Below are 57,671 nucleotides of genomic sequence, written 5' to 3' on the forward strand. Positions count from 1 at the left end.
ACCGTACACGCTCCATTTGTCGAGATAGACGACCGGGCCCGCCTCCCGCAGCAGTTCATGCGTGGGGTAGGGATCGGCAAAAAAACTCATCGCGAAGGGATCGACGTCGAGATGCGGCACGGCCGCGACGTCAGTTGCTACAGGGGAGCCGGATGCGGTCATGGAAGACCTCTCTCATTTTGATCTTGTGAAAGGGCGGCGCTTACCCTTAGGTCATGGGACAAGCCGCGACTCAGAACCCCGATATGCCGCCGTCCTTGACCAGAGCCCGCCAAAAGCCTGCGCCCGCCGAATTCGGGCCGACGCTCGATCTCGACCGTTACGTCCCGGCCTTCATCACCTTCATCGCCAACAAGCTCTCGAACAGCGCGACCTCGTTCTATCAGCGGCAGTTCGGCGTCAACGTCACGGAATGGCGGATCATGTCGCTGCTGGCGATCGAGCCCGGCATTCCGGCGTCGCGCATCTGCCACGTCATCGGCTTCGACAAGGGCCCGGTGAGCCGGACGCTCGCGGGGCTCGAAAAGCGCGGGCTGGTGTCGATCCGCACCGACCCGAACGATGGCCGCACCCATTCGATCTCGCTCACGGCGAAGGGCCGCGCCACCCACGACAAGGTGATCGTCGCGGCGCTCGAACGCGAGCGGCGCCTCCTGTCCTGCCTCAGCAAGGACGAGCGCGAGGTGCTGATCGACCTGCTCCGTCGGCTGCACGAAAATCTCGGCGCGGTGACCGGCAGCACTGAGCCCTGACAGATCGCGCGCGAGCTGTCTGCTCCTCTCCTGCCCAGGCATACGCCGGCACCTGCCGACGGTGCCATTCCTGCCGCGCATGGTGTTCCTCCGAAGCGGATGCGGCGGTTGCCCCGCCGTCCTCCCTGCCGGAAACGGTTCGCATAAATTAGTTGCTTGGGCAACAAAAAGAATTGGCAAGATATTGCGACAGAATGACTGGCCTATTGGCCAAGCCGTTTAGTCGGATTTCGCCGGAAGTCCTTCCACGGGGACAGTCTGATTTGCTTCGTCGCAAGGGTCCCTCTGCACAGCAACGACGACGTGGAAAGAGCGTGCCTGACTTCGTCTCGACCAGCAGATAGCTACAAGCCAACCCACTCGCTCGACGCATCATCATTCAGCCGCGCCACCGCATCGGCACGACGCGTCAGCACGGCGCGCTGGTTGATGTAGCCCTTGTCGGTGATCTCGCCGCCGTCGACCGAGGCCGGCTCGGCGAGCAGCAGCGCGCGCGTGGCATGGCCGGAGGAGTTGCTGCTCTGCTGTTTCAGCCGCGTCAGAGCCTGCGCGATCGCGGTCCTGACCTTATCATGCGCCAGCACGTCGTTCACAGCCGCCGTGTCGCCCAGCCCGGCATGGGCGCGGCAGGCAGCAATATTCGGAAACACCAGGAAGCGCACCTCGTCGCCGCCATGGCCGGTAACGACGATATCCTGCGCGAGCGGCGCCAATGCGGCGATGCCGGCGACACGCAAGGTGCCGACACTGACCCAAGTTCCGGAATTGAGCTTGAAATCTTCCGCGACGCGCCCATCGAAGAACAAGCCGCGCTCAGGCCGCTTCGCATCGGCAAACTTTACGGCATCGCCGATGAGATAGAAGCCTTCGTCGTCGAACGCCTGCTTCGTCAGCTCCGGCGCCTTCCAATAGCCCGGCGTGACGTTGGGGCCGCGCACGCGAACTTCCAGCTTGTCGCCGGCGGCGACGAGCTTGAGCTCGGTGCCGGGAATCGGCACGCCGATATTGCCCGAGCGTTCTGCGAGGAAATGGCAATCGGTCGCGAGCGGGGACGTCTCGGTCGAGCCCCAGGCCGAGACCATCGGCAACGCATGGCCGACGGTCTTGATCGAGAGATCTTCGAGTGCATCCCAGATATTCTGCGGCAGCGCCGCGCCGGCATAGAAAGCGAATTTCACCTCGCCGAAGAAGCGGCGGCGCAGCTCCTCGTCGCCGCGCAGTGCCGCGGTCAGCATGTCGAAGCCGCGCGGCACGTTGAAATAGACCGTCGGCATCACGCTTCGTAGATTGGCGAGGGACGTCGCAAACAGACCCGGCGCGGGCTTGCCGCCGTCGATATAGAGCGAGCCGCCGTTGCGCAGCACGAGGTTGAAATTGTGGTTGGCGCCGAAGGTGTGGCTCCAGGGCAGCCAATCGAGGATCACGAGATCGCCGCGGCCCGGTTCGAGAAACGTCCAGGTCTGCGCCTTGGCCTGTTGGCTCGAGGTCAGCATTCGCTGGGTGTTGATGACCGCCTTGGGCGTACCGGTCGAGCCCGAGGTGAACAGGAATTTCGCGATCGTATCCGGCGTCACCGCGGCGAAGGCTCTGGCGACGTCGAGCGTCTCTACGGTCTCCGCAATGGAGCGGAACGACAGCGCATCGGCGTCGTCGGCATGGCCGCTGATGATCTGCGCCGTGTGCAACGGCCTGATCGCGGCCAGCGCCGCCGCAAATGGCTTGGTTGCGGAGACATAGATCGCGCCCGGCGCGAGCAGCGCGATCATGCTCCTGAGCTTGTCGAAATCTTTCGACACCAGCGAATAGGCGGATGAAACGGCCGCTGAGGGCACGCCGACATGCTGCGCGGCGAGCGCGAGCAGCGCGTGATCGATGCTGTTGTCGGAGAGAATAGCGAGCGGTCGCTCGGCACTGAGGCCCTGCGCCAGGATCCAGGACGCGGCCGCCCGCACCTGCCGCAGCGCCTGCGCATAGGTGGCGGTAGTCCAAGGCGCATCGGCACTGCCGCGCTCGGCGAGGAAGATCGTATCGGATGTTTGCCGCGCCCATTGCTCCAGCCAGTCGCCGGTGCAGCGCGCGCTCGCGCCAAGTGGCTCGGGCGAGCGCAGCACGATGCTGCCGTCGGCGCGATGCTCTGCGACCGTCCTTGGCGTTGCGAACAGGCTTGCAGCGTCACCGCGTGGGGCGGTCGTCATGGGGTTTCCTCCTCCGCCCGGATTCGGGATCGGCTGCCGCCTCGTTCCGGGCTGCTTGGCCACAATGTTGGGCGGGACAATTGTTGTCGTCAACAACAATCTTTCGCGCCGCCCGTCGAGGCGCTAAGGTCGCGCCGAGGGAGACACGATGTGACAAGCAGCGCAGCCCAGACGTCCCCACGCAAACGCGCCGGCAACGGCGCAGTGCAGCGGAGTGACTCCGACGAGGTCGGCCTCGATGCGTTAGTCGGGCATGCCGGCTACGCGGTGCGGCGCCTCCAGATATGGATCTTTCAGGACTTCATCAGGACGCTCGGTGAGGTCGACATCAGGCCGACGCAATATTCGGTGCTGACGGTGATCGGTGCCAATCCGGGCCTGTCGCAGATGGCGGTAGCCAAGCGCCTCGGCATCGAGCGCGCGCGGCTGGTGCATCTGCTCGACAGCCTCGAACGGCGCAGATATGTGAAGCGGGTCAAGTCGAAGACGGACCGGCGCTCGCACGCGTTGCACCTCACGGCGCAGGGCGCGACGGCACTGGCCAAGTTCAAACGACTTGCCGCGGAGCATGAGCGGCATGTCGAGGCGAAGATCGGAAGGGAGAACCGGCAACACCTGCTTCGGATTCTCGCCGACTTCACGTGACCCCGGCTGCTCATAATTTAAGCAGATGCCCCCTAACCAAGCGCGTGCGCTCGACCCCCAGCTCGCTGCAAAGCCCTGATATCACGATATTATCCTGGGTATTTGCCCAACCTCGATGCTGTACACAATGGCACATCGCTTGCTTCGAGCCGGGTGAACCAGTTGCCGGAGTTTTGTCGTCATGGGGGCTGAGCAGCCTGAAACGATCGCCGCGATTGTGGCCGCGCATCGCGCGGGCACGCTGACGCCGGCGCAGACGGTCGCACGGACCTACCAGCGCATTCGCGACCACAACGATCCTGCGGTCTTCATCAGCCTGCGCGACGAGAAGGACGCGATCGCGGAGGCCGAGAGACTTGCCACGAAGGATGCCGCGAGCCTGCCGCTCTATGGCGTGCCGGTTGCGGTGAAGGACAATATCGACGCGCTGGGATTTCCGACCACCGCGGCCTGTCCGGCCTTCGCCTATACGCCAACGCGCGACTCCAGCGCCGTGGAGCGCCTGCGCGCTGCGGGCGCCATTATCATCGGCAAGACCAATCTCGATCAGTTCGCGACCGGCCTGGTCGGCGTGCGCTCGCCCTACGGCATTCCCAAAAATTCGATCCATGAGGATCTCATTCCCGGCGGATCGAGTTCGGGCTCGGCAGTCGCCGTCGGCGCCGGGCTCGTGCCGCTCTCACTCGGTACCGACACTGCCGGCAGCGGCCGCGTGCCGGCGATGCTCAACAACATCGTCGGGCTGAAGCCGAGCCTCGGCATGATCTCGACCGCAGGTCTCGTGCCCGCCTGCCGCACGTTGGACTGCATCTCGGTGTTCGCACTGACAGTCGATGACGCCGCGCTGGCGCTCTCCGTGATGGCCGGCCCGGATCAGGCCGACCCGTTCTCGCGCGACCGGCCGCTTCAGCAGCTCACGCCGTTCCCGGCGAATTTGCGCCTCGGCGTGCCACGCAACGGGCAGTTGATCTTCTTCGGCGACAAGACGGCGGAAGCCGCCTACGGCGATGCGCTGAAACGCTGGAGCGCGCTTGGCGCGGATCTCGTCGAGTTCGACCTCGAGCCATTCTACGAGACGGCGCGGCTGCTCTATGAGGGCCCGTGGGTCGCCGAGCGCTACCTCGTGATCAAGGATCTGCTCGCGTCCGCACCCGATGCGATCCACCCCGTGACGCGCGAGATCACGGCGGCCGGCGCGCGGTTGACGGCCGCCGAGACCTTCTGCGCGCTCTATCGCCTGCAGGGCCTGCGCAAGATCGCCGAGCGCACATTTGCGAACATCGACGCGCTGGTGCTGCCGACCGCGCCGAGCGCCTATACGACCGCGGAGGTGCTAGCCAATCCAATCGAGCTCAACAGCCGGCTCGGTACCTACACCAACTTTGTCAATCTGCTCGACCTCTGCGGCCTTGCCGTGCCGGCGTCGATGCGCGCCGACGGCATTCCGTTCGGCATTACGCTGCTCGCCCCCGCAGGGTGCGATGCGTTGCTCGCCAGCATCGGCCGTGTGTTCCATGCGGATACGCAGCTGGGTCTCGGCGCAAAGAACGTGGCGCAAGCACCGCTCGCGCCGCTGCCCGCAAGCAGCGGCGAGGAGATTCCGATCGCAGTCGTCGGCGCCCATCTCTCCGGCATGGCGCTGAATGGCGAGCTCAAGGCGCTGAACGGACGCCTGATCGAAGCGACCAAGACCGCGCCGGACTACAAGCTCTATGCACTCAAGACGACGCCGCCCAAGCCGGGCATGCTGCGCGTCGAAGCCGGCAAGGGCGCCGCAATCGAGCTGGAGATCTGGTCCCTGTCGTCGTCTGCCTTCGGCAAGTTCGTCAATGCGATTCCTTCGCCGATGGCGATCGGCACGATAAGGCTTACTGACGGCCGCAGTGTGAAAGGGTTTCTCGTCGAGCCGGAGGCGTTGCCCGATGCACGCGACATCACGGCGTATGGCGGCTGGCGGAAGTATATGGCGGAAGCCGCGACGACGTAGGTGCGGTAGGGTGGGTAAAGCGAAGCGTGCCCACCATCCAACATCATTGCGGATGGATGGTGGGCACGGTGCTTCGCACCTTTTGCCCACCCTACCGCACCGAGCGAGTCGCCCTACACCGACACCGAATAGATCTCATACTCCCCGCGGACCAATTCGATATGCGCGCGCATGGCTGCCGCGGCGCCCTGCTTGTCACCGCGCATGATGGCGACGACGACGCGGTCGTGCTCAGCTTGCGACTTGGCGAGCCGTCCGAGATTGCGGAACTGGGCGCGGCGGAACGGCTGCACGCGGACGCGGGTGGCGAGCGTGATCTCGGCGATGTAGCCGTTCTGCGATCCCGCATAGATCGCGTTGTGGAAGCGCTCGTTGACCTCGTGGAAACGCTCGGGATTGCCGGCATAGCTCAGCACCCGTAGCTCCTCGTGGACGGCCTCCAGGCCGTGCCGCTCGGCGGCCGACATGCGCTCGGCGGCAAGGCCGGCGCACAATGCCTCGAGCTCCGCCATCGCCTCGAACATGCTCTTCAGCCGCTCGATCGAGGGCTGCGCCACCACTGCCCCACGATGGGCGCGCGCCTCGACAAGACCGCTCGCGACGAGCTGGCGCAACGCCTCGCGCACCGGCGTGCGCGAGACGCTGAAGCGCCGCGCGATGTCGGTCTCGTCGAGCGGCGCACCGGGAGCCAAAGTTCCACGCACGATCTCGTCGGCGAGCTGAAGACGCAGCTCTTCCGCGCGCGTGACTTTGTGCAGCGACGGTGAGGGACGGTCGACGCGCGGCACCACCGGCTCGGCTGGCAGCGCTCCCGGCGGAAAGTCGTCAAGCCTCATACGGTCTCTTTCGGCTCGTCGATGATGCTGACATGGGCGGCGACGACGCGCCAGCCCTCCGGAAAGCGAATCCAGGTCTGCATCTGCCGGCCGACCTTGCCGGGCGCGGTGTCGCGATAGAACAAGGTGGAGGCCACGGCCGTGTCGCGGCCATAGCTCGTAATCACGGTCTTCGCGGTGCGCCGGTTCAGGCCGACCGGCGAGCGGCCGGCGCGAAAGCCGGAGATCGCCTCATAGCCGTAGAGGTTCTCGCCGATACCGTAGCGCAGCGTGCGGGGGTCGTTGCGGAAGAGCTCACCGAGCACGGCGACGTCGTTGCTGACGAGGGCCTGCTCATAGCGCTCGAACGCGGCTCTGACTTCGGCGATCACGTCGGGAAGATCGATCTCCATCTCAAAATCCTCTTAAAGTCCCCTTGGCGACGGCGCCGATACCACGCCCATTTTCTCCAGTGCGTACGCGACGCGCAAGGCGAGGTCCTCGCGCCAGGGCGCGGCGATGATCTGCACGCCGATCGGCAGCGGCTCGAGCGGCACCGGCACGGCGACGACCGGCAGGCCGATAAAGGAGATCGGCTGGGTGTGGATGCCGATACTGGCGCGCACCGGCAGCTCGACGCCGTCGAGCGTGAAATTGATCTGGCCAAGCTTCGGCGCGGTGCACGGCGTCGCCGGCGCAAGCAACACGTCGACAGACTTAAAAATCTCGGCGAGCTGGCCGCGATACCAGCGTCGGAATTTTTGTGCGCGGTCGACCAGCGGCGCCGGTACCATGGCGCCCGCAATCAGCCGGTCGCGCACGGCAGGATCAAAATCGTTCGGGCGCTTGCGCAGGCGATCGAGATGCAGCGAAGCGCCTTCGGTAGTGGTGATGACGTAAGCCGCCGCGCGGGCGCGCGAGGCTTCGGGAATGTCGACGATCTCAGTCGCGCCAAGCGCCTTGGCAACGCGGCTGACGGCTTCGACGGCTTCCGGAAACACGTTCTTCTGAAAGTGACCGCCGGCGATCGCGATGCGCAAGCCCGAGATGGACTGGCCGAGCAGCGGCGCCACCTGTTCGACGCCACGCGTGGTGCAGGCGCCATCGTCGGCATCCGGTCCCTGCATGACGTCATAGGCGAGCGCGAGGTCGGCGACGGAGCGTGCCAGCGGGCCGAGATGATCGAGGCTCGCGACAAACGGGAACGAGCGCGCCCGCGACAGCCGGCCGTAGGTCGGCTTCAAACCAAAGATGCCGCAGAACGAGGACGGCACCCGGATTGAGCCATTGGTGTCCGAGCCCAGCGCGATCGGCACCAACGCGGCGCCAACGGCGCTGCCCGATCCACCCGAGGAGCCGCCGGTCATCCGCGTGGTGTCATGCGGATTGCGCGAGGGACCGTCATGGACGTTCTCGCCGGTGAAGTCGTAGGCGTATTCACCCATGTTGAGCGCACCGACCAGCACGGCGCCGGCTGCTTCCATCCGCTCGATCAGCGCGGCGTCGCGCCTGGCTGGCGAGAGGTCGCGGTTGATCTTCGAGCCCGCGCGCGTCACGAGGTTAGCTACGTCGAACAGGTTCTTCACTGCAAAGGGCACGCCGGCGAGCGGGCCGACTTTCTTACCCGCGGCGATCTCGGCATCGATCGCGCGCGCCTTGGCACGGGCGCGGTCGGCGGTGACATCGGTGAAGGAATTGAGGATGGTGTCGTGCTGCTTGATGCGCGCGAGAGCTGTTTCCGTGGCAGCGAGCGCCGACATCCTGCCGCCCGCAACCGCGCTCGCGATCTCGGTGGCGGTCATCTCTGGCTTTGTGATCATGGCGACATCAGGCCGTGAAAATCGGCGCCGGCTCGGTCTCGTCCGGCAGCGCGAATTCGTCGACGAGGCGGCCAAGCCGCAGCGAGACTTCGAGATTGGCGCGAACGGCGGGTCTCCAGGCCTCCTCGACCGGTAGCGCAAGCGCCTTCGATACGGCTTCGATATAGTCGTCCAGCGGCTCGGCCATCACGCTCCCAAACTATCTCAGTGAACCTGCAACGGCGGATGCGGGATCGCCATCAGCAGTTCCTTGGTGTAGGCGTCCTGCGGATCGCTCAAGACCTTCTCGGAAGAGCCTTCTTCGACGATCCGTCCCGTCCGCATCACAATGACACGATCGCACAACAAGCGCACCACATTCAAATCATGCGAGACGAACAGATAGCTCATACCTAGGCGCTGCTTCAGGTCCTGAAGTAGATTGAGGACAACGGCCTGCACCGACACGTCAAGCGCCGCCGTCGGCTCGTCCAGGATGATGAGTTTTGGATGCAGGGCAATGGCGCGGGCGATGCCGACGCGGGCCTTCTGGCCGCCGGACAATTGATGTGGGAAGCGATCGAGCAGGTCGTGCGGCAGGCCGACCATCGTGGCCAGGTCCTCGCAACGGGCGCGCAGCGCGTCGCGCCCCCTGATGTCGCCGAGATGCATGATCGGGTCCGCGATGGCGCGCGCGGCGGTGAAGCGCGGGTTGAGGCTGTCGGTCGGGTCCTGGAACACCATCTGGATGCGGCTGCGCTGCGGCAGCCGGGCGAAGGCGGCAGGCGCGATGCTGCCGATGTCATCGCCGCCGAATTGGATCAGGCCCGAGGTCTGGTCGAGCAGGCGCATCACCATCATCGACGTCGTCGATTTGCCGCAGCCGGACTCGCCGACCAGGCCGACGCTCTCGCCGACGCGAATCGAGAAGCTGATGCCGTCGACGGCGCGGAACACGTCCGGCTCGACGGGCGGCTTGCGGCCGAACAATTTGCCGAGCACGGCGGTCGCGCCCTGGCGGGGGTATTCCTTGACGAGCTTTTCGACGAGGAGAAGGGGCTTTGTACTCTCGTCACCCCCGGGCTTGACCCGGGGGTCCATCGACTGAGGGTGGTCTTTCGAAGTGTGATGGATGGCCGGGTCAAGCCCGGCCATGACGGATGGGGATTGCGCCGCTCCAGCCCCCTCCTCCGGCAGCAAGTCTCGCAACGATACACCCAGCCGCGGCGTCGCGCGCATCAGCTTCTTGGTGTAGGGGTGCTGCGGGCTCGCGAAGATGTCGGCGGCCTTGGCGGTCTCAACCACCCTTCCCTTCTCCATCACCACCACACGGTCGCAATAGGCGGCGGCGAGGCCGAGGTCGTGCGTGATCAGGATGGTCGACATCGCACGTCGTTTGGTCAGCTCGACGATCAGGTCCATCACCGCCTTCTGCGTGGTGACGTCGAGGCCGGTGGTCGGCTCGTCCGCGATCAGGAGCTGCGGATTGCAGGCCAGCGCGAGCGCGATGACGACGCGCTGGCACATGCCGCCTGACAGCTCGAACGGATAGGCGTGGTAGCGCTCGCGCGGCCGGGCGATCTTGACCTGCTCCAGCGCCTCAATGGCTTTTTCACCATGGTCGGCGACCTGGGCCTGCTGCACATGGGTACGCAAGACGTCCTCGATCTGGTCGCCCACCTTGCGGATCGGATTCAGGGCGGCGCGCGGATTCTGGAAAATCATCGAGACCTCGCGGCCGCGCAGATCGCGCATCTGGTCCTCGGTCGCGGCCTTGACGTCGATGCCGGAGAACATCACGGAGCCTTCGGCGATCCGCCCCGCGCGATCGAGGATGCGCATCACCGCATAGGAGGTCACCGACTTGCCGGATCCGGACTCGCCGACGATCGCCAGCGTCTCGCCCTTGGCGAGGCAGATGCTGACCTGCTGCACCGCTTTGACGATGCCGCGACGGGTGGTGAATTCGACGGTGAGGTCCTGGACGTCGAGCAGGGGTTGGGCCGTCATGACGCGGTCCCGCCGCTCAAAAAACGCGAAAACAACCCCATGCACAGTAGAATGGCGTTGGAATCATTGGGGAATTTTTGACGGATTTTTGCGCGTGAGGGAGGTTTGGCTCTCTCATTCCCTCCCCCCTTGCGGGGGAGGGGCAGGGAGGGGGGTAGCCACGAACTCCGACGTCGCTTGGGGCTACCCCCCTCCCCTGCCCTCCCCCACAAGGGGGGAGGGAGCGAGAGAGACGTGCCCTCCTCACGACTTCGCTGCACGAATCCGACCACCATCACGTCCTCCGCTGCGGGTCGACGATGTCGCGCAGGCCGTCGCCGAGGAGGTTGAAGCAGAACACGGCGATCATCAAAGCAAGGCCGGGGAATAGCGCGATCCACCACTCGCCCGAGACCATGAAGCCCGCACCTTCGGCGACCATGATGCCCCATTCGGCGGTGGGCGGGCGGACGCCGAGGCCGATGAAGGACAGGCCGGCGGCGTTGAGGATGGCGTAGCCCATGGTCAGCGACATCTGCACGATCATGATCGGCATGATGTTCGGCAGGATGTGCACCAGGAGGATGCGGAATTCGCCGTTGCCGGACAGACGTGCCGCCTGCACGAAGCCGGCATTGCGGCGGACATTGGCCTCGGCGCGAGCGACGCGGGCATAGAGTGGGAAGTTCACGATCGCGGTGGCGAGGATGATGTTCTGCACGGTGTTGCCGAGCGCAGCGACGATGCCCATCGCCAGCACGAACAGCGGGAAAGCCATGATCGTGTCGGCGATGCGGCCGACGATGCGGTCGGTCCAGCCGCCGAAATAACCGCCGGCGATGCCGGCGAGCCCGCCCATCAAGAACACCAGCGCGATGGAGGCGACCGCGATGAAAACATCGAGCCGCGTGGCGACGATGACGCGGCTAAAGATGTCGCGACCGAGCTGGTCGGTGCCGAACCAGTGCGCCGCCGACGGCGGGTTCAGCGCGACGGCGGTATCGGAGGCGAGCGGATCATACGGCACGACATAGGGGCCGAAGATCGCGGCGGCCAGGATCAGAATCAGCAGCGCGAAGGCGAAGCCCGTGACCTTGTTCTCGCCGAGCACATAGCGCGTCTGTTCGAGGATTGCGACCAGGCCCGAGGTGCGGGCGGGGCCGACGGGCTCGACCGCTGGTGCAACGGTGCTCATGATGTCCCCCAGAATCGTGATGCGGTCGAATCCGGTTGTTGCCACAAAGGAAGTGCGCCCCCTCTCCCGCTTGCGGGGGAGGGCTGGGGTGGGGGTGTCTCCTCATTGAGGCTCCCCAAGAGGAAAGAGCCCTCACCCGGCGCTACGCGCCGACCTCTCCCGCAAGCGGGAGAGGTGACCGTCCCCGCGGCTAGCTTAATCCCACCAAACCTCATGCGCTATCCCTCCAGCCTGACGCGCGGATCGATCACGCCGTACAAAATGTCGATCACGAGATTGAGCAGCACGTACATGACGGCCATGGTCAGCACGAAACCCTGCACCGGCGCGAAGTCGGACGAGATCAGCGCTTCCACCGCATAGGAGCCGATGCCAGGCCATGCGAACACTTTCTCCACCAGCACGTTGGCACCCAAGAGGAACGAGAACACCATGCTCAGCGTGGTGATGACCGGAAGCATGGCGTTGCGGAAGGCGTAGGTGACGATGACGGTCCCCGGCGACAGGCCGCTGGCGCGGGCCGTTCGCACGAACTCCGAAGCCAGCACCGCCAGCATCGAGGCGCGCGTCATGCGCGCGATCGGCGCCAGCGAGAAGATCGCGAGCGTCGTCGCGGGCAAGATCAGCTGGCTCAGCGCGGAGCGGAACGCCTCAATGTCGCGCGCGAGCAGCGTGTCGATCAGGTAGAAGCCGGTCACTGTCGGCGGCGCGCTGTAGAACACGTCGAGCCGGCCGAGCGGCGCCGGCGACCAGCCGAGACGGAAATAGAAGAGATAGACCAGCACGAGGCCGGTGAAGAACACCGGCAGCGACACGCCGGCCGTGGTGGTGACGCGGCAGAGATGGTCGATCCACGATCCCGGCCGCGTTGCCGCCAGCACGCCGAGCGGAATGGCGATGGCGATCGAGACGAAGAGGCCGAGCAGCGTCAGCTCGGCGGACGCCGGCAGGCGGTTGCGGATCTCGGCCGCGACCGGCTGGCCGGTGGTCAGCGAGTTGCCGAAATCGCCATGAGCGAGATCGTTGGTGTAGCGGAAGAACTGCTCGATCAGCGGCCTGTCGAGGCCGAGCTTCTTGCGGATCTGTTCGACGGCTTCCTTGGTCGCGGCGGGGCCGGCGAAGTAGGCGGCGGGATCGCCTGGCAGCGCGCGCGTCAGCAGGAAGGTGACGATGACGACGCCGATCAGCGAGGGGATCGCGAACATCAACCGCTTGCCGATCATGGTCAGCATGCGGTGCTCCTGGGCGTGTTGCGCGCGCTGCTGGCCGCACACTCCACTGCGTTCCCTCCCCCCTTGTGGGGGAGGGCTAGGGAGGGGAGTGGCTCCGGGAGAGGTCGGAGTTTGTGGCTACCCCCCTCCCCGCCCCTCCCCCACAAGGGGGGAGGGAGTGAGAGAGCAGTGGCCACCTCACTCGGAAACGCAGCCAGAGTCGCGACCATATCGCGCGCGCCGACCATGCCCCCTCACCCCTTCGCCATCGCGCGGTAATCCAGGCGGCGGTGGAACCAGTACTGGTAGCCGCTGATGTTCTTCTGCATCGCGACGTTGACGAAGGGCTGGTACAGCGGGATGCGCGGAAGGTCGGAATAGGCGAGATCGACGAAGCCTTTTACGTCGGCCTCATAGGCTGCCTTGTCGCCGGTGGCTGCGGCCGTGCGCGCGCCGTCGATGAGCTTGTCCATCTCCGCCGACTTGTAGCTCATGGTGTTGAAGACGGAATTGTTGCCGTGATAGCACCAGTAGAAGAAGTATTCGGGGTAATCGAGCCAGCCCGAGAACACGTTGGTGAAAAGCGGCATCTCCTTCTTGTTCAATTCGGTGCGCCAGTTGGCGCCGGGCGCCTTGTTGATGGTGGTCTTGATGCCGAGCTGGGCGAGGCTCTCCTGCACCAGCACGCAGAGCGGCTCGTTGACGCCGGCGAAGTTGAGATCGAATGAGATCGTGGTCTCGAAACCGTTGGCGTAGCCGGCTTCGCTGAGCAGCGCCTTCGCCTTGTCCATGTCGGTGTTGAATTTGTGCGGCTGCGGCCAGGCGACTTCGGTCGGCTTGTCCTTGGGCGCGCCGAACATGGGATTGCCGAGCCCGAACAGCACCGCTTCCATGATCTTCTGGTACGGCAATGCAAAGGCGATGGCCTGCCGCACCTTGGGATTGTCGAACGGCGGCTTGGTGACGTTCATGCCGATATACTGGATGCCGTTGGAGAACGGCAGCGATACAACGTTGAGCTTGCCGTTCGCCTTCATCTCCTGAAAATCCCTGAACGGCAGCTCATAGGAGATGTCGGCATCGCCGCGCTCGAGCAGGGCCCGGCGGTTGCCGGCCTGCGGCACCATGCGCCAGATCACGCGCTTGATCTTGGGCAAGGGACCGCCGACCCAATCCTCGTTGCGCTCCACGATGACCTCGGTGCCGGCCGTCCACTTCGTCACCTTGTAGGCGCCGGAGCCCGCGGTCTGCTGCTTGGTGAATTCGAGGCCCCAACGGTCCTTCTCGCTGGCGTTCTTCTTCACCAACTCGGAATTGACGATGCAGGGCACGATGACCGCGAGATCGGGAATCGTCAGCTTGTCCTTCTTCAGGAAATCGACGCGCACCGTATGGTCGTCGATGACGACGAACTGCTCCGGCTTGGTCAGCGAGCCCGCGCTCATCTGGAAGGTCGGGAAGCCGCCGACGCTGACGGCGCGGTCGAGCGACCATTTCACGTCCTTGGCGGTGACCGGCGCCCCGTCGTGGAATTTGGCGTTCTTCTTCAGCTTGAAGGTGACCGACATGTCGTCGATCTTGAAGTCCTCGGCGAGCTCGCCCTTGAACTTGTCGCGGTCGTAATAAGGCACGCCGCCGGGACCGCTCTTCATCTCGTGGCTGATCAGGCGGTCGTAGCAATTCCAGGACACCTCATAGCCGGGCACGTTGGTGCCGACGCCGTGGATGTCGAGATTGTTGGGGCCGCCCTCGGAGACGATCAGCAGCGTCTCGGAGCGCGCATCGGCTTCGGCCGAGGAGATCATCGAGGGCATGGCCGGGAGCGCCGCGCCAGCGGCCAATCCGGAAACGGACTTGAGGAAATCGCGGCGCTTCATGAAATCGCTCCAACACAAAGTTTTTGGTTGGAGCCGGATTCGCAAGGTTCGTGCCAAGGCTTAATGGAGGCTTAGCCTGATCCTAAGACATTGGTATTCCACGAAAATGAAGGCAGGAGGCCTTTCACAGCCGATGCGGCACGCTCCTCTTCTGCATACAAGGACAGGAAATTGCCTAAATATTAAGCCGGAGCGCAGAGGCCCATTCAGAGGCGATAGCAGAATCCCTTGAGCAGGTAGCGTGGCGACCTGCTGAAGCGATGAGGATTGGCCGTCATTCCAGGGCGATGCGCAGCATCGAGCCCGGAATCCATCCAGCCGCAGAATGCGCGGGACAATGATTCCGGGCTTGCCGCTCCGCAGCGCCCCGGACTGTGGGGCGGGATCACCCAGGCCAGATCAGCTCCTGCAATTCGACCAGATCATTCGCCCTCTCCTGCCAGCCTTCGACACAGATGTGGCTGTTGAGGTCGCTGGCCCGGTGCAGCAGCATCAGCGCCATCAGGCGCCGCTTGAGCGCGAAGTCGAGCTTTGCATAGCCAAAGCCGTCGAGCAGGCTGCGCACCCTGCCCGGCCGTCCCGCCGCCATGAAAGCGCTGGGCCCGAGCAAATCGTAATCGCGCCACCCCGTCAGGACGTCGCCGAAGTCAAACAGGCCGGCGAGCGACCATTGGCCGTCATCACAGGCGAGCAGAAAATTCTCCGGAATGTATTCGCCGATCAGGATCACCGGCGGCGCATCCATTGGAATGAGTTTTGCCGCATCGCGCAGGAGATCGTCGAGGCCGGCGAGGAATTTCGGCGCGAGACCGAGGCGCGTGTGCCGCGCCTTACAGCCCTGCATCTGGGCGTGCATGAACGCGTCCCAGCGCGGCTCGATGGACGCGAGCTCCCCTAGCGGAACGCGCTGCACGGAGGCGATGATCTCTCCGATCTGGCGCAGCAGACGCTCCTTCTGCCGCTCCGGCAGTGAGGGCCAGACCTCCGAGCCCAGCGTGCCGGCAAGCCGCGTGATGACGAGATAGGGCCAGCCGTCGCGCATCCCGTCCGCGACGATCTCGGGGATCGGCAGGTGCAGACGGCCGGCGAGCTGCGTCAGCGAGGCGCGCTCCGAGGCGAACTGCGCTGCGAGCAGCGGCGGGAAGATCTTCAGGATCAGCGTGTCGCCGAGGCCGACCACGAGATTGGTTCCGGTCGCAAATACCTGCGGCGAGCCGGCATCGAGGCCGTGGCTGCGGGCGATGTCGAGCGCGATCGGCAGCCATTGCGCGGACGCGGAGCGGAAGGCGCGGAAGCTTGCGGCATCGGTGAGGTGAGGCAGCTGTTGCGACGGACCTTTGGTCATCCGCATTCACTCAGCAAGAGAAGCTTGATTGACTCAGTGCAAACCGAGCAGGCGGTGCACCTCTCCCGCTTGCGGGAGAGGTCGACGCGAAGCGTCGGGTGAGGGTTTTCTCCTCTAGGGGATTGTCCCGTTGCGGAGTCAACCCTCTCCCCTGCCCTCCCCCGCAGGCGGGGGAGGGAGCGCACCTTCTTTGCGACGGCACCGAGGTGCCTACCGCTCCGGGCTGGCACGCTCGAACTGGCGCAAGAGCTTGTTACCGCGCTCGACTGCCGAATCCAGCGCGGCTTGCGCGCTCTTGTGGCCGGAGAAAGCCTGCTCCAGCTCGTCCTCGATCACGCCGCGGATCAGAATGAAGGAGCCAAGCCGGACGCCCTTGGAGTTCTCCGTCGGCGGATGCAGCGTGATCTGCTCGAACGAGATCGCCGAGCCGGGATTGCGCTCGTAGAATCCCTGCGCCCGCGTCAGCTCGAAGGCGGCGCGGGTGATCGGCAGATAGCCGGTGTTCTGATGCCAGGCGGCCTGCACGCCGGGCTGCGACAGATAGGCGAAGAACCGCGCCACGCCCTTGTATTCCTCGCGCGGCCGGTCGCGCAGCACCCAGAGCGTGGCACCGCCGATGATCGAATTCTGCGGCGCGCCGTTCACGTCGGGCCAGTACGGCATCATGCCGTAGCCGATCTCGAACTTCGAATTCGCCTTGATGTCGGCCCGCGTTGCCGAGGAGCCGATGAAGATGCCGCATTCGCCGTTCTGGAAACGCGGCTCGGCCGCTTGTCCGCGGCCGCTGTAGTCGAACAGCTTGGTCTTCCGCCACTCGCTGAGCACTGCGATGTGATGCACGAGAGACGGATTGTTGATGGTCAATTCCGCATCCAGCCCGGCAAAGCCGTTCGCCCGCGTCGCCAGCGGCAGATTGTGAAAGGCGGAGAAATTCTCGACATGGATCCAGGACGGCCAGGACGTGGTGAAGCCGCAAGGAGCACCGCGCTCGCGCAGGCGCTTTGCAGCTAGTCCCAATTCCGGCCAGGTCTTCGGCGGCGTTTCCGGATCGAGGCCCGCATCCCGGAACATGGTCTTGTTGTAGTAGAGGATCGGCGTCGAAGAATTGAACGGGAATGACAACAGATTGCCGGCTGCATCGGTGTAATAGCCGGAGACGGCGGGGAGGTAATCGCTCAGCGAGAACGGCTCGCCCTGGTCCCGCATCAGGCTGAACACCGGATAGATCGCGCCCTTCGCTGCGGTCATGGTGGCGGTGGCGACCTCATTGACCTGGACGATCGCGGGCTGGCTGCGCGAGCGGAAGGCGAAGATCGCCGCCGTCACCGTTTCGGTGTAATTGCCCTTGTACGCAGGCACGATCCGGTAATCGGATTGCGAAGCGTTGAAGTCAGCGGCAAGCTTGTCGAGCTGCCGGCCGAGCTCGCCGGACATCGCGTGCCACAGCGCGATGTCCGTGGCGGCACGCACCGGAGTGGCCCAGGCGACAGCCGCAAAGACGGCGGCGACCTGCAAAAAGCGCAATGCTGAAATCACGATGGCTCTTCCCGGCGCGCGCGACAAAAGGCGGCTGCCCTGCTTAAGGCGCGGCATTGGCAGTTTCAACCGGGAATGCGCGGCGGCCGCGCCGCACAATCGGCCCACCGCCCGGAGCGGGATGGCCTTCCCTTTACCATCTGCTAGATTGCGTTGAACCTTTTCCTTCCGCCACAGACTGCACCACTGAGGGGTTGAGTGTGCCAGTGCTGAGCCGTGCCGAACTCTCGCGGACCGGGGTGATCTTCGTCGCGCTTCTGCTTGCCGTCTGTGCAACGGACGCCGTTGCGCGCGAATTTCGCGCCGCCGATACCCAGACCGAGGATTACCCGACCGTCCAGGCGCTGCGCTACATGGGGACGCTGATCGCCGAGCGCACCGGCGGCCGGCACGAGATCAAGGTGTTCCACTCCCGCCAGCTCGGTGAGGAAAAGGAGACCATCGAGCAGACCCGCGCTGGCGCGATCGACCTCAACCGGACCAACGTGGCGCTGATCGGCAATTTCGTTCCGGCGATGAATGTGCTGGCCATGCCGTTCCTGTTTCGGTCCATCGAGCACATGCAGAAGGTGCTGGACGGGCCGATCGGCAGCGAGATCCTCGGCAGCTTCGAGCCCTATGGGTTCGTCGGGCTCGCCTTCTACGATTCCGGCGCGCGGTCGATCTACAACGCTCTCCGCCCGGTCCGAAGCGTCGCCGATCTCAAGGGAATGCGGATCCGGGTACAGCAGTCGGAGTTGATGAGCCAGATGATGCGCGCGCTCGGCGCCGAAGCGGTCGAGCTGCCTTACGGGCAGGTGCTCACCGGGCTTGCCAACCACCTGATCGACGGCGCCGAAAACAACTGGCCATCCTTCGTGACGACAGACCATTACAAACACGCCGGCCATTACACGCTCACCGAGCACACGATGAGCCCGGAAGTGCTGGTGATCTCGCTGAAGGCCTGGAAGAGCCTCTCGGCGGAGGAGCAGGTGATCTTCAGGGAGGCCGCGCAGCGCTCTGGCCGCTTCATGCGCGAGAAATGGCGCGATCTCGAGGAGCAGTCGCAGCGCAAGGCCCAGGACGCGGGCGTCACGGTCATCAAGGACGTCGACCGCAAGCCGTTCGAGGAGGCGATGGCCCCAATCTATGCCAAGGCTGGGCGTGATCCGGCCGCGGCCGCGCTGATCGAACGCATTCGCAAGGTGGAGTAGAGCTTCTTGGCTGGGCTCGGACACAGCGAGACCGCAGAGAGGCCGCCCGGCCCGCTCGGACGGGTGCGCGCGCGCATCGTCGCCGCGCTCCGGGCGGTGCCGATCCGCTGGCGCATCCTGTCAATCGCGGCGCTGAACTCCGCCGTGGTGGTGGTGCTGGTCGCGATGATCTGGAACGGCGTGCAAGTGCTGGGCTCGGCCTGGGACGACGTGCGCCAGGTGCGCGAGTCCGACCGGATCCTGGCGCTGCTCGAAAGCGAGACCGGGCGGCTGCAAAACCTGATCCACCGCTACATCAACCAGCCGAGCCCGGACCTGTTCGCCGAGATCCTGCTGCTGCGCGAGGCGGTGCTGGGCACGCTGACGGGCCGCGCCACCAAGGACCCGATGCTGTCAGGCTCGGTCGAGGAGCTCGAGCGCACCACCGACCGCTTCCTCAACGGCTTTGGCGAGCTGCGCAGCGTGCAAGCCACCATCGCCAAGACCTATGAGGAGCAGGTGCAGGGTCCGGCCAGGGACATGGCCGGGCTCTATTCCATCATCGAAGGCGCCACCGGCCATCGCGACGCGCTGATCTGGCCCTCGCTCGGAAAATCCCGCGAGGCTTTCACCGCGATGCTGGTCGCGGCCAATTCGTACTATCTGTCGCTGTCGTCAGGCGCGGCCGACGACGCGCGGCGCAACACCGAGACGATCGAGAAGACCATCCCGGTCATGATCGACCTCGCCGACAACGACCTCCAGCGCATGGCCTTGCGGCGGCTCGCGGACCGCACCGCGTCCTTGCGCGAGGGCTTTGCAAAACTGTCCGAGCAGCTGGCGAGCCGCACCGAGCTGTTGCGCAACACCATCGACGCCAGCCAAGCCGAGGCGATCGGCGCCATCGACGACCTCTCGACCAAGATGCGCCACCGCGAGCAGAAGGCGCAGGAGACTTTCGACCGCACGCTGGCCGACATCTCTCGCCGCGTACTCTCCGTTGCGGTGATCTTCCTCGGCATCATCCTCGCCGCCGGCGTCTTGATCGCGCTGTCGATCCGCCTGCCGCTCCAGCAGCTCATGACGGCGATGCGCGCGATCACGCTCGGCGACCTCGGCCGCGAGGTGCAGGGCACCAAGGCACGCGACGAGGTCGGCGCGATGGCGCGCGCCGTGGAAGTGTTCCGCGAGAACGCCATCGCCAAGCGCCAGACCGAGGACGAGCTGCGCGCGTCGAAGGAAAAAGCCGAGAGTGCGCTGCTCGAGCTCAACACCGCACAGCAGAATCTGATCGACGCCGAGCGCCTCGCCGCGCTCGGCGGCTTGGTTGCCGGCGTCGCCCACGAGGTCAACAATCCGATCGGCATCAGCCTGACGGTCGCTTCGAGCTTTGCCCGGCGAAGCGAGATCTTCGAGGCGCAGCTCAAGGGCGATGGGGGCCTGCGCCGCTCGCAGCTGGAAGAATTCGTGCAGTCCTCGCGCGAGGCCTCGCAGCAGCTGGTTGCCAACCTCCAGCGCGCCGGCGAGCTGATCCAGTCGTTCAAGCAGGTCGCGGTCGACCGCTCCCATGCCGAGCGTCGGCAGTTCTCGCTCAGCGAGGCCACCGAGCAGATCATCGCCAGCTTGCGCCCGGTGCTGAAGCGCTCGCCGATCACGCTTCAGGTCGACGTGCCCGAAGGGCTCCTGCTCGACGGCTATCCCGGCTCCTACGGCCAGATTCTGACCAACCTGTTCCTCAATGCCGCCAACCACGCCTTCGCCGACGGACGTGCCGGCACCATCATCATCTCGGCGCGGCCGCGCGGGACCGACGACATCGAGATCAGCTTCACCGATGACGGCGCCGGCATGACCCCCGACGTGCAGCGCCAGGCCTTTGACCCTTTCTTTACCACCCGGCGCAATGAAGGCGGCACGGGACTTGGCCTCCATATCGTCTATAACCTCGTCACCCAGCAGCTCGGCGGCCGCATGATGCTGGAATCCAAGCTGGGACAAGGCACTACATTTCGCATTATCATGCCGCGCATTGCCAAGGGCGGCGCGCAAAGCACAGAAAGTGACGGGACTTCTCAATGGCCGAACAGGACGATGTCCTCCACCTGATCGACGACACCGGTACCGCGTCGGAGGATGCCAACACCCGGAAATGGAAGATCGCCGTCATCGACGACGATCCGGCCGTGCATGACGGCACCCGTTTCGCGCTGTCCGACTACAGCCTCAACGGCCAGCGCCTGGAGATCCTGTCGGCCTATTCCGCGGCAGAAGGTCGCAAGCTGATGGCCGAGCACGGCGACATCGCCGCCGTGCTGCTCGACGTCATCATGGAGACCGACGTCGCAGGCCTCGAGCTCGTCGAATTCATCCGCAACGAGATCAAGAACGAGACTGTCCGCATCATCCTGCGCACCGGGCAGCCCGGCCAGGCGCCCGAGCGGCGGGTGATCGTGCAGTACGACATCAACGACTACAAGGCCAAGACCGAGCTCACCGCCGACAAGCTGTTTACCTCGCTGACCGCGGCGCTGCGCTCCTATCAGCAGCTCGAGCGCATGGTGCAGACGCGGCGCGGGCTCGAGATCATCATCGACGCCGCCTCGACGCTGTACGACTTCAAGTCGATGCAGCGGCTCGCCGAGGGCGTGCTGACCCAGCTCGCCTCGCTGCTCAACGTCGACTGCGCCGGCATCCTGGTCTTGCGCGACAATGGCGGCATCGACCCCGAGCTCTCGGTGCTCGCCGGCAGCGGCTGCTACAGCCGCTTCATCGGCAGCACGACATCGAAGGCGCTTGATCCCGATCTGCGCGAGATGGTGGAAGCCGCGTTCCAGCGCCGCAAGAACGAATTCGCCGACCACCGCAGCGTGATCTACTTGCGCACCGGCAGCGGCCGCGAGGTGGTGGTGCTGCTCCAGGCCGAGCGCGAACTGTCCGAGACCGACCGTTCGCTGGTCGAGATCTTCTCCAGCCGGCTCTCGATCGCCTTCGACAATGTGATCCTCTATCAGCAGCTTCAGGACGCCAACACGCAGCTGGAGGATCGCGTCGCCCAGCGCACCCGCGCGCTGATGCAGGCCAACCGCCGCCTGTCCGCGCAATGGCTGCGGCTCCAGCGCGCCAACGGCTTCAAGAACGAGATTTTGGGCACCGTCGCGCACGATCTGAAGAATCCGCTCGGCGTCATCCTCGGCCGCACCGAGATGCTGAAGGAGCTGATCTCGACCGGCGCATCGGAAAGCGGCGTGGTTGCTCAGGTCGATCACATCCGTGATGCCACCAAGCGGCTGACCACGATGGTCGATCACCTGATTTCGGACGCGATGGCCGATGCTTTCGACATCACCATTCGCCGCGAGCCGGTCGACGTCGCGGCCCTGGTCAAGGAGGTCGCCGATGCCAACCAGCCGCTCGCCGTCAACAAGCAGCAGACGATCAGCGTCGCCGCGCCGCCCAACATCGTCACCATGTGCGATACCGACCGCATCCGCGAGGCGATCGACAACCTCATCAGCAACGCCATCAAATACTCGCCGATCGGCGGCAAGATCACCGTCGCCGTGACCCATGAGGGTACCGAAACCACCGTCCGGGTCAGCGACGAGGGTGCCGGCCTGTCGCCGGAGGATCTCGGCCGCTTGTTCGGTCGGTTCCAGCGCCTGTCCGCAAAGCCGACCGCCGGCGAGAGCTCGACGGGGCTTGGGTTGTCCATCGTCAAGCGCATTATCGACATGCATGGCGGCGAGGTGACCGCCAACAGCGACGGCCCTGGCAAGGGCTCGACCTTCACCATCACCCTCCCCGCGACCGAAATGCCGTGATCTCAAGACCATGACCCAAAGCCAGCACATCATGATCGTCGACGACGAGGCCCCGGCCCGGGAGATGGTCGGCGATTACCTCAAGATGCACGGCTTCACCGTGACGCTGTGCGACGGCGGCAAGTCCTTGCGCGCCGCGATCCAGGGCAGCATGCCCGACCTCGTCGTACTCGACCTCAACATGCCCGAGGAAGACGGGCTCTCGATCATCCGCGATCTCAAGAGCCGCATCAACGTGCCCGTGATCATGCTGACGGCGACCGCGAGCCCGATCGACCGCGTCGTCGGGCTCGAGCTCGGCGCCGATGATTACGTGGCAAAACCGTGCGAGCTGCGCGAGCTGATGGCGCGCATCCGTTCGGTGCTGCGGCGAAGCGGGCCGGCCAAGGCTGCCGCGCCGGACGCCGCGGCCGCAAAGTCCGACAAGGACCAATTGGTGCGCTTCGGCACCAAATGGCTCGATCTCGAAGCGCAGGCCTTGCGCGACGACGAGGGCAACGAGCATCCGCTGACCGCCTCCGAGTTCGGGCTGCTCAAAGTGTTCGCGGCCAATCCGAAACGCGTGCTGTCGCGCGAGCGCCTGCTGGAGCTCGCCAACGCGCGCGACGCCGAGGCCTTCGACCGCGCGGTCGACCTGCGCATCATGCGCATCCGCCGCAAGATCGAGCCCGACCCGGCAAAACCCGCCGTGATCCGCACCATCCGCGGCGGCGGCTATCTGTTCTCGCCGGCCGGCGAGAAGGCGTAAATCGCGCGGCAAATAAAGTTGTCGTCCCGGACAAGCGCGCCCTTAGGCGCGAAGCGAACCCGGGACGACAGGAGAGTGTTTGGCGCACCAAACGCAAGGGCCGGAAATCCGTTCCCGGCGCGTACGCCCGGCTTTACCCCCCTATCCCGTATTTTCCGCACATTGAAATTCCACGATTTTTTGCCCCGAATGTTTCGTCGCACCCCTTCCGAAGAAACAATTTGGCGGCGCACGAAACCATTTTCTCCTTTTCGTGCAGACGTCCCGAAACGTTGGCTCATTAACACTCCGGCTTAAGGAAACGCCGCTCGGTTGCGGCGCTACGGGGAGCTAAGTCCATGCCGAACGTCATTGCCATCAACGCCCAAGCCAGCCACAGCATCATTGCCGTTCAGGCGACTTCGGACGATATGCTTCTCGAAAGCATCGCCGACGGCAACCGGACGGCCATGCACATGCTGTACTGCCGCCATAACGTTCGGGTGTACCGCTTCATCCTGCGCATCGTGCGCGATGCCACCACGGCGGAAGATCTGGTCAGTCAGGTGTTTCTGGACGTGTGGCGGACCGCAGGCCAGTTCCAAGGCCGCTCGCAGGTCTCGACCTGGCTGCTCTCGATCGCCCGCTTCAAGGCGCTGACCGCGATGCGCCAGCGGCGCTTCGAGGACATCGACCAGGAGGACGTGCGCCAGATCCCCGACGATGCCGAGACGCCCGAGACCTCGCTCGATCGCAACGATACCAGCGCCATCCTCCGCGCCTGCGTGCAGAAGCTGTCGCCCGCCCACCGCGAGATCATCAATCTCGTCTACTACCACGAGAAGTCGGTGGAGGAGGTCGGCCAGATCATCGGCATCCCGCAGAGCACGGTGAAGACGCGGATGTTCTACGCCCGCAAACAACTGGCCGATTTGCTTAAGGGCGCCGGCGTGGATCGTTTCGCCGCCTAAGCTCAATGGATTCAATGGGATAGGACCGCTCCTTTGGCCCCATCCCCGGACACGGAAGTGTTACCGCCGACGAAACAATTGAAACAAAGCACAACATCAGGCGGAAAAACTTCCCTCCTATAAAACTGACATACGGTTTTGCTTAAACCTCCCAAGGACCTCCAGCGACCCGGACGGGATGCCCCCCTCCGGGTCGTTTTGTGTTTGGGGCTAGACTCGTGCCGCGCGCTCCCGCCTCTCCCGCTTGCGGGAGAGGGGGCGCACCGCCGTCGTGGTACGCAGCTCGCTCGTCACGAGGCGTGACGCTGCGTAACGTCTGACACATCCATCCCGAACAGCCCTCGTGACCTCATGCACGAGTGGCTCCATGCTCGAACTTCTCTTCGCCGTCCTTGCCGGAATCCTGACTATCGCCGCGCCGTGCACGCTGCCGATGCTGCCGATCCTGCTCGGCGCCTCGATCGGGCGCGCGGGGCACTTGCGCCCCGCCATGATCGCGCTCGGCTTCGTCATGTCGTTCTCGGCCACCGCGCTGCTGCTCGGAGCAATCACGCGGCTGTTCGATTTCGATCCGAACGTGTTGCGTGAGGCCGCGTCCATCCTGCTGCTCGGCTTCGGCCTGTTGATGCTGTGGCCGACGCCGTTCGAATGGCTGTCGATCCGGCTCAATGGCTGGCTCGATCTCGGCAGCTCTAGCGCCATCCAGCGCGAGGGCGCACTGGGTGGGCTCGTGCTCGGCACCACGCCCGGCCTGGTCTGGACGCCCTGCGCCGGTCCGGTGCTCGGCTCGATCCTGACGCTGGTTGCGACCTCCAAGAATCTGACCTGGGCCGGCACGCTGCTGGTCGCCTACGCCATCGGCGCGGCGATCCCGATGCTGGCCATCGCCTATGGCGGCCAGGCCGCCAGCACGCGGGTGCGCAGCCTCGCCCGCATCTCGCCGCGGCTGCAGCAGGGCTTTGGCATCGTTGTGACGCCTTCGCGGTTGCGGCCTATTTTCAATACGACACGCTGATCGTGGCGTGGCTTACCGGCTTCTATCCCACCGGCCAGATCGGCCTGTGATCATCGCGCATCTCAACCGGAGGACTCGTTCATGACTTTCAAACTGCTCGCTGTGGCCACCGCCCTGATCAGCATGACCATATCAGGCGCCGTCATCCCCGGCATCTGCGACGAGGCCGCACGCGCTGCGCCCGTCGTCACCGCGGCCGCGAGCCAGCAGACCGCGCCCGACTTCACCGGCATCAACACCTGGTTCAACTCGAAACCGCTGAGCATGGCCGAGCTGCGCGGCAAGGTCGTGCTGGTCGACTTCTGGACCTATGGCTGCGTCAACTGCGTCAACACGCTGCCGCACGTCACCGACCTCTACGCCAAGTACAAGGACAAAGGCCTTATCGTTGTCGGCGTGCACACGCCGGAATTCCCGTTCGAGCGTTCCGCCTCCAACGTGCAGGCTGCGCTGAAACGCCACGGCATCACCTATCCGGTGGCGCAGGACAACGATTCCAAGACCTGGAACGCCTACCGCAACCGATATTGGCCGGCGCAGTACATCATCGACCAGACCGGCAAGATCGTGTTCCAGCACGAAGGCGAAGGCAGCTACGACCAGACGGTGGCGCGGCTCCTGAACGTGAACAGCTGCCGCGCCGGCATCGCCCCGCCGGCTTCATCTGTCGTCCTTGTTGCTTGACTCCACGGAGCCGTCCGTGGAGTTTCGCAGCCCCGGAATCAGCCGCCCGCGATGGACGCGACCACCAGCACCGACATCCGCCTTCGTGAAGGCTCCTCGATCGCGCAGCGGCTGATCATGGCCGGCTCTGCGGCCGCGGTTGCGCTGTGCTTCACGCCGGGCCTGTTCACGCACGACGCACTGGAAGTGACCATCTCGGTGGCCGCTCTCCTCCTGGGCGCGGCATTCGTCTGCGGGATTATGCTGGCGCCGGCGGTGGTGTGGATCATCACACCGAACGAGATCCTGATCGGGCAACAGCGTCCTTTCGGAAAGCTCCGCACGCGGGTCGTCCCGAAGGACGACATCAGGGAATTGCAGGTTCCCGGCAGTAAGAGGGCGAAAGCCCGCTTCCAGCTGGCCTTCACGCTGGCCTCCGGGGAACGCCTAACGTCCCCACCGATCTCCGACGTCACGCATGTGCGCGATACCGTGGCCCAGATCGCCGCGCAATTCGGCGTTCCCAACGTCGAGGCACCTAGCAATCCACTCGATGCCAGCAATCCCGAGATGCATCTCGGCGAACCCCTCGAGCCGTTTTCCGCGCGCGACATCCGCATCGTGGCGTTGATCGCTGTCGCACTGTGCGCCGTTCCCTACGCCTACAAACTCTGGCGCGGACTGCCGCCCGGACCGATCGACATCATGCTGCTGCCGGTTGGCGCGATCGCCGCGTTCGCCGTGCACAGATACGCCAATCTCGTGACCGGCGCTTTCTGGATCATCCGGCAACGGGATATTCGCGTCGAACGCCTGTGGGGCGACGGCACGCCGCGCGCCGACCATATCGAGGGCGGCGACGTGAAGGCGATCACGGTCGAGCGCCGCGGCCGATCCGAGGACGAGCACTGCATCGTCGTGATCCGGTTGCACTCCGGGCGGCGCTTCCGCAGCCCCCGCATCGGCTCGCGGCTCGAGGCCCGCGCCGTGGGCGCCGAGATCGTCCGGCGGCTGGGGATCGCGGCGGAGAATAACCGGATTTAGCTCTCACCCTGCTTGCGACAGAGCGGTCGCATCTGGAGAGGAGCTGACAAATCGCCTGCGGCCATCCTTCCAGACGCCCGCCTCCGGCGGGCGCTCAGGATGAGGAACGGAGTCCGCGGCAGCAATTTGAGTGATGCCGCGATGCCTCTTAGCCTCATCCTGAAGAGGCGCGTGAGCGCCGTCTCGACGGACGAGGCGCGCGCTTAGGCCGCCGGGAAGTCCTATGCGATCCCCTTCTCCACACGCGGGGAAAGCGAGTGCGCCGACCTGCCGCGACAATATATGCTTTTCGCGCCATCCCCTGTTTGTGGCATTGCGCCGCCCGTCAAAAAACCAAAGCATTCTCGTGACATACTAGGGCGGCGCGCCATCAACTTGCCATGAACCTGCCCCTCAGGTTTGATGGTTCTGAAATGATTTGCGCTGTGGCAGCGGGGAGAGCTTTTACATGACGGATTTTCGTCGCCTGACCGGGATGTTTGTGGCTGCGATGGGCCTGATCCTGTCGGCTCCCCACGTCTTCGCGCAGCAGCCTGATCGCGGCGACGAGCCGGGCTTGATCGCCGATGACGGCTACCAGCTCGACCAGGAATGGCAGAAGCAGGTGGTCTACTTCCGCACCACCGAGGCGCCCGGTACCATCATCATCTCGACGGCCGAGCGGCACCTTTATCTGGTGCAGCCCGGCGGGCGCGCGATCCGCTACGGCATCGGCGTCGGCCGCGACGGTTTCCAGTGGCAGGGGCTGGTGAACATCACCAACAAGAAGGAATGGCCGGACTGGACGCCGCCGCCCGAGATGATCCAGCGCCAGCCCTATCTGCCGCGTTTCATGGCCGGCGGCCCTGGCAACCCGCTCGGCGCCCGCGCCATGTATCTGGGCACCACGGTCTACCGCATCCACGGCACCAACCGTCCGGATACGATCGGCACCAAGGTGTCCTCGGGTTGCTTCCGCCTGGTCAACAATGACGTCGCCGATCTCTACGATCGCGTCCCGGTCGGGACCAAGGTTGTCATCCGGCAGAAGCCTGAGCTCTGATCTTCCTCGCCTTAGCGAATATTCCTTTTCCCGATTTTTCGAGAGAGCAACATGATGCGCACTTTTCGAGGCGGCCTGCTGATCGGGCTCGCGGTCGCCGTGCTGGTCGCCGTTCTGGCCATCATCTATGAATTCTACGACACCCGCACCCTGAAGCGGACCGTGCGCCGTGGCGAGGTGCTGTGCGGCGTCAACAAGGGCCTGCCGGGCTTCTCGATCCCGGACGACAAGGGCAATTGGACCGGCTTCGACGTCGATTTCTGCCGCGCGGTGGCCGCGGCGATCTTCAACGATCCGGGCAAGGCGAAGTTCGTCGCGCTCGATGCCAGCGAGCGCTTCAAGGAATTGCAGAGCCGGAAGGTGGACATCCTCTCCCGCAACTCGACCTGGAGCATGGCGCGCGAGCTCGACTACGACCTCTATTTCCCGGCCGTGGCCTATTATGACGGCGCAGGTTTCATGCTGCCGCGCTCGCGCAACAAGGAGACGTCGCTCGACCTGACCGGCAGCAAGGTCTGCGTCCAGTCCGGCACCACCACGGCACTCAATGTCGTCGATTACTTCCGTGCCAACAACATGAAGTATGACGAGGTGAAGTTCGACAAGCTCGACGACGTGGTGAAAGCCTACGACACCGGTAAGTGCGATACGCTGAGCGCCGACGTCTCCCAGCTCTATGCGCTCAGGCTGAACCTCTCAAAACCCGGCGACCACATGATCCTGCCGGACATGATCTCCAAGGAGCCGCTCGCCCCGGTCGTGCGCCAGCGCGACGACGACTGGATGATGATCGTGAAGTGGACGCTCTATGCGATGATCAACGCCGAGGAGTTGGGGGTGACCTCGGAGAACATCGACGAAGCCCTGAAGTCGAAGAAGCCGGAAGTGATGCGCCTCGTCGGCACCGAGGGCAATTACGGCGAGCAGCTCGGCCTCACCAAGGACTGGGCCGCCCGCATCATCCGCCATGTCGGCAATTACGGCGAGATGTACGACCGCAACATCGGCGAGAAGTCCAGGCTGAAGATCCCGCGCGGCATGAACCAGCTGTGGAATGCCGGTGGTGTGCAGTATGCACCGCCAATGAGGTAGGAGATCCCTCCGCCGTCATTACGAGCGAAGCGAAGCAATCCAGAATCTTTCCACGGACGCAGTCTGGATTGCTTCGTCGCAAGGGCTCCTCGCAATGACGAGCTTGGGGCAAGCGCTGTCACATTCTCAACTGTCGTCACCCGGCTTAGACCGGGCGATCCAGTATTACGAGATGTCAATCGTATCCGGAAAACCGCGGCGTACTGGATCGCCCGCCTTCGCGGGCGATGACACCGAGGGTGACGTGACGGTGCGCCTAATATCCCCGCGCCCGTGCCAGTTGCTCAGTGTGGTAATTGGCGTCGCCGAACAGTTCCTCGCAGACCCGTGCGCGCTTCATGAAGAAGCCGATGTCGAACTGGTCGGTCATGCCCATGCCGCCGTGCATCTGCACGCCTTCGTGCACCGCGCGCGTCGAGGTGGTGCCGGCGCGGGCCTTGGCGACCGCCACGGCTGAGGCTGCTTTGGCGACATCGGCATCCAGCGCCTGAAGCGCCTTCATGACGGCGGCGCGGGTGATCTCGATGTCGATGTAGAGTTCGGCGGCGCGGTGCTGGAGCGCCTGGAATTCGCCGATCAGCTTGCCGAATTGCTTGCGGCTCTTCAGGTACTCGACGGTGCGATTGAACACCTCTTCGCTCAATCCCACCATTTCGGAGGCGACGGCGCCCCGGCCGATATCGAGCACGCTGTCGAGCAGGCCGGCGGCCTGATCGACCTCGCCGAGCACGCTGTCGGCATTGACCTCGACATTGGCGAATTCGACCCGCGCCGCATTGTGCGCATCGACCATGACGGTGCGTTCGACCGCGATCCCTTTCGCCTTGGAGTCGACCAGGAATAGCGTCAGGCCTTCACGCTCGCCGGCAGCACCCGCGGTGCGCGCGGCGACGATGAGGAGGTCGGCGACGTGCCCGTCGACGACCAGTGCCTTGGCGCCGGAGAGCTTGAAGCCGTTACCGGCGCGCACGGCCCGGAGGCTGGTCTGGAGCGGACGATGCTTTGCGCCTTCGTCGATGGCGAGCGCCGCAAGCAGAGAGCCGCTCGCGATTTTCGGCAAATATTCCGATTTCTGCGCGGCATTGCCGCCGCGATTGAGGGCCGAGGCCGCGACCACGCCGGTGGCGAGGAAGGGGGAAGGCATCAAGGTGCGGCCGATCTCCTCCATGACGACACCGGCCTCGACATAGCCGAGGCCAGAGCCGCCGAACTCTTCGGGGACCAGCAGGCCGGCAAACCCCATCTCGGCGAAGGAATGCCAAAGCTCCTTGGAGAAGCCGGTGGGATCCTTGCTGTCGCGCAAATGGCGCAGGTGCGACACCGGTGCCTTGTCGCTGATCAGCCCGCGCGCGGAGTCGCGGAGCATCGATTGTTCTTCGGTGAGGACGAGGGCCATGTGTCTAAGTCTCTAGTATCGCGCGGAATGAATTGTTGCTGTCATTCCGGGCGATGCGCAGCATCGAACCCGGAATCTGGAGGTTCCGGGTTCGGTCCTGCGGACCGCCCCGGAACGACGGGACGTTACGCCCCCGGCAGATCCAGGATGCGCTTGGCGACGATGCCGAGCATGACCTCGGACGTGCCGCCCTCGATCGAGTTGGCCTTGGTGCGCAGCCAGGCGCGCGGGCGGGCGCCCTGCTTCGAGCGTTCGCTCTCCCATTCCAGCGCATCGACGCCGCCGGCCGACATCAGGATCTCGTAGCGCCGCTTGTTGAGCTCGGTGCCGTAATATTTCATCGCGGACGAGAACGCCGGATGCGCTTGGCCCGCCTTGGCGAGATCGACCGCGCGCTCGGCACAGGCGGCAAGCGCGGCTTCGTCGACGTCGAAGCGCGCGATCTGGCCACGCAGCATGGCATCATCGAGCCGCCCCAGCGCATCGGTGCCGACGGTGTCAGCCGCGATCTGGCCGAGTGGACGGCCGACGCCGCGCTCGCCCATGCCCGAGATCATCGCGCGCTCGTGCTGGAGCAGATACTTTGCGACATCCCAGCCGCGGTTGATCTGGCCGACCACGTGCGACTTCGGCACGCGGACGTTGTCAAAGAAGGTCTCGCAGAACGGCGAATAGCCGGAGATCAGGAGGATCGGCTTTGTGGAGACACCCTTCGAGGTCATGTCGAACAGGATGAAGCTGATGCCGTCGTGCTTCTTCGCGGTCGGATCGGTGCGGACCAAGCAGAAGATCCAGTCGGCGTAGTTGGCGTAGGACGTCCAGATCTTCTGACCGTTGATGATGAAGTCGTCGCCGTCGCTCTCGGCGCGGGTCTGGAGCGAGGCGAGATCGGAGCCGGCGTTCGGCTCGGAGTAACCCTGGCACCAGCGGATCTCGCCCGCGGCGATCTTCGGCAGATGCTCCTTCTTCTGGGCGTCGTTGCCGTATTTCAGCAGTGCCGGCCCGAGCATCCAGATGCCGAAGCTCGACAGCGGCGGGCGCGCGCCCATTTTTGCCATTTCGGCGCGCAGCACCTTGTGTTCGGCAGCACTCAAGCCGCCGCCGCCATACTCCTTCGGCCAGTCCGGCACTGTCCAGCCCTTGTCGCGCATGCGCTCGAACCAGACGCGCTGCGGCTCGGACGAGAATTTTGCGTTGCGCCCGCCCCAGAACACGTCGGCATCCGACGTCGCCGGCTTGCGCATCTCCGGCGGGCAATTGGCTTCAAGCCAGGCGCGCGTCTTGTTGCGGAATTGTTCGAGATCGGCGCTCTCAGTGTCGCTGGTCCTAGATTCAGCCATTTGTCGTTTCCATCAATCAAAATCGACTTGTTGGACGCGACTCTGGGCCATCGCACCGTGGAATTCAACCACTTCCGTGCCGCGCGCGCCGCGCTGCCTTCGGCTATAATCCGGGGCATGTCGGCTTGAAAACAAAGAGGAAACGAGGATGCGCCTGAAACTTCTTTCGCCTGGCGAAATGAACGAAAGCCAGCGCCAGACCTATGACGAATCCATTGCCGGCAAGCGCGGCAAGCCGCCGGCGCCGATGATGGCCTGGCTGAGCAGCCCCGAGATGGCGCGGCACGCCACGCGGCTTGGCGAGGTGCTCCGCTTCGACACCATATTTCCGGCAAGGCTTTCGGAGATCGCGATCCTGGTGACGGCACGGCACTGGACTGCGCATTACGAATGGTATGCGCATAAGCGCCTCGCGCTTGCCGGCGGCATGGATCCAAAAATCATCGAGGCGATCCGCGACCGCCGCACGCCTGAGTTCGACGATCCCCAGGGAAAGATGATCTACGACGTCGCGAAGTCGCTGCACGAAGGGCATGGCGTCGAGAAGGGTCTCTACGATGAGGCGGTCAAACTGCTCAGTGAACGCGGCGTCGTCGAGGTGATCGGGCTGTGCGGCTATTACACCATGGTGTCGATGACGCTGAACACGTTCGAATTCGGGTTGCCCGAGGGCGAAGTGTCGGAGCTGAGCTAGAGCGAGTGACCTTGGGCACGATCGCCGGACTTTGTTCACCTCTCCCCAGCGGGGAGAGGTCACCTCCGCCTGGGGCTGATACCGACACCATCAATTTCATCCCCGATTGGCTTCCCGTTTGGAAACAATGGGTTTCGGGATCGGCCCGTAGCGCGATCCCAAGGCAGGCCTTATGTGCATAGTGTGAACGGAGCACCAGCATGTCGCAAAGCCCAGCCATCGCCGCCGGCACCAGGATCGGCCACGTCCATCTCAAGGTCGCTGATCTCGATCGTGCGCTCGGCTTCTATTGCGGCGTGCTCGGCTTCGAGCTGATGCAGCGGATGGGCTCCGGCGCGGCCTTCATTTCGGCCGGCGGCTATCATCATCACATCGGCCTCAATACCTGGGAAAGCAAGGGTGGCTCGCCGCCGCCGCCAGGCACGACCGGGCTCTATCACACCGCGATTCTCTATCCGACGCGGCCGGCGCTGGCGGACGCGCTGCACCGGGTGCTGTCGGCGAGCATTGCGCTCGATGGCGCCAGCGACCATGGCGTCAGCGAAGCGCTTTACTTGCGCGACCCCGACCAGAATGGCGTCGAGCTCTATTGGGACAAGCCGAGGGAGCGATGGCCGTTCGGGCCCGATGGGAAGCTGGCGATGTTTACGAAGCGGTTGGATGTGGAAGCGCTGTTGCAGCAGCGGGAGGCGTGAGCTCCGCTCTCCCCTCGTCATTGCGAGCCTACGGGTCCGCGCGCAGCGCGGCCCGATGACAGGCTCCGCGAAGCAATCCAGGCTGTCTCTGCGGAAACAGTCTGGATTGCTTCGTCGCAAGTGCTCCTCGCAATGACGGAATTTTTTGGAAACGCCGTCGCGTCTCTATGACTTGTTCGCGCGCCTTCCGCGCACCATGATCAGCGCGGCGGCGATCACTTCCAGCGCGATGCAGAGATAGAACGGCAGCGAGTAGCCGCCGGAGAGATCGCGGAGGAAGCCGACGACGCCGGGGCCGAACGCGTAGGTGACCTGGTTGATCGCAGTGTTGAGGCTGATCAGCACGCCGAACGAGGCGGACTCGAACTCCTGCTGCACGATCAGCGACGGCAGCGTGATGAGGTTGCCGACCGAGAAGCCGAACACCGCGCAGGCCGCGATCAGCACGTAATCATTGTGAAAATTGATGATGACGAGGAGCGCCGCCGCCTGGCTCAGGAACGAGAGCGCCGATGCCGGTCGCTGGTCGAGGCGGTCGATCACCAGAGAGAACAGCACACGGCCGATCACCGCCATCGCCGTCAGCACCGCGACCGCGACGGCGGCGCGCTCGCGGCCGATCACGGGATCGAGGAACGAGATCAGATGCACGATGAAGCCGACCTGGGCGAACAGCACCAATGCAAACGCAATCGTCACGGTGAGGAAGCCGACGTCACGCAAGGCCTGCGCGCGGATCTGCGCCGACGATTGCGGCTTCGGCTTCGCAGTCGCATGCCAGCCGTGATCGGGCGGCCGGCCGACGAGAATGAGGATCACCGGCAGGAGCAGCACCAGCATGGCGCCGGCCGCGGCGTACATCGCGCTGGCAAAGCCGACATGACCGATCAGCGCCACCAGTAGCGGCACGCCGACGATGCCGCCGAAACTGGCGCCGTTCAGCGCGAGACTGATCGCCATACCGCGCTTGTGGTCGAACCACAGGCTGATCGTGTTGGTGATCATGGCGAGACTGGTTCCGGCCCAGCCGAAGGCGAGCACGGCGTTGGCGAGATAGAGCTGCCAGGGCTCGCGCACCGCGCCGATCGCCACTGCCGCCGCCGCCATCGCCAGCGTGCCGGCGATCAGGCAGAGGCGCGCGCCATGCTTTTGGATGGCCTCGCCAACGAAGACGACCAGCAGCGCACCGAACAGATAGAAGAAGGTCGTGCCCGACGAGATCAGCGACGCCGACCAGCCATGCGCGCGCTGGAGCTCGGCGACATAGACGCTCTGGCCGTAGAAGCCGAGCCCCCAGCCGAAGGTCGCGAGCAGGAAACAGACCGCGACGATGCGCCAGCCTTCGTAGCGGAGAGAGGATTCGTTGATTGGAGCAGCGGGCCGGGGATTGTCGAGCATTTGCGCTTCTCCTTTGTTTCCCCCGCGAGCGCCTTGCTTCACGCCCGTCTCTTCATGACGAGCATCATGTAACGACACCAGCTCCGAAAATCACTTCGACCGCGATCGAAGCATCAACGCTGCTGACAGCCTCCTGCCAACCTATTGACCATGGTCCGGAAAGCCGCTGCGCAGGTTCCGGATCATGCGTCAAATCGCATCCGGGAGCTCGCCCATCGCAGCGTCCAGCCGCGCCTTGCGGCGGCGGGCCCAGGATACCAGGGAGAGCACGGCGAGACCCAGAACCACCGGCGGGAACACCACCATGTTCACCGCGGACCAGCCGTAATTGGCAAGCAGCTGGCCGGAGGAGAACGAGCCGATCGCCATCATGCCGAACACCAGGAAATCGTTGAAGGCCTGCACTTTGTTGCGCTCCTGCGGACGGTGCGTCTCCAGCACCAGCGCGGAGGCGCCGATGAAGGAGAAATTCCAGCCGACCCCGAGCACGATCAGCGTCGCCCAGAAATGCATTGCGCTGATTCCGGAAAGGCCGATGCCGGCGGAGCCGGCCTCCAGCAGCAGGCCGGCCGCAACGATCTTCGGGGCACCGAAGCGCGCGATCAGCGCACCCGTGAAGAAGCTTGGCCCGTACATGGCGACGATGTGCCATTGAATGCCGAAATTGGAATCGGAAACGCTGAGGCCGCACATCTTCATGGCGAGCGGCGCCGAGGTCATCACCAGGTTCATCATGGGATAGGAGATGACGCCGCACAAAGCGGCCGCGATGAAGCGCGGCTGGACCACGATGCTGAGGAGCGGCCGGCCGCCATGCAGATCGGCCGGCGCGGGCCTTGGCATGTCGACGCCGGCGAGGATGCCCATCGCGGCCAGCGCCACCGCCGCCTGCACCAGGAAGCTGAAGGCGAACAGGTAAGGCGGCCAGAGGTCCATGGTCCATTGCACGAGCTGCGGACCGAGCACGCCGGCGAAGACGCCGCCCGCCATCACCCAGGACACCGCCTTGGGACGATAGGCCGCGCTGGCGCCATCGGCGGCGGCGAAGCGGTAGGATTGCGCGACCGCGCCGTAGAGGCCGCCGAGGAAAGTCGCGACGCAGAACAGCGCGAAGGAGGCGTGCAGGATCGCAAACGAGCCGGTGAGGCCAGTGAGCGTGCCGAGGCCGGTGCCGATGACGAAGGCGGCGCGGCGGCCGAAGCGGCGCGAGATCGCGCCGGTCGGCAAGGTGCCGGCGGCGAGCCCCAGCACGTACATCGACAGCGGCACGGTCGCGAGCGACATGTCCGGCGCGAGCGTCGCGCCGACGATCGAGCCGGTGGCGAAGATCACCGCCGAGTTGGCGCCGGTCAGCGCCTGCGCGGCGGCAAGGCGCACCACATTGGCACGCACGCGCGCGTCGTCGGCGATTTCGGCGGTAGAGATCACGTCTAACATCGGCATTTCCGCCCCAAGGGCGCTCAAGAAGCTCTCATTGATCCCGGCACTATGGAGGGGCGCGAGAGGGCGGGCAACCGGCGCAAACGGGCGCGGGCCATGCCTCTGGCGCAATCGGACGGATGATAGCGAGCGGCGCCCTTGACGCCTTGCGCTCGATTGAATCCTATTCGCCGCGATCTTCCTGGAGTTTCGCTCATGACCGTCGACGACAGGCCTACGCTCAGCGCTCCCGACGATGATCCGTGGCTCTGGCTGGAAGAGATCGAAGGCAAGCAGGCACTCGATTTCGTCGAACGGCAGAATCAACTGACGCTCGCCGCGTTCGGTGGCCCAGCATTCGTGCGCGACCGCGACACGCTCGCCGCGATCTACGACCGGCCCGACAACATTCCCTATGTCAGCCGGCGCGGCAGCGATCTGCACAATCTCTGGAAAGACGCCACCAATCCGCGGGGCCTGTGGCGGCGGACGACGCTGGCGGAGTTTCGCAAAGCCAACCCAGCGTGGGAGACCATGCTCGACATCGACCAGCTCGCCGCAAGCGAAGGCGAGGACTGGCTGCTGAGCCAGATCGCCACGATGCCCGGAAGCTCGCGGGCGATTCTGAGCCTGTCGCGTGGCGGCAGCGATGCCGTCACGTTGCGGGAGTTCGACCTCGACACCAAGAGCTTCGTGGCCGGCGGGTTCACGCTGCCGGAAGCGAAGGGCGGCGTGGATTGGCTCGATGCCGACACACTGCTGCTGTCGAGCGCGCATGGCGAGGGCATGGCCACGAGCTCGGGATATGCGCGCACCGTTCGGCTGTGGCGGCGCAGCCAGCCTGTCGATCAGGCAGAGATCATTATCGAGACCACCGCCGATCACATGGTGATCTACGGCATGGCCGACGACACCGGCGCGGCGCCGCGCGCCTGGATCGTCGACCAGATCGACTTCTTCAATCACGCCATCTGGCTGCGCGATGCGGCCGGCGCGATGACGAAGTTCGACCTGCCGACCGGCATCTGGTTGCAGGCGCATGGCGACTGGTTCGCGATCAAGCTGCGCAAGGACTGGTCCATCGAAGGCCGAACCTATACCGCTGACACGGTGCTCGGCATGTCGCTGTCGGCGTTCCTCGCCGGTAGCCGCAATTTCTCGGTGCTGTTCGAGCCAGCGCCGCGGCGCGCGTTGCAAGGTCTGTTCTGGGCCGCGGGCAAGCTCATGCTGTCGATTCTCGACGAGCTGCGCCCGTGCTTCGAGATCTGCACGCCATCCGCTGCGGGCTGGAGCCGCGAGATGCTTGGCGGTCTGCCGCAGATCGGCGTCGTCGACATCTGGCCGCTCGATCGCCATCCGTCCGAAAGCAACGGCGATCTGCTCGCCAATGTGCAGGATCCACTCACGCCGCCGTCGCTGCTGTTGATCGAACGCGGCGTCGCCAGCCCGACCGTGCTCAAGCAGGCGCCGAAAACGTTCACCGCCGATGGTCTCGTGGTGACGCAGCACGAGGCCATTTCGATCGACGGCGAGCGAATTCCCTATGTCCAGACCGGCCCTGCCGGCGAGACCGGCGATGCACCGGTCTATATGAGCGCCTATGGCGGCTTCGCCCATTCGGTGAAGCCGTATTACAATGCCGCGCTCGGCAAGCTGTGGCTGGAGCGCGGCGGCACGATTGTGCAGGCGAATTTGCGCGGCGGCGGCGAGTTCGGCACGCGCTGGCACGATGCCGGGCGGCTCGCCGGCAAGAGGCTGTCGCATGACGATTTCGCGGCCGTCGCCGCCGATCTCGTCCGCCGCGGCGTGACGACGTCAAAGCGCATCGCCGCACAGGGTGGATCGAACGGCGGCATCCTCATCACCAACATGCTGGTGCGATACCCTGAGCGCTTCGGCGCGCTGTTCTGCACCATCCCCCTGATCGACATGCGCCGCTACACCAAGCTGCTTGCGGGCGCGAGCTGGATCGCGGAATATGGCGACCCGGACAAGCCGGAGGAATGGGACTGGCTGAAGACCTACTCGGCCTATCACAACGTCAAGGCCGCTCAGCCCTATCCGCCGATCCTGATCGCCACCACACGGCGCGACGACCGGGTGCATCCCGGCCACGCGCGCAAGATGGCTGCCAAGCTCCAGGCGATGGGCTACGAGGCCTGGTTCTACGAACCGGCAGCCGGCGGCCACGGCTACGGCAAGGACAACAAGGAGCGCGCCGGCTTCGAGGTGCTGGGCTATCGGTTCTTGAAGGAGAAGATCGGGTGGCGGGACGGCGAGGCCTGACGGCCTCGCGCTCAGTCCCGCGAAAACACCAGCGTGAGATTGTTCGCTGGCATTTCGATCGTATCGATCAGCCGGAGGCGAACGCCCTGCGCCAGCGCCTCGACATCGCCGATGTCGCGCACGCCCCATTCGGGATTGCCCTCGCGCAAGGACGTGTCGAAGACGGCGTTGCTGAGCGCGGTGTGCTTGCCGCCGCGCTTGAACGGGCCGTAGAGGAACAGCTTGCCGTCGGCGCGCAAATAGCGCCCGGCGCCGGCGAACAGGCCTTCGGCCACGCTCCATGGCGCGATGTGAATGACATTGGCGCAGAACAATGCGGCAAGGTTGGTCGGCCCCTGCCCGCTTTTCATCTCCGGACACCAGTCGGGGTCGGTGAGATCGATCCGTAAGGGCGGGCGGACGTTTTGCAGGCCTGAATGAACGCGCCAGGCCTCGATGCTCTTGAGATGGCGCTGGTTGAGGTCGCTCGGCCACCAGATCAGGCCGGGCGTATGACGGGCGAAATGGACCACGTGCTGCCCGGTTCCGCTGCCGAGCTCGACCACGTCACCGGTTGTGCCGGCGAGATGCTTTTCCAGCGCCGCCCAGATCGGCTCGTGGTTGCGATGGAAGGCCGGCGCATCGAGCCGCCCATCGGGCGCGACCCGTCCGCCATCCCCGCCAAATTCGACGACATATTCAGCCAAGTGAGGTCCCCTTGAAAACACGAGAACGCGATGAAAACAGGATGGGCGCGAAAACGCCCTCGAAACAGCCGGCCCGCGCCCATTGTCCTTATTGTTGGCCAGATCGGCCGAACCAATAATGTCTTTAATTGCAATGCGGAAGATATTAACTCCATTTTGCTCCGTGCATAGTCTCGATTGTCAGGCGATGTCCTTTATGCTCTGGAACGCCTTTATTTCAGCGATCGCGACCATCGCCATAACGCCTCGGAATGACGCCTTGCCTGCTTTGTCCCGGACGCCTGTCCTGTTCCTCCTGCTGGCCGTCGCTGCCGGCCTCGCCAGCCCGGCGCAGGCCCAATCCGCGGCAAACGAGGGCCGGAAGCTCGCCTTCGACCGCAGCAAGGGCAATTGCCTGACCTGCCACGTTATCCAGGGGGGCGACCTGCCGGGGACGATTGGGCCGGAACTGAAGGACATCAAGGCCAGATACCCTGACCGCAACGAGCTGGCCGCGATCATCTTCGACGAGACCAAACGCAATCCGCAGACCATGATGCCGCCGTTCGGCCGGAACCGGATTTTGACCGAACAGGAGATCAACGCGATCGTTGACTTCCTGCAAACGCTGTAAACGGCCGGTAGGCCAGGAGACCTCCGATGACCACGACCACAGGCCCTCATCCGACGCGGCGCCTGATCCTTCTGGGCGCTGCCTCGGTCGCGCTGATCGGGCTCGGCAACCTGCCGTTCGCGGCCCGCCCAGCGAGCGCCGCGGCGAACGATAAATATCCGGAAGAGGCCTTCAAGCAGAAGAGCGAGGCCGACGCGATCAAGGCGCTCTATGGCAGGACCGCCGAGCCCTCCGACAAGGTCAAGCTGGACGCGCCGGAGATCGCCGAGAATGGCGGCGTGGTGCCGGTCTCAGTGACGACGACGCTCGACAAGGTGACCTCGATCTCGTTCTTCGTGGCGGAGAACCCGTACGCTCTCGCCGCGTCCTACAGGATCGCCGACGGCACGATTCCGGGCGTTGCCAACCGGCTGAAGATGGCCAAGACCACCAAATTAGTCGCCATCGTCGAGGCTGACGGCAAGCTCTACAGCGCGACCAAGGAAGTGAAGGTCACCGTCGGCGGCTGCGGCGGCTAGGAGGATCGGTCCGATGGCATCAAGCATTCGCGTGCGCGCAACATCGAATGGCGACATCACCGAGGTGCAGACGCTGATTCAGCACCCCATGGACACCGGCCTGGTCAAGGATTCCAAGGGCGAGCTGATCCCGGCCCACTTCATCCAGGAGCTGAAGTTCGAATGTAACGGCAAGGACGTCTTTGTCGCCAATTGGGGCACGGCGGTCTCCAAGGACCCCTACGTCAAATTCAGCTTCAAGGGCGCCAAGAAGGGCGACGAGCTCAAGATCTCCTGGACCGACAACAAGGGTGCGTCGGATACGACCACCGCGAAGATCGCGTGATGAAGACCCCCTTCTCCCTCCTGCTTGGCTCGGTAGGCGCCGCACTCGTTGCGTGCGCCCTCACCTCGCCGCGCGTCGTCGCGGCCGACAAGGTCGATCCCGTTGCTGATGCGAAGGCGTTCCAGAATTTCTTCTTCCAGAAATTTCCGAACGTGAAGCGCGAGGATTTCGTCAACGGTCCTTATTCCATGAACGAGGACATGAAGCGGCAGTGGCAGGAGAAGGAAGAATTCCCGCCTTACGAGTTCGCGCTCGACGCCGGCAAGGAAATGTTTGCGACCCCGTTCAAGAACGGCAAGACTTACGCCGACTGCTTCCCGAACGGCGGCATCGGCATCCGCCAGAACTATCCTTACTTCGACACCAAGGAAGGCAAGGTCATCACGCTGGAGCTCGCGCTGAACCGCTGCCGCGAGGCCAATGGCGAGGCGCCCTATTCCTACGTCAAAGACGAGATGGCCTCGCTCACCGCCTACATGGCCTACACCTCGCGCGGCAAGCCGATGGACATCAAGATTCCCGATGATCCCCGTGCGCTCGAAGCGTTCGAGAACGGGAAGCGGTATTTCTACACCCGCCGCGGCCAGATGAACTTCTCCTGCGCGAGCTGCCACGTGCAGAGCCCGGGCGAGCGCATCCGCGCCGAGACTCTGGCGCCGGCGCTCGGCATTTTGAATGCGATGCCGATCTACCGCTCCGAATGGAGCGGCATGGGCACGACCAGCCGCCGCTTCGTCACCTGCAACAGCCAGACCCGCGCGGTTCCGCTGGAGCCGCAATCGGACGAATATCGCGACGTCGAATATTTCCTCTCCTACGTCGCCAACGGCCTGCCGATCTCGGGACCGGGAGCGCGGCCATGAAGCGGGCATGTCTCCTGGCCACATTGGTTGCGTTGACCATCGCGCTACCGTCGGCGCGCGCGGCAACGGAAGCGGACTACAAGGCGGCCTATGCCGCCGCCGAAGCCGCAGCCAAGGAGGCGGCCAGCCTGCGTCACCAATGGACCACGACCGTCTCGACGCTGACGGCGGCGAAGAAGGCGGCCGATGGCGGCGATTTCGACCGCGCATTTGCCGCAGCGAAAGAGGCCGAGGCGCTGGCGAAGGCGTCGATCTTCCAGGCTAATTCCGAAAAAGAGGCCTGGAAGGCGATGGAAATCCGCTAGACTGGGCTTGGCGCGCGAGAACATCGTGCTCCAGATCATTCTTTGAGCATGATCTTGTCGGAAAGCCGCACCAAACCTTGCGCTGACGCGGCCCTTCGGATCCGGATATGCTTGTAGAACAGTCGACAGCGTTGAGGGCGCGGAGAAGTTAAGATGGGCATCCGCCGCCGCGATTTCCTGAAGAGCGCGGGCCTAGCCGCCGCATCGCTCGGACTGCCGCGGCTCGCGCGCGGTGCCGACACCGCGAGCATCTATGACATCGAGCGTTTCGGCAATGCGCGCATCCTGCACATCACCGACACGCATGCGCAGCTCAATCCGGTCTATTTCCGCGAGCCCAGCGTCAATATCGGCATCGGCGAGATGGCGGGACGACCGCCGCACCTGGTTGGCCGCGCCTTCCTGGAGCGGTTCGGCATCCGGTCCGACAGCGCGGATGCCTATGCCTTCACCTGCTTCGAATTCGAGAAATCTGCGGGCCGCTTCGGCAAGCTCGGCGGCTTTGCCCATCTGAAGACGCTGATCGACCGCTTGCGCGGCGACGTCGGCGCAAAACATTCGCTGCTCGTCGATGGCGGCGACCTCTGGCAGGGCACCGGGCTTGCCAACGTCATGCAGGGCCGCGACATGGTCGAGGTCGCGAATCTGCTCGACATCGAGGCGATGACCGGACATTGGGAATTCACCTATGGCGAGCAGGTGCTGCGCGACAATCTCGAGCGCTTCAAGGGCGAGTTTCTGGCACAGAACGTCTTCCTGACCGAAGAGGCCGCCTTCAACGACGCCCCCGCCTTCGACAAGGCCAGCGGGCGCGTGTTCAAACCGTCTGTCATCAAGGAGCTCGGCGGCCATCGTGTCGCAATTGTGGGCCAGGCGTTCCCTTACGTGCCGATCGCGCATCCCAAGCGGTTCACGCCGGACTGGACCTTTGGCATCCGCGAAGAGGAGTTGCAGAAGCATGTCGATGCTCTGCGCGCCACCGAGAAGGTCGATGCCGTCATCCTGCTGTCGCACAACGGTATGGACGTCGATCTCAAGCTCGCGAGCCGCGTCACCGGCATCGACGTCATCCTCGGCGGCCATACCCACGACGCCGTGCCGCAGCCGATTGCCGTGAAGAACGCTGGAGGAACCACGCTCGTCACCAATGCCGGCTCCAACGGAAAATTCCTGGCCGTGCTCGATCTCGCAATCGGCAAGGGCAAGGTCAGCGACATTCGTTATCATCTGCTGCCGGTTTTTTCCGAGCTGCTGAAGCCGGATCCGGGGATGGCCGAGCTGATCGGCCGGCTGCGCGCGCCGCATGTGAGCGACTGGTCGGAGAAGATCACAACGCCCGATCGCCTGCTCTACCGCCGGGGCAATTTTTCCGGTCCCGTCGACGAGTTGATCTGCACGGCGCTGCGCAGCGAGCTCGATGCCGAGATCGCGCTGTCGCCGGGCTTCCGCTGGGGCGTCACGGCGCTGTCGGGCCAGGCGCTGACCATGGAGGATCTGCTCGCGGAAACCGCGATCACCTATCCCGAGACCTATGTGCAGGAGATGACCGGCGCACAGATCAAGGACGTGCTGGAGGACATCTGCGACAACCTCTTCAACGCAGATCCCTATTACCAGCAGGGTGGCGACATGGTGCGCGCCGGCGGGTTCAGCTACACCTGCACGCCGGAGGCTGCGATCGGCGGCCGCATCTCCGAGCTGAAGCTCAACGGCGGCAAGGCGCTCGGCGCCAGCCACCGCTACAAGGTCGCAGGCTGGGCCTCGGTCAACCGCCAGCAAGGCGCGCCGGTGTGGGACGTCGTTGGCAAATATCTGCGCTCGGGCCGGATGTTTCAGGAGCGGCTCGGCTCCGGCGTCACGCTGAAAGGGGTCGAGGGCAATCCAGGCATTGCAGGACAAGGATGATGCGGTCGCAAATCTCATCCGCGATGCTGCTGGCATTGCTCGTCTGGGCAGCGATCCCGCCGGCTTTGGCGCAGCAGGTGCCGCTGCAGGACAAGCCGTTCGCCGAGCACAAGGTCGTGCTTCAGCTCTCCGACGGCGATGCGAAGAAACAGGCACTGGTGCTCAGCGTCACCAACAACCTGCTGAAGGCTTACGACCCTGACAAGATCGCGGTCGAAGTGGTGGCGTTCGGTCCCGGTATCGATCTGCTGCTGTCCGGCAGCGAGCGTCGCAAGCAGGTCGAGAGCCTGATCGCACAGGGCGTGCGCTTCGACATCTGCCTCAATACGGTGGACACGATCGAGCGCGAGACGGGCAAGCGGCCGGAGTTCATTCCCGCGGCGACGCCGGTGCAGGTGGGCGTCGGGCAGGTCCTGTTCCTGGCGGAGAACGGCTACACGGTGGTGCGGCCGTAGGAGCTGTCCGAGCTTGTCGCACGTCCGCGCAACACAATCGGTGTCATTCCCCGCGAAGGCGGCCCCCTCATCCCGTTCAGCGCCTCTGGAATACTGGATCGCCCGCCTGCGCGGGCGATGACAGGGGTGGGTGGGGACGGCCACCCGCGCAATAAAGATCTTCTAAAATTCATTCTCTACACAGTGATTTGCTTCTCTCTGGGGCCCGTCCCGTAGTAGAATCCTAGAAATCACCACACGTCAGGTCCCGCCATGATCTTCCGCCAGCTCTTCGACAGTGTTTCGGGCACCTACAGCTATCTGCTTGCGAGCCGCCCAGGCGGCGAGGCGCTGATCCTCGATCCCGTGTTGGAGAAGGTCGACCGCTACTGCCAATTGCTGCGCGAGCTCGACCTCAAGCTGGTCAAGGCGATCGACACCCATCTGCATGCCGATCACGTCACCGGTCTCGGCGAGTTGCGCGACCGCACCCATTGCATGACTGTGATGGGCGATCAGACCAAGGCCGACGTGGTGGCGATGCGGGTCGCCGACGGCGACAAAGTGACGATCGAGGGCCTGTCGCTCGACGTGATGTACACGCCGGGCCACACCGACGATTCCTATTCGTATCTGATGGGCGACCGTGTCTTCACCGGCGATACGCTTCTGATCCGCGGCACCGGCCGCACCGATTTCCAGAACGGCTCATCGCGCGCGCAATACGATTCGATTTTCAACCGCCTGCTCAAGCTGCCGGACGAGACGATGGTGTTTCCGGCGCATGACTACAAGGGCGATACCGTCTCCACCATCGGCGAGGAGAAGCGCTACAATCCGCGGCTCCAGGTCCGCTCGGTCGACGAATATATCGAGCTGATGGCCAATCTGAAGCTGCCCAATCCGAAGATGATGGATGTGGCGGTCCCTGCCAACATGCATGTCGGCCTGCATCAGGAGGAGCTCGAGAAAGAGGGCCGCGCGCTCAGCGCCGCCGAGGCGATCCGCATCCTCGGCCGGCCCGACATCCTGCTGGTCGATCTGCGCGAGAGCAACGAGCGGATGAAGCACGGCATGCTCGAAGGCGCGCTGCACACGCCCTATCAATCTGTGGAGGAGAGCCTGAAGCCCGGCGGCATGCTGCGGGAGGTCGCAGCCGCTACCGGCCGCCGCGTCGTGTTCTTCTGCGCCTTCGGCGAACGCTCGGCGATGGCGGTGGCCGCCGCCAAGGAGGCGGGCCTCTCCAACAGCGCGCACATCGCCGGCGGTCTGGATGCCTGGAAGAAGGCAGGCGGGCCGGTGGTGCACTGAACGGCCGAGTGCCGTGCTTGAGATAGATCAGGAAGTTCCCATATGTCGGGCTAGGACGGATGCAGCATCACCATCCGGGAGCCGCCATGGCCAAGATCGGCAAGCCGAGCGAGCCGCCCAAGATCGCGGACAACAAGATCGCGGACGATAAGCAAGCGCAAGACAAGGCGAAAAAGCCCAAGCCTCCGCGCGAGATCGACCATGACGATTACGAAGACGGCGACATCGCCACCCCGAAGCGCGACCGCTACGGGCCGGACGACGAGCCGTTGTGAGGACGGTGCTCGCGGGTTGAGCGCACGCTGGCGCAACATCCTCCAAAGTCGTTCCGGCGAAGTGGAGGCAACCTCATGCCGCCGCCCGCGCTACCTGCCATGCGCCCGCGTTCATGGACAAATAACCGCTCTGCCCGATAGTTTGCGCCTCCTTTGGGACGCAAGACGGAACTGCAATGGTCGACGTTCTCGCCGCACCGCAGCAAGGCAAGGCGGACAGCGCGCTGCGCACGCTGACGGGGATCTCGATCGCGCATTGGGTCAGCCATTTCCATCTGCTCGTGCTTCCGATGCTGTTCCCGTTCCTCAAGAGCCAGCTCGGCGTGGGTTATATCGAGCTCGGCTTCGCACTCACCGTGTTTGCGGTGGTGTCGGGATTGACGCAGGCGCCGACCGGCTATCTCGTCGACCATTTTGGCGCGCGACGAATTCTGCTGGCCGGGCTCGCGCTCGGCGGCTTCGCGCTGATCCTGCTCGGCTTGCACCTCAGCTACGCCTCGCTAATCGCGTGCGCCGTGCTGCTGGGCCTCGCCAACAGCGTCTACCATCCCGCCGATTACGCGATCCTGGCCGCGCACATGGACGAGGCGCGGATGGGCCGCGCCTTCTCGATCCACACTTTTGCCGGCTTTCTCGGCGGCGCCGTCGCTCCTGCCATCGTCGCTGCGCTCGTCACGTTGTCCGGTGGCACTGGAGCGCTGATCGCCTCCGGCGCGATCGGTGTCGCGGTGGCGCTGCTGCTGATCACCATGAACATTCCCGACGCCGGCGCGCACAAGACAAAACCCGGCAGCGCGAACGCGCCAAAACAGGCCGTCATCACGCCGGCGCTGATCACGCTGACCGCGCTGTTCATGCTGCTGAGCCTCTCGGTTGCCGGCATCAACAATTTCGGCGTGGTGGCGCTGATGAGCGGCTACGGCGCCTCCTACTCCGCCGCCAACATCGCGCTGACGGCATTCCTTGGCGCCAGCGCCATCGGCGTGCTCGCAGGCGGCTTGCTCGCCGACCGAACCGAGCGCCACGGCCAGGTCGCCGCGGCCTGCTTTGCCGCGAATGCGGCGATCGTGCTGCTGATCGCACTCGCCACACTGCCGGGCTGGGCTCTCACCGCGGCGATGACGGCCGCAGGCTTCCTCAGCGGCGTGATCGCACCCTCGCGCGACATGCTGGTGCGCAACGCGGCTGCTCCCGGCGCTGCGGGGCGTGCCTTCGGCATCGTCTCCACCGGATTCAATCTCGGCGGCATCGTCAGCCCGCTGCTGTTCGGCTGGATCATGGACCAGAGCGCGCCGCACTGGGTGTTCGGCGCCTCCGTGATCTTCATGGCGGCGACGGTGGTGCTGTCAGGGTTCACGGAGCAGAAGCGGCGACCACAAAGCTAGTCGTCCGTTCCGGCGCCAAACATCGCCCCGCAGTCATGACCCCGGATCGGCGCGCCCTTGGGGCGCGCTTGTCCGGGGACGAGGGTGTTGCTTGGGCGTGCGCCGCCACCCTTACGTCGGCGATACCGCGCTCTTCAGCGCGCCCGCCTGCGGGGCGGCACCGCCCGTCAACCTGGCGCGTTCGGTGTTCGGCCAGAGCAGCAGCAGGCCGAGCAGGCCGGAGCCGACCATGATCGCCGCATTGATGGTGAAGCCGGTCATGTAGCCGTCGAGCATGCTGCCGGCGTGCTGGATCACGGTGCCCATCACGGCGGGTGCGATGATGCCCGAAAGCGTATAGAGCGCGCCGTAGATCGCGAGGATGGCGCCGCGCTGCGATGTCGGCGTGAACTCGCCGAGCATGGGCGGGCAGACGACATAGATCGCGCCGCACAGGCCCGTTCCGACCACGAGCAAAGCCAGCTGAAGGCCGGCGCCCTGGACATGCGGCATCGTCGCCAGGATCAGGCCGCCGACGACCAGCGGCACCGAGCCGAGCACGCCGCGAGCGATGCGCGTGGTCGAGCCGCGGGCCATCATCATTTGCGAGATCCAGCCCGTCAGGATCACGATGGTGGCGCCGAAGATCCAGGGCAGAGTGGAAATCCAGCCGGCTTGGCTCTGAGAGAAGCCGAGACCCTTGATGATGAAGGGCGTGAACCAGGTCAGCCCGAGCGACAGCGCCCAATAGGCCCCGAAGGTCGCGGCGACGCAGCCGAGAAAGGTGCGCGAGGTGAGAAGCTGAATGTAGGGAATCTTCGTCTCGGTGGCGGCGAGGGCCTGCGCATCCTCCAGCGGCCCCTCCTTGCCGAGCGCGAGCCAGGCACAGACCCAGACCAGGCCGACGACGCCGAGCGCGCCGAAGGCATAGTGCCAGGAATGGTTGACGATGATCCAGTTCAAGGCCGGCACTGCGATGATCACGCCAAAGGCCGAGCCTTGCGACAGGATCGCGGTCGGCAACGTGCGCTTCTCGTCAGGGAACCATTTATAGATGGCGTGCGCCGCGACCGAGAAGGCCGGGCCTTCGCCGGCGCCCAGCACGATGCGGCAGATCAGGAGCGTGGTGAAGGAGACGGTGCCGACCATGGGAAACTGCGCCAGCGCCCAAACCACCGCGAGCGACAGCAGCACCCAGCGCGTCGGCACCTTGTTGACGATGAAGCCGACCACGATGGCCGAGATCGAGAACAGGAAGAAGAACGAAGAGCCGAGCAGGCCGAATTGCTCCGGCGTGAGCTTGAGGTCCGCCATGATCGGCACGCCGGCAAGACCGACGACGATCTTGTCGGCAAAGTTCACCAGCATGAACAGAAACAGGAGAAAGGTGATGGTCCAGGCGCCCTTCGGCGTCGCTGTCGGCTTGCTCGCCGCGGACGGCGTTCCCTGAGCGCTCATGCTTCTATTTTCCCCATGTATCTTTTTGGCACTTTTTTGATTTGACCTTCTTGGAGCTAACAACGGCTTGGATGCCAACGCAACCCCGGCATTTCCGCAGCAAGTGTGCTAGGCAGCAATTCCGCTAATTCCGTCCGGCGCCATTAATCGTGCTGAACATCAAAAATCTCTCGAAGACCTTCTTCTCAGCCGGCGAGCCGGTCCACGTGCTGCGCGGCGTCGATCTCGACCTCGCGGCTGGCGAGCGGGTCGCGCTGACGGGAGAATCCGGCAGCGGCAAGAGCACGCTGCTGCACCTGATCGCCGGGCTCGATGCGGCTGATAGCGGCTCGATCCGGCTGGCGGACATCGAGGTCACCAAGCTGTCGGATGCGGGACGTGCCAGCTTGCGACGCGACCGGGTCGGCTTGGTTTTTCAGCAGTTCAACCTGATCCCGAGCCTGTCGGTCGCGGACAATCTCGCCTTCCAGGCACGGATCGCCGGCCGGCATGATGCGGCCTGGACCAAAGAGCTGATCGAACGGCTCGGACTTCGCACTCTCCTCAAGCGTTATCCAGAGCAATTGTCGGGCGGACAGCAGCAGCGGGTCGCCATCGGCCGGGCGCTGGCGACGAAGCCTTCGCTGCTGCTGGCGGACGAGCCGACGGGCAATCTGGACGAAGCCACCGCCGAGGACGTGCTGGCGCTGACGCGCGATCTCGTGGCGCGCACGGGCTGCGGCTTCCTGATGGTGACGCACAGCCTGCATCTGGCAGCGACGCTCGACCGCCACCTTACTTTGCACGGCGGGCGCATCGCATGAGGCGCGCGCTGTGGATCCTCGCCGTGCTGCTCAGCCATTGGCGGCGTCACCAGATGCAGTTCGCAACGCTGCTGATCGGGCTGATTGCGGCGACCGCGCTGTGGAGTGGCGTGCAGGCGATCAACCAGCAGGCCCGCAGCGCCTATGACCGCGCCGCGGCGACATTCGGCGGCGCACGTACGGCGATGCTGGTCGCGCTGGATACGGCGACCTTTTCCCAGGAGCTGTTCATAAAATTGCGCCGCGCCGGCTGGCCGGTCTCCCCGATACTGGAGGGACGCGTCCAGATCAATGGACGCTCGGTGCGGCTGCTCGGCATCGAGCCGGTGACGCTGCCGACCGACGTCGGCAATGCGCCGCGCCTTGGCGCCTCGGATCTCAGCAGTTTCGTCGCGCCGCCGGGCCAGACGCTGGTGGCGCGGGAGACGCTGAGTGACTTGCAGCAGCAGGAGGGTGCGGTGCCGGCGATCAGCAGCGGCGCAATACTGCCGCCGCTGCGCGTGCTGCCGCAGCTCGTGCCCGGCGTGCTGGTGGTCGATATCGGCGTGGCGCAGCGGCTCCTCAACAAGCCGGACCAGCTGTCGCGGTTGCTGATCGGCAAGGCGAAGGGTAAGCCCACGTCGCTTCAAAGCGTCGTCGGCGATCAGCTGCAGCGGGTTGAGCCGGATGCCGAGACGGAGCTGGAACGCCTCACCGACAGTTTTCATCTCAATCTCACCGCCTTCGGCCTGTTGTCATTCTTCGTCGGGCTCTTCATCGTCAATTCGGCCGTCGGCCTCGCCTTCGAGCAGCGTCTGCCGATGCTGCGGACGTTGCGCGCCTGCGGCGCGTCGGCGCGGCTGGTCAACACGATGCTGGTGCTGGAGCTGGTGGTGCTGGCGCTGATCGCCGGGCTGATCGGGCTCGTCTGCGGTTATTTCATCGCGGCAGCGCTGTTGCCCGACGTCGCGGCGTCGCTGCGCGGGCTCTATGGCGCGCAGATCCCGGGGCAGCTGACGCTGCGTTCCGAATGGTGGCTGGCCGGTATCGGCATCAGCGTTGTCGGCGCGCTAGTTGCGGCCGCAACCAGCCTGATCAAGGCGATCAGGATGCCGGTGCTGGCAACCGCGCAACCACGCGCCTGGCAGCAGGTGCAGCGCCGTTGGTTGATCCTGCAAAGTGCAGGCGCCTGCGCCGTATTCGCGGTCGCGCTGCTGCTGCTTTACTATGGGCAATCGCTGATCGCAGGCTTCGGCGTGCTGGCCGCGCTGATGCTCGGTGCGGCCCTGATCCTTCCGGCATTTCTCGAACTCATCCTGCTCGTTGGCCAGCGTTGGGCGAAAGGGCCGCTGGCGCTGTGGTTCTGGGCCGACAGCCGGCAGCAACTCTCCGGATTGTCGCTGGCGCTGATGGCGCTGCTGCTTGCACTCGCCGTCAATGTCGGGGTGTCCACGATGGTGGAGACGTTCAGCCGGACCTTTATCGGCTGGCTCAATGGACGGCTGGCGGCCGACGTCTACATCAGCGCGTCCGACAACACGCAAGGCGTTGCGATCCGGAACTGGCTGCGCGAGCGCAGCGATGTCCAGGCGATCCTCTCGGGCGGACGCGCGGAGGCGCAAGTTCAGGGCCAGCCGGTGGAATTGCTCGGCCTTCCCGACCACGCGCTCTATCGCGAACGCTGGCCGCTGCTGGAAGCCGCGCCGCGCGCCTGGACCCGGCTCGTGCCCGGCAATGCTGCCTTCATCAGCGAGCAGTTGAGCCGCCGGCTGAACGTCCGCGTCGGCGACGTCGTCGAGGTGCCGGCGCCGGGCGGGACCTGGGAGCTCGACATTGTCGGCATCTATGCTGACTACGGCAATCCCAAGGGGCAGCTCGCCATCAATGTCGCGGCGCTGATCCGGCAATTTCCACAGACGCCGCAGACGCGGATCGGCCTCATCGTCGACAAGAACGATATCCCCGGCCTGATCTCAGCGTTGCAGAAGCAATTTGCGCTCGACGATCGCAGCGTCGCCGACCAGGCGACGGTGAAGGCGGAATCGATCCGCATCTTCAACCGCACCTTTGCGGTCACGTCCGCGCTGAATGCCTTTACGCTTGGCGTCGCCGGCATCGCGCTGCTCACAAGCCTGCTGACGTTGGCCAACTCCCGCCTGCCGCAGCTTGCGCCGCTGTGGGCGATGGGCCTCACCCGGCCGCGCCTTGCCGCGATCGAGCTGACCAAGACGCTATCGGTGGCGCTGTTCACATCGCTCTTGGCCGTGCCGCTCGGCCTCTTGGTGGCGTGGTGCCTGATCGCGATCGTCAATGTGAAGGCATTCGGCTGGCGGCTGCCGTTCCATGTGTTTCCGCTGCAATTGGTCGAGCTGGTCGCGGTCGCGCTGCTCGCCTCGCTGCTTGCCGCATTGCTGCCGATGCTACGGCTGGCGCGGATGCAGCCGGCAAATCTCGTCAAGGTGTTCGCCAATGAGCGCTGAGAAAATCTCACGACGCGCGGTCATCGGCGGCTTTGCTGCGCTGGCACTCACACCTCGCGCAGGGGCGCAGGGCTATGCCGGGCTCGGCGAAACCGCGGACGGCTTTGCCAAGGTAACGGCGGGCAAGGTCTTCACCTTTCCGGGCGATCACGGGCCGCATCCGGAGTTTCGCATCGAGTGGTGGTATCTCACGGCCAACCTCGTCGATGCCAGTGGCGCTGCCTGCGGCCTGCAATGGACCCTGTTCCGCCAGGCGGCGCAGCCGGGCCCGCAACGCGAGGGCTGGGCCAATCAGCAGGTATGGATGGGACATGCGGCGGTGACGCGCGCCGACACCCACCGCTTTAGCGAGACGTTTTCACGCGGCGGTGTGGGGCAGGCCGGCGTCACGGCCAAGCCGTTCGATGCCTGGATCGACGATTGGGAAATGAAGGGGCTTGAGCGCACCGATTATCGCACGCTGGCGCCGCTGATGCTCAAAGCCTCCGCCACCGACTTCAGCTATGCGCTGACGCTGGAGGCCGATCGTCCGATGGTATTGCAGGGCGACCGCGGCTACAGCCGCAAGTCGGAGCGCGGGCAAGCATCTTACTATTACAGCCAGCCGTTCTACCGCGCGCGCGGCAGCATCACGATCGACGATAAGCCGGCCGAAGTGATGGGCCAGGCCTGGATGGACCGCGAATGGAGCAGCCAGCCGCTGGATGCCGATCAGACCGGTTGGGACTGGCTGTCGCTGCATCTCGGATCCGGCGACAAGCTGATGCTGTACCGGCTGCGGCAGAAGGACGGCCAAAACTATCCGTTCGGCAATTGGATCAGCGCCGCCGGCGAGACGCGGATGATTGCAGGTAGCGACATCCAGATGATGCCGAAGGCGACCGCGGATGTTGCGGGACGCAAGCTGCCGGTGGAGTGGCAGATCGCAATCCCCTCGCAATCGTTCTCGATCCTGTGCAAGCCGCTCAATCCAGGGGCCTGGATGGGGACCGGCTTCTCCTACTGGGAAGGGCCGATCAGCTTTGCCGGCACGCATGATGGCGTTGGCTATCTCGAGCTGACGGGCTATTGAAGCGCGATCTCGTCGAAGGGACTAACGATGCATCATCTCACCGCCCTCGTCACGCTGCTGGCGATCGCATTTTACTTTTTCACCGCCGTCAACGTCTCTCGCTCGCGCACCAAGACCGGCGTCAAGGTGCCGGCGATGTCCGGCCATCCGGATTTCGAGCGCGCCTTTCGCATCCAGATGAACACGCTGGAATGGATGCCGATCTTCCTGCCGGCGCTGTGGCTGTTCGCAATCTATATCAGCGACGCCATCGCAGCCAGCATCGGCGTGGTCTGGATCATCGGCCGCATCGCCTATTTCGTCGGCTATTCCAAGGCGGCGGCAAAGCGCAGCCTGGGTTTCGCGATCCAGAGCCTCGCCGCCATGGCGCTGTGGGCGGGAGCGTTAGGGGCGGTGGCGTTGCGGCTGGTGTGAGGGCCCATCTGCGGCTCCAAATTCCGCCGTCATTCCGGGGCGGCGCATTGGCGCCGAACCCGGAATCTCGAGATTCTCAGGTGCGCAATTGCGCACCATAGTTCGATGCTTCGCATCGCCCCGAAACAACGCTGCGCGTCACTTCGTCAACGGACAGCCGCTTTCCTTGGCGGCGAAGAATGCCTTGTCGCCGGGGACGGTAGCGAGCAGCTTGTAATAGTCCCAGGGCTTCTTCGATTCCGAGGGCTTCTTGACCTCGAACAGATACATGTCGTGGACCATGCGGCCGTTTTCGAGCACCTTGCCACCTTGCGCGAAGTCGTCGTCGACCGGCAGCTCCTTCAGCTTCTTGGCAACCGCGTCCGAATCCTTGGTGCCGGCGGCCTTGACCGCCTTGAGATAGCTCAGCGTCGCCGAATAGGTGCCAGCGTGGATCATGCTCGGCATCCGCCCGGTGCGCTTGAGGAAGCGTTCGCCGAGATTGCGGGTGCGATCGTTGAGATCCCAGTAATAGCCCTCGGTCAGCACCAGGCCTTGCGCAGCTTGCAAGCCAAGGCCGTTCACTTCAGCGAGCGTCATCAGCAGGCCGGCGAGCTTCTGGCCACTTGCGACGATGCCGAACTCGGACGCCTGCTTGATCGAGTTGGTGGTGTCGAGGCCGGCATTGGCGAGGCCGACGATCTTCGCCTTCGAGCTCTGCGCCTGGAGCAGGAAGGAGGAGAAGTCCGATGAATTGAGCGGCACGCGTACCGAGCCGACCACCTTGCCGCCATTGGCGGTGACGATCTCGCTGGTGTCCTTTTCCAGCGCGTAGCCGAAGGCGTAGTCCGCGGTGAGGAAGAACCAGGTGTCGCCGCCGGCCTTGGTCAGCGCACCGCCGGTGCCGACGCCGAGCGCACGGGTGTCGTAGGCCCAGTGAAAGCCGTAGGGCTGGCAGGCATCGCCGGTGAGGCGCGAGGTCGCGGCGCCGACGACGATGTCGATCTTCTTCTTTTCCTTGGAGAGCTCGTGGATCGCGAGCGCGACCGAGGAGGTGGTCAGCTCCGTGATCATGTCGACATTCTCGACGTCATACCAGCGCCGCGCGATCGAGCTAGCGAGATCCGGCTTGTTCTGGTGGTCGGCCGTGATGAGCTCGATCTTCTGGCCGAGCACCTCGCCGCCAAAGTCCTCGATCGCCATCTTCGCGGCTTCGACCGACCATTTGCCACCGTAGTCGGCATAGACGCCAGACTGATCGTTGAGGATGCCGATCTTGACGCCCTGCGCGGCGGCCGGCGACGCCAGCAATACGGCCGAGGCCGCTGCGGCCAAAAATGTTGATTTCATATGTTAACTCCCAGCAGTCTTCTGTTGTGAAATCGCGCGGATAGTAGTGAAGAACCCCGCGCGTGCCCATCCATTTCGGCGTAGGCCGTTAGTATGGAGGTGGGCGCTATATTCCCCGCTTCGTCACCGGACCAAGCGCGCCTTGAGCGAGCGCGCGTCTCTGGGGGTGGGTCCCGAATCTGTGCTTAGGCTTGTCCGGGATGATGGCGCGGATGTGGATACGCCGGTGGCGACACTGACTACGCAGCGACCCCTGGCTTCTTGTCCCGCCGCCCCTCCGCCAAGTTCCTCACCACCACATAGAAGATCGGCGTGAACAGAAGCCCAAACAGGGTGACGCCGATCATGCCGAAGAACACGGCGACGCCGACGGCCTGCCGCATCTCCGAGCCGGAGCCGCTCGAGATCACCAGGGGCAGCACGCCGAGGATGAAGGCGAAGGACGTCATCAGGATCGGCCGCAAGCGCAGCCGGCAGGCCTCGATGACGGCCTCGAGCCGCGGCTTGCCCTCGTTCTCGATGTCGCGCGCGAACTCGACGATCAGGATCGCGTTCTTTGCTGCTAGTCCCACCAGAACGACGAAGCCGATCTGGGTGAGGATGTTGACGTCCTGGCCCATGATGCGCACACCGATGGTGGCAGCGAGCAGGCACATCGGCACGATCAAGATCACTGCAAACGGCAAGGTCCAGCTGCCATATTGCGCGGCGAGCACGAGATAGACGAACAGCACGCAGATCGGGAACACGTAGAGGCCGGCATTGCCACCGGTGACCTGCTGGTAGGACAAATCCGTCCATTCGAAGGTGAAGCCGCTCGGCAAGGTATCGTTGGCGAGCTGCTTGATGGTGTTGAGCGCGGTGGTCGAGCTGGTGCCCGGCGCCGGCTCGCCCTGCAATTCGGAGGCGGCGTAAAGATTATAGCGCGCGACGCGATCGGGACCCGAGACATCCTTGAACTCGACGACGCTGCCGAGCATCACCATGTCGCCGGAGGCGTTGCGCGTGCGCAGCCGCGCGAGGTCGCTCGGCTCCTTGCGGTACGGGAAATCGGCCTGCGCGGTGACGTGGTAGGTGCGGCCGAACAGGTTGAAGTCGTTGACATAGGTCGAGCCGAAATAGGACTGGATCGTGTCGTTGATGTTGGAAATGGGAACGCCGAGCTTCTGCGCCTTGGTGCGGTCGATGTCCACGAAGAGCTGCGGCGTGTTGGCCGTGAACGGCGAGAATACCGAGGTGAGAGTGGGTGCCTTGCGCGCGGCGGCGACCAGCTCGTCGGTCGCAGCGGCAAGCATTTCGGGCCCGCGGCCCTGGCGATCCTGGACGCGGATGGTGAAGCCGCCGCCGGTGCCGATGCCTGGCACGGCCGGGGGCGGAATCACGATGATGAAGGCACCCTGAATTGCGGTGAGGCGCTTGCGCAGCTCGGCCGTGATGGCGTTGGCGGACAGCCCCTTTTTCAGTCGCACCTCGGGCTCATCGAAAACCGGAAAGAGCGCCGCCGCGTTGCCAGCCTGCGTGCGCGTGGCGCCGGAGAAGCCGGCGAATGCCGCAACACGGACGATGCCCGGCGTATCCAGCGAGATCCGCTCGATCTCACGTACGACCTCGGTGGTGCGCGCCAGCGACGCTGCGCCCGGCAATTGCACGGATATGATGACGTAGCCGCGATCCTGCGCGGGAATGAAGCCCTGCGGCGTCGTCACGATCAGCCAGCCCGCGCTGCCGATCAGCACCACGTACACCAGAAGCATCACGACCGAATGCCGGATCACGAAATTGGCAAGACCCGCATAGCCGTGCGCCAGCCGGTCGAACACCCGGTTGAACACGCCAGTGAAAGCATTCCAGCCGCGCGCGATGACGTTCCAGGCGGCCGGCGGCCGCTTCTCCTCGTGCGGCACCAGAATCTGCGAAGCCAGCGCCGGCGATAGCGTCAGCGAGCAGAAGCAGGAGATCGCGGTCGCGACCGCGATGGTGACGGCGAATTGCTGGAAAAATTGCCCAGAAATGCCGCCCAGGAACGCGGTCGGGACGAACACTGCGCAAAGCACCAACGCGATCGACACCAGCGCGCCGCCGACCTCTTCCATCGTCTTCAGCGCGGCGTCGCGCCGACTCATGCCGTGCTCGAGATGCCGCTCGACATTCTCGACCACGACGATGGCGTCGTCGACCACGATGCCGACAGCGAGCACGAGACCGAACAGCGTGAGATTATTGATGGAGAAGCCCAGCGCCGCCATCACCGCGAAAGTGCCGACCAGCGACACCGGAATAGCGATGATCGGAATGATCGCGGGCCGCCATCCTTGCAGGAACACCAGCACCACGACGACCACGAGCAGCATCGCCTCGTAGATGGTCTTGATCAGCTCGTGGACGGACTGCGCGATGAACTCGGTCGGGTTGTAGCCGATATTGTAGTCGAGACCTCTCGGAAAGCTCTCCTTGAGCTTCGTCATCGTGTCGGAAATGTTTTTCGCCGTCGCGAGCGCGTTGGATCCGGGTCGCTGCGTCACCAGCATGGCGACCGCGGATTTGCGCAGCAGGAAGCTGTTGGTGGTGTAGGACAAGGCACCCAGCTCGATGCGGGCGACGTCGCGCAGGCGGACAATCCGGCCATCGGGGCCGGCCTTGATCAGGATGTCCTCGAACTGCTTCTGATCCTTCAGGCGCCCCGTGAAGGTGAGGTTCGGCTGGAAAGCGCGGTCGGCGATCGGCGGCTCGGCGATCTGGCCGCCGGCGATCTGAACGTTCTGGGCGCGGATCGCCGCCAGCACCTCGGCCGAGGTCAGGCCGAGATTGGCGATCCGGTCGGGATCGAGCCACAATCGCATCGAATAGTCGCGTGCGCCAAAGATCTGGATGTCGCCGACGCCGTCGAGACGCAGCAACTGGTCGCGGACCTGGAGCAAGGCATAGTTGGAGATGTAGAGCTGGTCGAACGTGTCGTCCGGCGACAGCATGAACACGACCATCAGGATGTCGGGCGAGTTCTTGCGCGTGGTGACGCCGTTGCGCTGGACCTCCTCCGGCAGACGCGGCTGCGCGATGGCGACGCGGTTCTGCACCAGCACCTGGGCCTTGTCGAGATCGGTGCCGAGCTTGAAGGTGACGGTGATGGTGAGCTGGCCGTTCGAGGTCGCCTGGCTGTAGAGATACAGCATGTCCTCGACGCCGTTGATCTCCTGCTCGATGGGAGCTGCGACCGTGTCGGATACGGTTTGCGCGGACGCGCCGGGATATTGCGTGGTGACCACCACGGTGGGCGGCACCACCTGCGGATATTCGGAGACCGGCAACGTGGTGTAGGCGATCGCGCCGACGATCAGCAGCACGATCGACAGCACCATTGCCAGGATGGGCTGGTTGATGGAGAGGCGGCCAAGATTCATGACTTGCCACCGGCC

At 64.7% G+C, this 57,671-nt stretch carries 50 protein-coding genes and 1 pseudogene (2 of these 51 cut by a window edge); 30 read left to right on the forward strand and 21 right to left on the reverse strand.

All coding sequences use genetic code 11. The features are described from left to right. Positions 1-162: the 5' portion of a cytochrome P450 gene (locus tag IVB01_RS06455; RefSeq protein WP_247281874.1), read on the reverse strand. It extends 1,059 nt beyond the left edge of the window; 162 of the gene's 1,221 nt are visible here — the first part of the coding sequence; the start codon lies at positions 160-162; its stop codon lies beyond the left edge, outside the window. Positions 163-245: 83 nt separating this feature from the next. Between IVB01_RS06455 and IVB01_RS06460 the strand changes: the two genes are divergently transcribed. Next, positions 246-752 (forward strand): MarR family transcriptional regulator, encoded by a 507-nt coding sequence (locus tag IVB01_RS06460; RefSeq protein WP_247281875.1) that lies wholly within the window; start codon positions 246-248, stop codon positions 750-752. A gap of 344 nt (positions 753-1,096) precedes the next feature. Here IVB01_RS06460 and IVB01_RS06465 read toward each other — a convergent pair whose 3' ends face one another. Next, on the reverse strand, positions 1,097-2,947 hold the full coding sequence (locus IVB01_RS06465) for a feruloyl-CoA synthase (protein ID WP_247494318.1): 1,851 nt from the start codon (positions 2,945-2,947) through the stop codon (positions 1,097-1,099). Between the two features lie 150 nt (positions 2,948-3,097). On the opposite strand from IVB01_RS06465, the gene IVB01_RS06470 reads away from it, so the two are divergent. Together IVB01_RS06470 and atzF are read left to right on the forward strand one after the other, a co-directional pair. Further along, positions 3,098-3,592 (forward strand): MarR family winged helix-turn-helix transcriptional regulator, encoded by a 495-nt coding sequence (locus tag IVB01_RS06470; protein ID WP_247281877.1) that lies wholly within the window; start codon positions 3,098-3,100, stop codon positions 3,590-3,592. A gap of 181 nt (positions 3,593-3,773) precedes the next feature. Beyond that, positions 3,774-5,579 (forward strand): allophanate hydrolase, encoded by a 1,806-nt coding sequence (gene atzF, locus IVB01_RS06475; RefSeq protein WP_247281878.1) that lies wholly within the window; start codon positions 3,774-3,776, stop codon positions 5,577-5,579. A gap of 113 nt (positions 5,580-5,692) precedes the next feature. Here the strand turns inward: atzF and IVB01_RS06480 are convergent, their stop codons facing one another. From IVB01_RS06480 to ugpB, 10 genes are all read right to left on the reverse strand, one after another. Next, positions 5,693-6,415, reverse strand: coding sequence for a GntR family transcriptional regulator (locus tag IVB01_RS06480; protein ID WP_247281879.1), 723 nt, complete (start codon positions 6,413-6,415; stop codon positions 5,693-5,695). After that, positions 6,412-6,807 (reverse strand): oxalurate catabolism protein HpxZ, encoded by a 396-nt coding sequence (gene hpxZ / locus IVB01_RS06485; protein WP_247281880.1) that lies wholly within the window; start codon positions 6,805-6,807, stop codon positions 6,412-6,414. The genes IVB01_RS06480 and hpxZ overlap by 4 nt, the downstream gene beginning before the upstream one ends. Positions 6,808-6,819: 12 nt before the next feature. Continuing rightward, the gene (locus IVB01_RS06490; protein ID WP_247281881.1) at positions 6,820-8,214 is read right to left on the reverse strand and encodes an AtzE family amidohydrolase; all 1,395 of its coding nucleotides are present in this window, start codon (positions 8,212-8,214) and stop codon (positions 6,820-6,822) included. A 7-nt stretch (positions 8,215-8,221) separates the two neighbouring features. Beyond that, entirely contained in the window at positions 8,222-8,401 is a 180-nt protein-coding gene (locus IVB01_RS06495; protein ID WP_247281882.1) for a DUF4089 domain-containing protein, read from the reverse strand. A 17-nt stretch (positions 8,402-8,418) separates the two neighbouring features. Continuing rightward, the gene (locus IVB01_RS06500; RefSeq protein WP_247418703.1) at positions 8,419-10,203 is read right to left on the reverse strand and encodes an ABC transporter ATP-binding protein; all 1,785 of its coding nucleotides are present in this window, start codon (positions 10,201-10,203) and stop codon (positions 8,419-8,421) included. A 274-nt stretch (positions 10,204-10,477) separates the two neighbouring features. Then, the gene (locus IVB01_RS06505) at positions 10,478-11,377 is read right to left on the reverse strand and encodes an ABC transporter permease (RefSeq protein ID WP_247281884.1); all 900 of its coding nucleotides are present in this window, start codon (positions 11,375-11,377) and stop codon (positions 10,478-10,480) included. 218 nt (positions 11,378-11,595) lie between these two features. Further along, positions 11,596-12,609 carry an ABC transporter permease gene (locus IVB01_RS06510; protein WP_247281885.1) on the reverse strand — a complete coding sequence of 338 codons (1,014 nt, stop codon included), beginning with the start codon at positions 12,607-12,609 and terminating at the stop codon, positions 11,596-11,598. 233 nt (positions 12,610-12,842) lie between these two features. Beyond that, a complete protein-coding gene (locus tag IVB01_RS06515; protein WP_247281886.1) occupies positions 12,843-14,465 on the reverse strand; it encodes an ABC transporter substrate-binding protein in 1,623 nt (540 codons plus the stop codon). 385 nt (positions 14,466-14,850) lie between these two features. Further along, positions 14,851-15,810 carry an aminoglycoside 3'-phosphotransferase/choline kinase family protein gene (locus IVB01_RS06520; protein ID WP_247281887.1) on the reverse strand — a complete coding sequence of 320 codons (960 nt, stop codon included), beginning with the start codon at positions 15,808-15,810 and terminating at the stop codon, positions 14,851-14,853. Between the two features lie 210 nt (positions 15,811-16,020). Then, on the reverse strand, positions 16,021-17,403 hold the full coding sequence (gene ugpB, locus IVB01_RS06525; protein ID WP_247281888.1) for a sn-glycerol-3-phosphate ABC transporter substrate-binding protein UgpB: 1,383 nt from the start codon (positions 17,401-17,403) through the stop codon (positions 16,021-16,023). A 143-nt stretch (positions 17,404-17,546) separates the two neighbouring features. On the opposite strand from ugpB, the gene IVB01_RS06530 reads away from it, so the two are divergent. The 10 genes and pseudogenes from IVB01_RS06530 (at position 17,547) to IVB01_RS06575 (ending at position 28,896) form a co-directional block, all read left to right on the forward strand. Continuing rightward, a complete protein-coding gene (locus IVB01_RS06530) occupies positions 17,547-18,542 on the forward strand; it encodes a TRAP transporter substrate-binding protein (RefSeq protein WP_247281889.1) in 996 nt (331 codons plus the stop codon). Positions 18,543-18,548: 6 nt separating this feature from the next. After that, positions 18,549-20,627, forward strand: coding sequence for an ATP-binding protein (locus IVB01_RS06535; protein WP_247281890.1), 2,079 nt, complete (start codon positions 18,549-18,551; stop codon positions 20,625-20,627). Continuing rightward, positions 20,597-22,342, forward strand: coding sequence for a DUF3369 domain-containing protein (locus IVB01_RS06540; protein ID WP_247281891.1), 1,746 nt, complete (start codon positions 20,597-20,599; stop codon positions 22,340-22,342). Before IVB01_RS06535 ends, IVB01_RS06540 begins: the two co-directional genes overlap by 31 nt. 10 nt (positions 22,343-22,352) lie before the next feature. After that, a complete protein-coding gene (locus tag IVB01_RS06545; protein ID WP_247281892.1) occupies positions 22,353-23,090 on the forward strand; it encodes a response regulator in 738 nt (245 codons plus the stop codon). 338 nt (positions 23,091-23,428) lie between these two features. Further along, on the forward strand, positions 23,429-24,040 hold the full coding sequence (locus IVB01_RS06550; RefSeq protein WP_247281893.1) for a sigma-70 family RNA polymerase sigma factor: 612 nt from the start codon (positions 23,429-23,431) through the stop codon (positions 24,038-24,040). 367 nt (positions 24,041-24,407) lie between these two features. Continuing rightward, positions 24,408-25,105, forward strand: a pseudogene (locus tag IVB01_RS06555) (cytochrome c biogenesis CcdA family protein). A gap of 31 nt (positions 25,106-25,136) precedes the next feature. Then, on the forward strand, positions 25,137-25,739 hold the full coding sequence (locus tag IVB01_RS06560) for a thioredoxin family protein (RefSeq protein ID WP_247281895.1): 603 nt from the start codon (positions 25,137-25,139) through the stop codon (positions 25,737-25,739). A gap of 51 nt (positions 25,740-25,790) precedes the next feature. Beyond that, the gene (locus IVB01_RS06565; RefSeq protein ID WP_247281896.1) at positions 25,791-26,762 is read left to right on the forward strand and encodes a hypothetical protein; all 972 of its coding nucleotides are present in this window, start codon (positions 25,791-25,793) and stop codon (positions 26,760-26,762) included. A gap of 448 nt (positions 26,763-27,210) precedes the next feature. Beyond that, complete coding sequence (locus IVB01_RS06570) at positions 27,211-27,804, forward strand: L,D-transpeptidase (RefSeq protein ID WP_247281897.1); 594 nt, start codon at positions 27,211-27,213, stop codon at positions 27,802-27,804. 54 nt (positions 27,805-27,858) lie between these two features. Next, positions 27,859-28,896 carry an amino acid ABC transporter substrate-binding protein gene (locus tag IVB01_RS06575; protein WP_247282050.1) on the forward strand — a complete coding sequence of 346 codons (1,038 nt, stop codon included), beginning with the start codon at positions 27,859-27,861 and terminating at the stop codon, positions 28,894-28,896. A 256-nt stretch (positions 28,897-29,152) separates the two neighbouring features. Here IVB01_RS06575 and IVB01_RS06580 read toward each other — a convergent pair whose 3' ends face one another. Together IVB01_RS06580 and IVB01_RS06585 are read right to left on the reverse strand one after the other, a co-directional pair. Next, positions 29,153-30,292: an acyl-CoA dehydrogenase family protein gene (locus IVB01_RS06580; protein ID WP_247281898.1), complete on the reverse strand. Its 1,140-nt coding sequence runs from the start codon at positions 30,290-30,292 to the stop codon at positions 29,153-29,155. Positions 30,293-30,417: 125 nt separating this feature from the next. Next, on the reverse strand, positions 30,418-31,632 hold the full coding sequence (locus IVB01_RS06585; RefSeq protein WP_247281899.1) for an acyl-CoA dehydrogenase family protein: 1,215 nt from the start codon (positions 31,630-31,632) through the stop codon (positions 30,418-30,420). Between the two features lie 148 nt (positions 31,633-31,780). On the opposite strand from IVB01_RS06585, the gene IVB01_RS06590 reads away from it, so the two are divergent. Continuing rightward, positions 31,781-32,326 (forward strand): carboxymuconolactone decarboxylase family protein, encoded by a 546-nt coding sequence (locus IVB01_RS06590; protein ID WP_247281900.1) that lies wholly within the window; start codon positions 31,781-31,783, stop codon positions 32,324-32,326. A 200-nt stretch (positions 32,327-32,526) separates the two neighbouring features. Next, positions 32,527-33,021, forward strand: a complete 495-nt coding sequence (locus IVB01_RS06595) for a VOC family protein (RefSeq protein ID WP_247281901.1) — start codon at positions 32,527-32,529, stop codon at positions 33,019-33,021. 165 nt (positions 33,022-33,186) lie between these two features. Here IVB01_RS06595 and IVB01_RS06600 read toward each other — a convergent pair whose 3' ends face one another. Beyond that, entirely contained in the window at positions 33,187-34,419 is a 1,233-nt protein-coding gene (locus IVB01_RS06600) for an MFS transporter (RefSeq protein ID WP_247281902.1), read from the reverse strand. A 189-nt stretch (positions 34,420-34,608) separates the two neighbouring features. Then, on the reverse strand, positions 34,609-35,856 hold the full coding sequence (locus IVB01_RS06605) for an MFS transporter (protein WP_247281903.1): 1,248 nt from the start codon (positions 35,854-35,856) through the stop codon (positions 34,609-34,611). A 198-nt stretch (positions 35,857-36,054) separates the two neighbouring features. Between IVB01_RS06605 and IVB01_RS06610 the strand changes: the two genes are divergently transcribed. Next, on the forward strand, positions 36,055-38,124 hold the full coding sequence (locus IVB01_RS06610) for a prolyl oligopeptidase family serine peptidase (protein WP_247281904.1): 2,070 nt from the start codon (positions 36,055-36,057) through the stop codon (positions 38,122-38,124). Positions 38,125-38,135: 11 nt separating this feature from the next. Here IVB01_RS06610 and IVB01_RS06615 read toward each other — a convergent pair whose 3' ends face one another. Continuing rightward, positions 38,136-38,810: a DUF938 domain-containing protein gene (locus IVB01_RS06615; RefSeq protein WP_247281905.1), complete on the reverse strand. Its 675-nt coding sequence runs from the start codon at positions 38,808-38,810 to the stop codon at positions 38,136-38,138. Between the two features lie 259 nt (positions 38,811-39,069). On the opposite strand from IVB01_RS06615, the gene soxX reads away from it, so the two are divergent. From soxX to IVB01_RS06665, 10 genes are all read left to right on the forward strand, one after another. Further along, complete coding sequence (gene soxX, locus IVB01_RS06620; protein ID WP_247282051.1) at positions 39,070-39,423, forward strand: sulfur oxidation c-type cytochrome SoxX; 354 nt, start codon at positions 39,070-39,072, stop codon at positions 39,421-39,423. A gap of 26 nt (positions 39,424-39,449) precedes the next feature. Then, positions 39,450-39,941, forward strand: coding sequence for a thiosulfate oxidation carrier protein SoxY (gene soxY / locus IVB01_RS06625; RefSeq protein WP_247281906.1), 492 nt, complete (start codon positions 39,450-39,452; stop codon positions 39,939-39,941). 13 nt (positions 39,942-39,954) lie between these two features. Next, positions 39,955-40,266, forward strand: coding sequence for a thiosulfate oxidation carrier complex protein SoxZ (soxZ, locus tag IVB01_RS06630; protein WP_247281907.1), 312 nt, complete (start codon positions 39,955-39,957; stop codon positions 40,264-40,266). Continuing rightward, on the forward strand, positions 40,266-41,129 hold the full coding sequence (gene soxA / locus IVB01_RS06635) for a sulfur oxidation c-type cytochrome SoxA (RefSeq protein WP_247494331.1): 864 nt from the start codon (positions 40,266-40,268) through the stop codon (positions 41,127-41,129). The genes soxZ and soxA overlap by 1 nt, the downstream gene beginning before the upstream one ends. Further along, positions 41,126-41,434, forward strand: a complete 309-nt coding sequence (locus IVB01_RS06640; protein ID WP_247281908.1) for a hypothetical protein — start codon at positions 41,126-41,128, stop codon at positions 41,432-41,434. Before soxA ends, IVB01_RS06640 begins: the two co-directional genes overlap by 4 nt. A 153-nt stretch (positions 41,435-41,587) precedes the next feature. Continuing rightward, positions 41,588-43,339, forward strand: a complete 1,752-nt coding sequence (gene soxB, locus IVB01_RS06645; RefSeq protein WP_247466641.1) for a thiosulfohydrolase SoxB — start codon at positions 41,588-41,590, stop codon at positions 43,337-43,339. Further along, entirely contained in the window at positions 43,336-43,794 is a 459-nt protein-coding gene (locus IVB01_RS06650) for a hypothetical protein (RefSeq protein WP_247494319.1), read from the forward strand. The genes soxB and IVB01_RS06650 overlap by 4 nt, the downstream gene beginning before the upstream one ends. 252 nt (positions 43,795-44,046) lie before the next feature. Then, the gene (locus IVB01_RS06655) at positions 44,047-45,084 is read left to right on the forward strand and encodes an MBL fold metallo-hydrolase (RefSeq protein WP_247281911.1); all 1,038 of its coding nucleotides are present in this window, start codon (positions 44,047-44,049) and stop codon (positions 45,082-45,084) included. Between the two features lie 86 nt (positions 45,085-45,170). After that, on the forward strand, positions 45,171-45,359 hold the full coding sequence (locus tag IVB01_RS06660; protein ID WP_247281912.1) for a hypothetical protein: 189 nt from the start codon (positions 45,171-45,173) through the stop codon (positions 45,357-45,359). Positions 45,360-45,535: 176 nt separating this feature from the next. Beyond that, complete coding sequence (locus IVB01_RS06665; protein WP_247281913.1) at positions 45,536-46,744, forward strand: MFS transporter; 1,209 nt, start codon at positions 45,536-45,538, stop codon at positions 46,742-46,744. 111 nt (positions 46,745-46,855) lie between these two features. On the opposite strand, the gene IVB01_RS06670 is transcribed toward IVB01_RS06665, so the two are convergent. After that, positions 46,856-48,181 (reverse strand): MFS transporter, encoded by a 1,326-nt coding sequence (locus tag IVB01_RS06670; RefSeq protein WP_247418216.1) that lies wholly within the window; start codon positions 48,179-48,181, stop codon positions 46,856-46,858. A 149-nt stretch (positions 48,182-48,330) separates the two neighbouring features. On the opposite strand from IVB01_RS06670, the gene IVB01_RS06675 reads away from it, so the two are divergent. From IVB01_RS06675 to IVB01_RS06690, 4 genes are read left to right on the forward strand one after another with little or no spacing between them, the layout of a single operon-like run. Further along, positions 48,331-48,984 carry an ABC transporter ATP-binding protein gene (locus IVB01_RS06675; protein WP_247281915.1) on the forward strand — a complete coding sequence of 218 codons (654 nt, stop codon included), beginning with the start codon at positions 48,331-48,333 and terminating at the stop codon, positions 48,982-48,984. Next, on the forward strand, positions 48,981-51,443 hold the full coding sequence (locus IVB01_RS06680) for an FtsX-like permease family protein (RefSeq protein WP_247281916.1): 2,463 nt from the start codon (positions 48,981-48,983) through the stop codon (positions 51,441-51,443). Before IVB01_RS06675 ends, IVB01_RS06680 begins: the two co-directional genes overlap by 4 nt. Further along, entirely contained in the window at positions 51,433-52,515 is a 1,083-nt protein-coding gene (locus tag IVB01_RS06685) for a lipocalin-like domain-containing protein (RefSeq protein WP_247281917.1), read from the forward strand. The genes IVB01_RS06680 and IVB01_RS06685 overlap by 11 nt, the downstream gene beginning before the upstream one ends. A 27-nt stretch (positions 52,516-52,542) precedes the next feature. Then, positions 52,543-52,929: an MAPEG family protein gene (locus IVB01_RS06690; RefSeq protein ID WP_247418218.1), complete on the forward strand. Its 387-nt coding sequence runs from the start codon at positions 52,543-52,545 to the stop codon at positions 52,927-52,929. Positions 52,930-53,067: 138 nt separating this feature from the next. Here the strand turns inward: IVB01_RS06690 and IVB01_RS06695 are convergent, their stop codons facing one another. From IVB01_RS06695 to IVB01_RS06705, 3 genes are all read right to left on the reverse strand, one after another. Beyond that, complete coding sequence (locus tag IVB01_RS06695) at positions 53,068-54,258, reverse strand: ABC transporter substrate-binding protein (RefSeq protein ID WP_247281918.1); 1,191 nt, start codon at positions 54,256-54,258, stop codon at positions 53,068-53,070. Between the two features lie 239 nt (positions 54,259-54,497). After that, on the reverse strand, positions 54,498-57,656 hold the full coding sequence (locus IVB01_RS06700; RefSeq protein WP_247281919.1) for a multidrug efflux RND transporter permease subunit: 3,159 nt from the start codon (positions 57,654-57,656) through the stop codon (positions 54,498-54,500). Continuing rightward, positions 57,653-57,671 carry the end of an efflux RND transporter periplasmic adaptor subunit gene (locus IVB01_RS06705; RefSeq protein WP_247281920.1) on the reverse strand. It continues 1,181 nt past the right edge of the window, so only the last 19 of its 1,200 coding nucleotides appear in the window; its start codon lies off the right edge, out of view; the stop codon is at positions 57,653-57,655. Before IVB01_RS06705 ends, IVB01_RS06700 begins: the two co-directional genes overlap by 4 nt.

The organism is Bradyrhizobium sp. 164, from assembly GCF_023073715.1.
Taxonomy (GTDB): domain Bacteria; phylum Pseudomonadota; class Alphaproteobacteria; order Rhizobiales; family Xanthobacteraceae; genus Bradyrhizobium.

What these genes read in the sequence shown, in the direction of transcription:
- IVB01_RS06460 (WP_247281875.1), top strand. Translation starts at nt 246, where the DNA reads ATGCCGCCGTCCTTGACCAGAGCCCGCCAAAAGCCTGCGCCCGCCGAA.
- IVB01_RS06465 (WP_247494318.1), bottom strand. Translation starts at nt 2,947, where the DNA reads ATGACGACCGCCCCACGCGGTGACGCTGCAAGCCTGTTCGCAACGCCA.
- atzF (WP_247281878.1), top strand. Translation starts at nt 3,774, where the DNA reads ATGGGGGCTGAGCAGCCTGAAACGATCGCCGCGATTGTGGCCGCGCAT.
- IVB01_RS06480 (WP_247281879.1), bottom strand. Translation starts at nt 6,415, where the DNA reads ATGAGGCTTGACGACTTTCCGCCGGGAGCGCTGCCAGCCGAGCCGGTG.
- hpxZ (WP_247281880.1), bottom strand. Translation starts at nt 6,807, where the DNA reads ATGGAGATCGATCTTCCCGACGTGATCGCCGAAGTCAGAGCCGCGTTC.
- IVB01_RS06490 (WP_247281881.1), bottom strand. Translation starts at nt 8,214, where the DNA reads ATGATCACAAAGCCAGAGATGACCGCCACCGAGATCGCGAGCGCGGTT.
- IVB01_RS06495 (WP_247281882.1), bottom strand. Translation starts at nt 8,401, where the DNA reads ATGGCCGAGCCGCTGGACGACTATATCGAAGCCGTATCGAAGGCGCTT.
- IVB01_RS06500 (WP_247418703.1), bottom strand. Translation starts at nt 10,203, where the DNA reads ATGACGGCCCAACCCCTGCTCGACGTCCAGGACCTCACCGTCGAATTC.
- IVB01_RS06505 (WP_247281884.1), bottom strand. Translation starts at nt 11,377, where the DNA reads ATGAGCACCGTTGCACCAGCGGTCGAGCCCGTCGGCCCCGCCCGCACC.
- IVB01_RS06510 (WP_247281885.1), bottom strand. Translation starts at nt 12,609, where the DNA reads ATGCTGACCATGATCGGCAAGCGGTTGATGTTCGCGATCCCCTCGCTG.
- IVB01_RS06515 (WP_247281886.1), bottom strand. Translation starts at nt 14,465, where the DNA reads ATGAAGCGCCGCGATTTCCTCAAGTCCGTTTCCGGATTGGCCGCTGGC.
- IVB01_RS06520 (WP_247281887.1), bottom strand. Translation starts at nt 15,810, where the DNA reads ATGACCAAAGGTCCGTCGCAACAGCTGCCTCACCTCACCGATGCCGCA.
- ugpB (WP_247281888.1), bottom strand. Translation starts at nt 17,403, where the DNA reads ATGCCGCGCCTTAAGCAGGGCAGCCGCCTTTTGTCGCGCGCGCCGGGA.
- IVB01_RS06540 (WP_247281891.1), top strand. Translation starts at nt 20,597, where the DNA reads ATGGCCGAACAGGACGATGTCCTCCACCTGATCGACGACACCGGTACC.
- IVB01_RS06545 (WP_247281892.1), top strand. Translation starts at nt 22,353, where the DNA reads ATGACCCAAAGCCAGCACATCATGATCGTCGACGACGAGGCCCCGGCC.
- IVB01_RS06550 (WP_247281893.1), top strand. Translation starts at nt 23,429, where the DNA reads ATGCCGAACGTCATTGCCATCAACGCCCAAGCCAGCCACAGCATCATT.
- IVB01_RS06560 (WP_247281895.1), top strand. Translation starts at nt 25,137, where the DNA reads ATGACTTTCAAACTGCTCGCTGTGGCCACCGCCCTGATCAGCATGACC.
- IVB01_RS06565 (WP_247281896.1), top strand. Translation starts at nt 25,791, where the DNA reads ATGGACGCGACCACCAGCACCGACATCCGCCTTCGTGAAGGCTCCTCG.
- IVB01_RS06570 (WP_247281897.1), top strand. Translation starts at nt 27,211, where the DNA reads ATGACGGATTTTCGTCGCCTGACCGGGATGTTTGTGGCTGCGATGGGC.
- IVB01_RS06575 (WP_247282050.1), top strand. Translation starts at nt 27,859, where the DNA reads ATGCGCACTTTTCGAGGCGGCCTGCTGATCGGGCTCGCGGTCGCCGTG.
- IVB01_RS06580 (WP_247281898.1), bottom strand. Translation starts at nt 30,292, where the DNA reads ATGGCCCTCGTCCTCACCGAAGAACAATCGATGCTCCGCGACTCCGCG.
- IVB01_RS06585 (WP_247281899.1), bottom strand. Translation starts at nt 31,632, where the DNA reads ATGGCTGAATCTAGGACCAGCGACACTGAGAGCGCCGATCTCGAACAA.
- IVB01_RS06590 (WP_247281900.1), top strand. Translation starts at nt 31,781, where the DNA reads ATGCGCCTGAAACTTCTTTCGCCTGGCGAAATGAACGAAAGCCAGCGC.
- IVB01_RS06595 (WP_247281901.1), top strand. Translation starts at nt 32,527, where the DNA reads ATGTCGCAAAGCCCAGCCATCGCCGCCGGCACCAGGATCGGCCACGTC.
- IVB01_RS06600 (WP_247281902.1), bottom strand. Translation starts at nt 34,419, where the DNA reads ATGCTCGACAATCCCCGGCCCGCTGCTCCAATCAACGAATCCTCTCTC.
- IVB01_RS06605 (WP_247281903.1), bottom strand. Translation starts at nt 35,856, where the DNA reads ATGTTAGACGTGATCTCTACCGCCGAAATCGCCGACGACGCGCGCGTG.
- IVB01_RS06610 (WP_247281904.1), top strand. Translation starts at nt 36,055, where the DNA reads ATGACCGTCGACGACAGGCCTACGCTCAGCGCTCCCGACGATGATCCG.
- soxY (WP_247281906.1), top strand. Translation starts at nt 39,450, where the DNA reads ATGACCACGACCACAGGCCCTCATCCGACGCGGCGCCTGATCCTTCTG.
- soxZ (WP_247281907.1), top strand. Translation starts at nt 39,955, where the DNA reads ATGGCATCAAGCATTCGCGTGCGCGCAACATCGAATGGCGACATCACC.
- soxA (WP_247494331.1), top strand. Translation starts at nt 40,266, where the DNA reads ATGAAGACCCCCTTCTCCCTCCTGCTTGGCTCGGTAGGCGCCGCACTC.
- IVB01_RS06640 (WP_247281908.1), top strand. Translation starts at nt 41,126, where the DNA reads ATGAAGCGGGCATGTCTCCTGGCCACATTGGTTGCGTTGACCATCGCG.
- soxB (WP_247466641.1), top strand. Translation starts at nt 41,588, where the DNA reads ATGGGCATCCGCCGCCGCGATTTCCTGAAGAGCGCGGGCCTAGCCGCC.
- IVB01_RS06650 (WP_247494319.1), top strand. Translation starts at nt 43,336, where the DNA reads ATGATGCGGTCGCAAATCTCATCCGCGATGCTGCTGGCATTGCTCGTC.
- IVB01_RS06655 (WP_247281911.1), top strand. Translation starts at nt 44,047, where the DNA reads ATGATCTTCCGCCAGCTCTTCGACAGTGTTTCGGGCACCTACAGCTAT.
- IVB01_RS06660 (WP_247281912.1), top strand. Translation starts at nt 45,171, where the DNA reads ATGGCCAAGATCGGCAAGCCGAGCGAGCCGCCCAAGATCGCGGACAAC.
- IVB01_RS06665 (WP_247281913.1), top strand. Translation starts at nt 45,536, where the DNA reads ATGGTCGACGTTCTCGCCGCACCGCAGCAAGGCAAGGCGGACAGCGCG.
- IVB01_RS06670 (WP_247418216.1), bottom strand. Translation starts at nt 48,181, where the DNA reads ATGAGCGCTCAGGGAACGCCGTCCGCGGCGAGCAAGCCGACAGCGACG.
- IVB01_RS06680 (WP_247281916.1), top strand. Translation starts at nt 48,981, where the DNA reads ATGAGGCGCGCGCTGTGGATCCTCGCCGTGCTGCTCAGCCATTGGCGG.
- IVB01_RS06685 (WP_247281917.1), top strand. Translation starts at nt 51,433, where the DNA reads ATGAGCGCTGAGAAAATCTCACGACGCGCGGTCATCGGCGGCTTTGCT.
- IVB01_RS06690 (WP_247418218.1), top strand. Translation starts at nt 52,543, where the DNA reads ATGCATCATCTCACCGCCCTCGTCACGCTGCTGGCGATCGCATTTTAC.
- IVB01_RS06695 (WP_247281918.1), bottom strand. Translation starts at nt 54,258, where the DNA reads ATGAAATCAACATTTTTGGCCGCAGCGGCCTCGGCCGTATTGCTGGCG.
- IVB01_RS06700 (WP_247281919.1), bottom strand. Translation starts at nt 57,656, where the DNA reads ATGAATCTTGGCCGCCTCTCCATCAACCAGCCCATCCTGGCAATGGTG.